This is a genomic window from Mycobacterium hippophais, from assembly GCF_027529605.1.
Classification (GTDB): domain Bacteria; phylum Actinomycetota; class Actinomycetes; order Mycobacteriales; family Mycobacteriaceae; genus Mycobacterium; species Mycobacterium arseniciresistens.
In genome coordinates this window covers 1-55,935 of sequence record NZ_JAPZPY010000009.1, presented here as the reverse complement: position 1 = coordinate 55,935, position 55,935 = coordinate 1, and the positions used below count along the sequence as shown (strand labels likewise).

Sequence of the window (55,935 nt, the reverse complement as noted above, 5' to 3'; positions counted from 1 at the left end):
GTCGGCCACCTTCTCGACACCTGCGGCGAAGGTGGCGGTGGTGAACGCCGGACGCGGGTCTCGGCCCGGCTTCTCCAGTTCGGCGATGATGTCGGTGACGGTGGGCACGCCGAACCGGTCGTCGGCGAAATCGGCGGGTGCGAGCGAGCGCAGAGTGCGTGCGTCGCCGATCAACTCGGCGAGTGTGACCTTCGAGCGGTCCAGGATCTTGCGCACCACCGGGTACGACTCGGGGTGCACACCTGAGGCGTCGAGCGGGTCGTCGCCGCCGGTGATCCGCAGGAATCCCGCGCACAGTTCGAAAGCCCTGGGCCCCAGCCGCGGCACGTCGAGCAGCGCTTTGCGGTGCGGGAAGGGTCCGGTTTTCTCGCGGTGGCTGACGATCGCCTCGGCGAGTGACTCGCTGACGCCGGACACCCGGGCGAGCAGCGGCACCGACGCGGTGTTCAGGTCGACGCCCACCGCGTTCACCGCGTCCTCGACCACGGCGTCGAGGCTGCGGGCGAGGGTGCCGGGCGTGACGTCGTGCTGGTATTGACCGACACCGATGGACTTCGGTTCGATCTTGACCAGTTCGGCCAGCGGATCCTGCAGGCGCCGCGCGATCGACACCGCGCCGCGCAGTGTCACGTCGAGGGCCGGCAGTTCCCGGGCGGCATATGCCGAGGCCGAGTACACCGACGCGCCCGCCTCGCTGACCATCGCCTTGACCGGCGCGTCGGCACCCGCGGCGCGGATGTCGGCGATCAATTCGGTTGCCAGGGCGTCTGTCTCGCGGGACGCAGTGCCGTTGCCGACCGCGATCAGGGTCACCTTGTGACGGGCGACGAGGGCGGCCAGGGTGGCCTTGGCGGTGTCCCATTGCTTCTGCGGCTGGTGCGGATAGATCGCACAGGTGTCGAGCACTTTGCCGGTGCCGTCCACCACCGCGACCTTGACGCCGGTCCGGAAACCGGGGTCGAGGCCGAGCGTGGTGCGCGCCCCCGCCGGCGCGGCCAGCAGCAGGTCCTTGAGGTTGCGTGCGAACACCGCCACCGCGTCCTCCTCGGCGCGCTGCCGCAGTTTGATCCGCGCGTCCACCGAGGCCGAGAACATCAGCCGGGTGCGCCAGGCCGTCCGCACCGTCGCGGCCAGCCACGGTGTCGCAGGTGCCGCCGCAGCCATGTCGACACCGAGCGTGCGGGCGATCATCGCCTGGTAGGCGTCGTCCTCGCCGCCGTCGAAGGTCAGCGACAGCGCCTCCTCCTTCTCTCCCCGCAGCACGGCGAGCACCCGGTGGGACGGCATCTTCTCCAGCGGTTCGGCGAAGTCGAAGTAGTCTCGGAACTTCTGCGCCGCCGGGGTTTTCGCGGCGTCCTCCGACCAGGGCCGGGTGCGCAGAGAGCCATCGGCCCAGAACTTGGTGCGGATCGCGCCGACCAGTTCGGCGTCCTCGGCGGCACGTTCGACGAGGATGTGCCGCGCGCCGTCGAGGGCGGCGGCCACGTCGGGGACCGCGTCGCCGAGGTGGTCGGCGGCCAGTGTCTCCGGCAGCTGCCCGGGGTCGGCCAGGAGCCGGTCGGCCAGCGGTTCGAGACCTGCCTCGCGGGCGATCTGCGCCTTGGTGCGCCGCTTGGGCTTGTAGGGCAGATAGATGTCCTCGACCCGCGACTTGGTGTCGGCGGCCAGCAGCGCCGCCCGCAGGTCGTCGGTGAGCTTGCCCTGCTCTTCGATGGAGGCCAGCACGGTGGCGCGCCGCTGGTCGAGCTCGCGCAGGTAGCCCAGACGCTCCTCGAGGGTCCGCAGCTGGGTGTCGTCGAGGCTGCCGGTGACCTCCTTGCGGTACCGCGCGATGAACGGGACGGTCGCACCCTCGTCGAGCAGCCGGACGGCGGCCGCCACCTGGGCCTCCCGTACGGCGAGTTCCTCAGCGAGACGGGCGTTTACCGATACGACGGCAGGGCTCGAAGTCACGCCGAGACCCTACCGAACGCCGCCGACATGTCACGGCGGGCGGCCGGGGCGTGTCGCGGCCGGCCGTTATCGTCGGGCGATGCCCCTCCAGAACCGGGTCACGCCAGACGGAGACATCATCGCCACCGAGGCGAGGGGCACGCTGATGGGCAACCGGGGGGTCCTGCACGACGCGGACCGCCGCATCGTCCGCAGGTCGCGCAACCGGATGTGGTTGATCTGCCTGCTCGAGTTCCGCGAGCGCAGGCGGTCGGTGATGACGCCGGGCAGCTACACCGAACTCTTCTTCCTCGACGAGGCCGTCGCGCTGGCCGCGGGCCACCGGCCGTGCGCGGAGTGCCGCCGCGACCGGTACCGGGCGTTCCTCGACGCCGCGCGCGTCGGCGCCGGCCGGCCGGTCGCCGGCGCGAAGGATCTCGATGCCCTGCTGGCCGCATCGCGGCGGGCGCCGCGCTCCAGCGCACTGGCTGCGGAGCTTCCCGACGGGGTGTTCGTCGACCTCGGCGGCCGGGATGGCGGCCGCGACCTCCGGTTGCTGTGGGACGGTGCAACGCACCGCTGGACGCCGGCCGGCTACGTCGATCCGGCACCGGTGTCCGCGGCGGCGGCCGAGGTGGCGGTGGTGACGCCGGCGTTGACGGTGGCGGCGTTGCGGCACGGCTACCGGGTGCAGGTGCACCCCACGGCGCACCGGTCCGGCTAGACGGCCGTGCGGCCCGCGCAGAGACGGGCGGCCACGGCGGCGAGCAGGAAGCCGCCGAGGGTGACCCAGCCGGTGGCGCCCGCCAGTCCGTTCTTGGCCAGCAGCACCAGCGCGACGCCCGCGACGCACACCAGCAGGCCCGCCGCCGTCGACCGCGCGCCGGCGGGGCGAGCCGGGGCGTCCCACCACGGCAGGGGGCGGTGTTCCAGCGGTGACAACACCCGGAAGGCGACGGCCATCACGACCGCGAAGACGAGTGCCCGCAGTGCCAGCAGCGCCCAGAAGTCCGGTGCGTGCACGTCGTAGGCGTCCAGGCCGAGGGCGTGCAGCGCGAAGGCGGCCACCGCGATCGCCGGGATGTGCCAGAGGTACAACGTCATCGCGCCACCGTTGCCCACCGCGACGGCGTGCCACACCCGCGGGCGGGCGGCCCACCGGCGGACGGGCCCGGCCGCGGCGATGAACGCGCAGGACATCCAGGTGCACTGCAGCGCGAGCAGCAGTGTCGGCGGCGACACGTTCGACATGTGCTCGACACCGGTGACCACCAGTGCCACCTCGTACACACCGGTTGCCGCGAGGGCGATCTGGGCGCCGAGGGCGGCCGCGGCGGCGGCCAGGGCGGCGCGCCGACAGACGAGACCCCGCGCGTAGGCCACCCCGAGCACGATCGGGATCAGCCAGACGATCAGGAAGTTGGCGACACCCGCGGTCGGGGTGCCGGCGGCGACCCGGATGGCGTCGACGGCCGCCGCGGCGACGAGCAGCGAGGCGACCAGCGCCGTGGCCGAGCGGCCCGACCGCACCCGCGTCAGCACCGGGACGAAGGCGAGGGTGACGAGGTAGACACCGAGGAACCAGAGCAGCGCGACGGATTCGCGTCCGAGCCGGTCGGCCGATTCGCCGCCGAGCGTGACGCGCACGACGAGCAGTCCCAGCGACCACATCGCGAGATACCAGAACACCGGCCGGCAGAGCCGTTGGGTCCTGGCGAACAACCAGCCACCCCAGGCGGCGCCGGACCGCCAGCCGTAGGCGCCCGCGGCGCCGCCGGCGAGGAAGAACAGCGGCATGACCTGGACGACCCAGGTGACGGGCTGGATGTCGGGCAGGGCCCCGAGCAGGTTGCCGATGCGGACACCGCTGCTGTCGATGGTGGCCAGCAGCAGGGCGCAGTGCCCGAACATCACCACGACCAGCGCGGCGAGGCGGGCGACGTCCACCGCGCGGTCACGGCCGGGTTTGGTGACGTCACCGGCGAGCGCGTCGGCCGTGGGCTGGATGAGCGACATGTCCATCAGCATGCCCGGTGGCAGGCGGTCAGGGGATGAGTAGACCTACGCAACCTGCCGATTCCGCGAGCGTGCGTGTTTGCCCAGCGACACGCCGTGGCGGACCGGCATTTTGCGCACGCTCGCCGCATGGATGGGCGAATTCACCGCGGCCCGACCGTCACCGGCCGCCGGGAACGGCCATCTCGGGGCGATGGCCGCCCGGCTGAGCCGGGCCCCCCTAACCGAGTCGTTGTCGCCGGTCGCCCGGGACGCCGCGCGCCGCCTGCAGGTGCCCGCCGTGGCCGCCGAAGCGCTGTGGCGCAACGCCCGGCAGACCGCGGCTAGCTCTTCTCCGTCACCGGCTGCTCGGTGACGCTTTCGAGCACGGTGTTGAGCGTCTTGCTCGGCCGCATCACCGCTGTGGTCTTCTCGCGGTCCGGGTAGTAGTAGCCGCCGATGTCGACCGCATCGCCCTGCACCTCGGCGAGTTCGGACACGATCGCGTCCTCCTTCTCCTCCAGCGTCTTGGCCAGGGTGGCGAAGTGCTCGGCCAGTTCCTTGTCGTCGGTCTGTTCGGCGAGTTCCTGCGCCCAGTACATGGCGAGGTAGAACTGACTGCCCCGGTTGTCGAGCTCACCGGCTTTGCGCGACGGATTCTTGTTGTTGTTCAACAACTTTCCGATGGCCGAGTCGAGCGTCTTGCCCAGCAGCACCGACCGCTTGTTGTCGGCCTTGCGGCCGAGGTCCTCGAAACAGGCGCCGAGGGCCAGGAATTCGCCGAGCGAATCCCACCGCAGGTGATTCTCCTCGACCAGCTGGTGGACGTGCTTGGGCGCCGAACCGCCCGCACCGGTCTCGTACATGCCGCCGCCCGCCATCAGCGGCACGATCGACAGCATCTTGGCGCTGGTGCCGAGTTCCAGGATCGGGAAAAGGTCGGTCAGGTAGTCGCGCAGGATGTTCCCGGTGACGGCGATGGTGTCCTCTCCGCGGATCACCCGCTCCAGCGTGTACCTCATGGCCCACACCTGCGGCATGATCTGGATGTGAAGGCCCTCGGTGTCATGGTCTTTCAGGTAGGTCTTCACCTTCTTGCGCAGCTCGGCCTCGTGCGGACGCTCGGTGTCCAGCCAGAACAACGCCGTCATGCCCGATTCGCGCGCACGGGTGACCGCGAGTTTCACCCAGTCCCGGATCGCGGCGTCCTTGACGATCGGCATGCGCCAGATGTCGCCCGTCTCGACGTTCTGGCTCAGCAGCACCTCGCCGGTGTCGATGTCGACGATGTCGGCCACCCCGTCCTCGGGGATCTCGAACGTCTTGTCGTGGCTGCCGTACTCCTCGGCCTTCTGCGCCATCAGGCCGACGTTGGGAACGGTGCCCATGGTCGTCGGGTCGAACTGTCCGTGGGTCTTACAGAAGTTGATCATCTCCTGGTAGATCCGGGAGAACGTCGATTCCGGGTTGACCGCCTTGGTGTCCTTGGTGCGTCCGTCGGCGCCGTACATCTTGCCGCCGAGCCGGATCATGGCGGGCATCGAGGCGTCGACGATCACGTCGCTGGGCGAGTGGAAGTTCGTGATGCCGCGGGCCGAATCGACCATGGCCAGCTCGGGCCGGTGCTCGTGGCAGGCGTGGATGTCGTTGACGATCTCCTCGCGCTGCGAGGCCGGCAGCTGCTCGATCTTGTCGTAGAGATCGGACATGCCGTTGTTGACGTTGACGCCGAGCTCGTCGAACAGCTTCTGGTGCTTGGCGAATGCGTCCTTGTAGAAGACCTTGACCGCGTGGCCGAACACGATCGGGTGCGACACCTTCATCATCGTCGCCTTGACGTGCAGCGAGAACATCACGCCGGTCTCGTAGGCGTCCTGCATCTCGCGCTCGTAGAACTCGCACAGCGCCTTCTTGCTCATGTACATGCTGTCGATGACGTCGCCGGCGTCGAGTGCGACCTCGGGCTTGAGCACGATGGTCTCGCCGCTCTTGGTCTCGAGGACCATCTTGACCTTGCGGTCCTGCTCGATCGTCATGGACTTCTCGCCTGCGTAGAAGTCGCCGCCGCGCATGGTGGCCACGTGGGTACGCGACGCCTGCGACCACTGGCCCATGCTGTGCGGGTGCTTGCGGGCGTACTCTTTGACGGCCTTCGGAGCGCGCCGGTCCGAGTTACCTTGGCGCAGAACGGGGTTGACCGCGCTACCGAGGATCTTGGCGTAGCGATCCTTGATCGCCTTCTCCTCGTCGTTCTTCGGCTCCCCCACCCAGTCGGGCAGGTCGTAGCCCTTGGCCTTGAGCTCCTTGATGGCGGCCAGCAGCTGGGGCACCGAGGCGCTGATGTTCGGCAGCTTGATGATGTTGGTGTCCGGCGAGTGGGTGAGTTCACCGAGCGTGGCCAGGTTGTCGGGCACCCGCTGGTCCTCGGTCAACCGGTCGGAGAACTCGGCCAGGATCCGCGCCGCCACCGAGATGTCGCTGGTCTCGACATTGATGCCCGCCGGTTCGGTGAACGTCCGAATGATGGGCAGAAAGGCGTAGGTCGCCAGCATCGGCGCCTCGTCGGTCAGCGTGTAGATGATGGTCGGCTTCTCGGCGCTCATTGGTCTGTTCTCCCGGCGTCAGTTCGGTCAGTGGCGAAGCGGTCCGCTTGTGGCGGCGGTTACCAGTATTGCCTCGCGCACACCTCCCGTGTGATGTGCCCTGCACGACGACAGTGCACCGGCCATCCGTGGCCGCGACGTGGCGCAGCGCGATGCTTTGCTGCCGTCACCGGTGCGGGCGTGATATCCAGCACCTGCTGCCGGCGGCGCCGACGGGCGGAGTTCGCCGACGCCGACCGCGCCCGGTCGGCCGTCGGGCGTTCGCGGCCCGCCGGTACGGTCACAGTGGGCGCGCGGTCGCAGCCGCATGCCGGGCGCGAATCCGCAGCCGACACGCTGGAGGAGCACTTCATGAGCACCGTCGCCGAGGCCGAGCGGGTCGCCGAACTCGCCCGCACCGTGGTCGCCGAACACGATCCGAAGTCCGTGCCCATCCCCGAGTTCCTGGGCGCCTGCTACGACGCCGGCCTGTCCTGGGTGCACTTCCCCGACGGGCTCGGCGGCCTGGGGCTCTCCCGCGGACTGCAGGCCGTCGCCGACGGCATCCTGCAGGGCGCGGGCGGGCCGGTGCCGCTGGGGCTTAACCCGATGGGCTACGGCATGGCGGCGCCGACGGTGCGCGAGCACGCCCGCGGCGACGACCTCAAGCGGCGATGGCTGCGGCCGTTGGCCACCACCGAGCACATCTGGTGTCAGCTGTTCTCCGAGCCCGGCGCGGGTTCCGACCTGGCTGGGCTGTCCACCTCGGCGGTCCCCGACGGCGACGAGTGGGTGATCAACGGCCAGAAGGTGTGGACCAGCCTCGCCCACCGCGCGCGGTGGGGGCTGCTGCTCGCCCGCACCAATCCCGACGTGCCCAAGCACAAGGGCCTGACCTACTTCGTGATCGACATGCACGCGCCGGGCGTCGAGACCCGGCCGCTGCGCCAGCTCACCGGCCACGCCGAGTTCAACGAGGTGTACTTCAGCGACGCCCGCATCCCCGACGCACACCGCCTCGGCGACATCGGGAACGGCTGGGCGGTCGCGATGACCACGCTGATGAACGAGCGCAGCGCGCTCGGCGGCAGCGGCAGCCGCCGCGGCGCGGGCACCATCGCCGACGCGGTCGCGCTGTGGGCGTCGCGGCCCGAGCGGCAGACACCGGTGCTGCGGGACCGGCTGACCCAGCTCTGGTTGCGCTCCGAGGCACAGCGGCTGACGTCGGAGCGCTCGCGCGCCTCGGCGACCGTCGGCGGACCCGGCCCCGAGGCCTCGATCGGCAAGCTCGTCGGCGCCGAACTCAATCAGCACATCTACCAGTGGTGCATGGATTTCCTGGGGCCGGAGGGGCTGCTCTACCACGGCTACGGGATGCAGGACGGCGGCCGGGCCGCCGAGGAGACCGACTGGCGGGGCCCGCTCCAGCAGCGGTTCCTGCGCAGCCGGGCCAACACCATCGAGGGCGGCACGTCCGAGGTGATGCGCAACATCCTCGGTGAGCGGGTGCTCGGCCTGCCCGGCGACCTGCGTGCCGATGCCGGCATGCCGTGGAAGGAGATCCCGCGTGGCTGAGGAGCTTGCGGATCAGCCCGAGAACCAAGCTGAGTTCACCTTCACCGGCGAGCAAGGGCAACTGCGCGAAGCGGTGCGGCGGTTCTGCGCCGAGCACTTCGACGAGCAGGCGGTGCGGGCCCTGATGGAGTCCGACCCGCCGTTCGACCCGAAGCTGTGGTCACGGCTGGGCGCCGAACTCGGCGTGCTGGGACTGTCGGTGCCAGAGTCCGACGGCGGCGCGGGCGGCAACCTGGTTGATCAGGCGGTGGCGGTCGAGGAGTTCGGCGCCGCGCTGGCGTGCGGGCCACTGTTCGGGACGGTGTACCTCGCCGTTCCCGCGCTGGTTGCTGCGTCGGCGGGGGCGGCACGTGACGGCCTGCTGGCCGATCTGGTCGAGGGCGTCCGGACCGCCGCGTTCGCGGTCGGTGGCCGCGCCGGCGTGTTCGACCCCGGCGCCGTGACGGTCACCGCCGAGGGCGACGCACTGACCGGGACGCTGCCGCAGGTCGTCGACGCCGGCGCGGCCGACGTGCTGCTGGTCGCCGCCACCGGATCCGACGGCCCGAGGTTGTACGCGGTCGACACGACGGCCGACGGAGTGACGCGCACACCGTTGCAGACGCTCGACCTGACCCGCCCGCAGGCGGCGGTCGAACTGGCAGACGCGACGGCCACGCTGATCGCCGGTCCCGACGAGGCGCCCCGGGTGATCCAGCACGCCCTGCACGTCGGCGCGGCACTGCTGGCCGTCGAACAGGTCGGCGCCGCACAGCATCTGCTCGATCTGGCCGTCGACTACGCGAAGTCACGGCTGCAGTTCGGCAGGCCGATCGGGTCGTTCCAGGCGGTCAAGCACCGGTTGGCCGACATGCTGGTCGAGACCGAACACGCCCGTTCGACGGCCTATCACGCGGTGTGGGCGCTGACCGACGGGTCCGACGACCCGGCCCTGGCCACCGCGATCGCGCAGGCCACCGCCTCGGCCGCGCTGAGCCGGATCGCCGCCGACACCATTCAGGTGCTCGGCGGTATCGGGTTCACCTGGGAACACCAGGCGCATCTGTACTTCAAGCGCGCCACCACCGATGCGGCGCTGCTGGGCAGCGCCGAAGACCACCGCTCGCGCATCGCCGAACTGGTGCTCGATCCCGCAAAGCCCGACCGGGTGGTCCGGGTCGCCGCGGGCTGAGGCGGCTGGCGTCAGCGCTCAGCGCTGTCGGAGGGGACGGTCGCGTCGGCCGGCGGGCCGGCCACCACGGTGGACGGACGACCCAGGAGCAGGAACAGCGCTCCGCCGACGAAGGCGGCGGCGCCGGCGAAAGTCAGGAAGCCGTTGAAGCTCGGGGCGGCCTGCAGTGTCCGGCTCAGAATCAGGGCGCCCAGCGCCGAGGAGACGCCGATGGCGGCCGACAGCACACTGAGCACGGTGCTGTAGATCGTCAGGTGGAAGCGACGCGCCACCAGGTAGGCGATGACGTCCCCCTCGGCCCCCCAGGCCGCCCCGAGGCAGCACACCGCCACCACGACGACGGGGAAGCTGTCCCACGGTGACGCGATCAGCAGGCAGCCGAGGCCGGGCAGTCCCATCGCCACGGCCGCGACGATCTGGGCGGGCAACCGGTCGAGGGCGATGCCGCAGGCGAACCGGCCGACGATCACGGCGACGGCGAACACGGACACCAGCAGGGCCACCGCCTGGCCCGCGGGCACCGAGTCGCCCAGCATCACGCCGAGTTGGGTTGTGGTCACCGAGTGGTACAGGTTGCACAGCAGCACACCCCCCAGCAGGATCCAGAACACCCGGCTCCGCCCGATCGCCCGATAGTCGTTGCGGGTGTTGGCATCTCGCGCGGCGCGGCGCAGCGTCCGGTCCTCGGCGGGGATCAGCATGAGGGCCAGCACGCCGATCGCGGCGATGACGGCCGCGATCGCCAGGCAGCCCACCCGCCAGCCGTAGGCGCTGTTGACGGCCTCCACGGCGGGGACGCCGATCGCGCCGAGCAGCGGCGGACCGGAGATGGCGATCGCCAGTGCCAGGCCGCGGGCCTCCTTGAAACGGGTGGCGACGAGGCGGCTGTAGATCGAGGGGGTCGTCGTCACGCCCAACGCGATCAGCACGACGTTGATCGCGAAGTACTGCCAGATCGGGCCGGACATCAGCGAATAGCCGATCCAGCAGGCGGGCAGGCCGATCACGCCGAGGATCGCGATCCGGCGCACACCGAACAGGTCGGTGAGGCGCCCGTAGACGGGCAGGAAGACGAAGGTCAGCAGGGTGATGACGCCGGTCAGTGCGAAATCGGCGCGGCTCCAGCCGAATTCCGCGAGGAACTGTGGTCCCATCGCGGCGTTGGTGTAGGCGCTCAGACTCAGTCCGGCGCTGAGGCCTGCGGTCGCCGCCGCCAGCGGCTGCCAGTTGGTCCGCAATTCGCGGAAGTAGCTCATGGGTTTCCTTCGTCGTGGGCAGACCTCGGCAGCACCACCGAGTATCCCGTCTGCCCGCTGTGGCGGGGCGCTCCCCCGCAGCCCGGATGGTCAGGGGGCGGGAACGGGTCTGGCCCGCGCCCGGACGGCGACGAGGCCGCCACCGATGACCAGCAGCATCCCGGCGTAGGTCACCGGCGTCGGCGCGTGGTGCCACACCACCCAGTCGATCAGGGCGGTGAAGACGATCACCGAGTAGATGAAGGGGCCCACCTTCTCCGCCGACGCGTAGCGGTAGGCCAGCACGATGAGGACCTGTGAGCCCATCTGCGCGCATCCGAGGGCGGCCAACCACACCCAGGCCCGCCCGGGAATCGGTTGCCAGTCAAGGACGGCGATCGGCACGGACAGCACGGTGGAGAGCAGGAAGTAGTAGAACAGGATCCTGATGACGGGCTCGGTGGCCCCCAGCCAGCGCACCGACATCATCGCCACGGCCAGGAACACGGCGCCGGCCAGAGCCGACAGCTCGCCGGTGTCGAAGCGATGGCCCTGGGGCTGCAGGACGAGCAGCACCCCGGCGAAGCCGAGTCCGGCGCCCGCCCACGTCAGCCCGGAGATGCGGGCCCGGGTGACGCACCAGGCGACCAACGGCATCCACAGCGGAGCGGTGTAGGTCAGCAGGGTGGCGTTGGCCAGCGGGATCTGGGTGATCGCGAAGAACAGCGCATACCAGCAGGCGGTGCCCATCGTCGCCCGCAGGATGTGCATGCCGATCCGGTCGGTCCGCAGTGCGCTCCGTCCACCCCGCAGCGCCGTCGGGGCGATGAACAGGAAGCAGATCAGGTTCTGCGCGAGCAGCAGGACGCCGGTCGAGGTGTACTCGCCCGAGACTTTCGCCAGCGCACCCACCATTGCCACACAGAAGAACGCCGCGGTGGTGAGAGCCGCTGCGAGCAGGAGGTTTTCTGGCCGGTATCCGGTGCCGGCCGCCGCCGACGGCATCACTGCCCCCGCAGGGCCGGCATGTCTGTGGCGGTGGTGGATTCGGTGGTGCGTGCGTTCATCCGATTGGTCTCGCGCTCGAGGACGTGGTTGAGCGCGCGGGGCGCGACGACGTCGAGGGCCCGCAACGCGAGGGCCTTCCGGGGCGCGATGCGCACGGGCCGGTGGCGCGCGGCCGTCACCATCCACTCGGCGGCCTCCTCCGGGGTGAGCGCGGGCAGCCCGGCGTAGGCGCGCGTCGGCGCGATCATGGCGGTCGCCACCAGCGGGTAGTACACGGTGGTGGAATGCACGCCCGCGTGGCCCCACTCGGTGTCGATGACGCGACTGACCGCGCTGAGTGCCGCCTTCGACGCGTTGTAGACGGCGAAGAGCGGCGAGGATTCGGGCAGCACCCGCCAGGTGGCGATGTTGATGATGTGGCCATCGCCGCGTGCGCACATACCGGGGGCCAGCCCCCGCATGAGTCGCAGCGGCGCGTAGTAGTTGAGCGCCATCACGCGTTCGACGTCGTGCCAGCGGTCCAGCGAGTCGGCCAGCGGCCGGCGAATCGACCTGGCGGCGTTGTTGATCAGGATGTCCACCGGCCCGGCCTCGGCCACGAGGTGGTCGACCTGGTCGAGGTCCGCGAGGTCGGCGGCCATGGCGACGGCCCGGCCCCCATGGGCGGTGATGCGGTCGACCAGTTCGGCGAGGAGATGTTCGCGGCGGGCGACGGCGATGATCGACGCTCCCCTGGCGGCGAGCTTCTCGGCAGCAACGGCGCCGATGCCGGCCGAGGCGCCGGTCAGCAAGATCCGCTTGCCGGCGAGATCCACGGGACGACGTGAAGGAAGATGTGGCAGCGGACGCATCCCCGCCAGCCGCATCGCTCTTCTGAGGTCGGGCTTGGCCACCGTCGGTCCCCTGTCCGGCCGGCACGCCGCAGCCGGGTCCGTCCACAATCTAGGGTGCGGGAGCTGCGCACGTAGCAAATTGACTGAATGGTCAGCAAGCGGACAGCGCTGTCATTGCTGCGTGGGTCGGGTCGACTCCCGGGCGGCCCGCGCCAGCACCTGAGGGCCCGTTGTCAGGGCCTTGCGCCACGGCGCGACGCCGTCGACCTCGACCTCGATGGTGATGCTCAGCACCGTCCGGATCAGGACGATCATCCCCAGCACCGCCGCATCGGTCAGAGACGGCGTCGAGGTGACGGTCTTGACGATGTCCGCGGCCACGAGCAACTCGAGGCCGAGCAGGATCGCCCCGCCGAGCGAGTTGCGCAGCGTCTTGAAGGCGCGGCCGCCGTTGCCGGTTCGCGCCCAGACGACCGCGGCGAGCGCGAAGGCGAACACGAAGCCCACCACCATCGACAACACACCGGACACCTCGAACACCTGGGTGGCCCGCTCGAAGAACGTCTCTATTCGCACTCAGATCACCCATGCCCTCACTTCGACCAGTCGGCTGCCTGCTCGTTGATCAGGCTCCACCGCACCGACGTCACTCCGGCCTGCCCGCTCAGGGCACGGATGGCGTTCTCGGCGGACGGGTCGTCACGGACGGCGGTGGTGTATTCGGCTCGGACTTCGGTCTGGTCGGCGGTGGACGTCGGCAGAGACTGCACTGCCCGCAACTGGAAGTGCGGTGCGGGCAGGGCTTGTGCCACCAGCGCTTTGACCTCCGCTTCCACCGGGGCGCCGCACACGACGCTGAGCCGGTATTCGGCCGGCGTCACGTCGCGACCGCCCTTGGTGGTCATCCGGTCCAGCCGGGTTCCGAGGGGCTGCAGGAACCAGTTGCCCGCGACGACGATGACGGCGCCGGCAACGGCTTCGCGCCACATCCACGCACCGGCCAGCGCGCCGACGGCAGCCGTGGCCCACAGGGTGGCGGCGGTGTTGAGGCCGGTGACGGACAGCCCGTGCTTCATGATGACGCCGGCGCCGAGGAACCCGACGCCGGAGACGATCTGGGCCGCGACTCGAAGCCGGTCGCCTTCCTGGTCGAAGCTGTAGGCGCTGAGGATGAGGAAGAGCGCGGAGCCCATGCTGACCAACGCCATCGTCTGCAGTCCCGCCATCCGAGACCGCCATTGGCGTTCGAAGCCGATGGCGATGCCGAGCGCCGTGGCCAGACCGACCCGGGTCAGCAGTTCGAGGGCCAGCATGCCTGCGATCTTCCCCGCTTCTGCGGCTTTCCGCCGTAGGACACGCTCGGTGACCGCGGCCGGCCCGCCACCTCTCGGTGGCGGGCCGGGTGGGCGGCGCGGATGTCAGGGTTGTGCGGCGACCAGCGGCGGATTCTGGGTGACCGGCCGCGGCTGCTTGGGCGGCTTGGGCGACTGCTCGACGACCGCGAGGCCGGGTTCGACGATCTGGGGCCGGATGTTGCCTGCGCCTCGCTTGGGGGCGGTGGTGATGACGATGGATCCGCCGCGGCAAGAGACGATCTTGCCGTCGACGATGACGTCCTGGCCGTCGTCGATCGGGATGTTGTGGCCGTCGGCATCGGTGTAGTTGCAACTGCCGGCGGGGCCGGGATCGTTGTCGGTGGCGTTCGCGGTGGCCGGGGCCAGGGCGAAGATGGCGAGTGTGCCGAGCATCGTGGCCGCGTAGCGGAAGCGGGTCAGCTTGCGGGTGTTCGAAGTGGTCATGGTGAGTTCCTCTCGGGCGGGGCTGGTGCCTGGGTGCTGAGAAGAATGTTGCTCGCCGCAGGGGGGTGTCCGTAATCGCCCACAGGCCAGAGTTCTCCCGTGCGAGGCAAGGGTTTCCTGGTCGCGCGGCAAGGTCGTGCAGAGAGAGAAGAGCCGGGGCCGGCTCGTCGTCAGGGTGCCGCGCTGCCGGTGGTGACGAGGGTCGTGGTCAGCCCGCTGAGGATGAGGTCGAGGCCACGGTCGAGTTCACTGGCCCCGTCGTACGCCGACAGGACGGGTGCGAGTTCGCGCAGGTTGGGGAACTCATTCACGGGAAACCGGTGCAGCCCCAACCGCAGCACGTGGTCGGTTTCCTCGGGGCGCTCTACGATCTCCTGCAGTTCGTCGAGGATGTGGCCGTGGAGGTAGCCGAAGAGCACCCGGTAGACGTGGAGCGCGTCCGTTCCGGTGAATCCAGCCGATGTCAGCAGGGCGAGTACGTCTTCGAGAGGACGCAACATTCCCGGAGACCGCTGTCCGAGCGGGGTGGCCAGCGGTCGGGTGACCAACAGCGTCGCCGCGTTGGGGTGCGCCATAGCGAGTCGACGGTATTCGTGCGCGACACAACGCAATTGATTTATCCAGTCAGGATCACTGCGGTCCACCGCGAGCTGACTCAAGAGGATCTCGGCGACACCGTCGAGCACAGCACCCTTGTTCGGGACGTGGCGGTAGAGCACTGCCGGATCCCGGTTCAGCGCTTCGCTGAGGCGGCGCATGGACAGTCCGCTCTCACCGTCGCGGTCGAGGATCGCCAGCGCGGTGTGCAGGATGAGATCGCGCGAAATGGGTGCAGCGCGCACGTCGGCCCCGATACCCGTGGGGTGCCTGCCGTTGTGCCCGCCGTCCGTGCGATCCAACCGTCCAGCCATCGCCTGCACCTCCACGTGCTCTGACCTGTGACCACACCATAGACCAACGGTGTGGGTCAACGCTGTTGACACTGAAGCTGGGCAGGTGTGTACTGGAGTTCCACAGAGTCTGAGGCGCCACATGATCGTCATCGGTTTGATCGTTCTCACGATTGCCGTGACCGGCGCCCACCGCCGACTCGTCGGATCGCGAACACGAGACCGCACGCATAGCAGCCCGTCACCGCGTCAGCCGACGCGGTCGCAGCCACCCCTAGCCGGCCCATGACCGGCGCCGGTCCGCAACACCACACGAAGGAACACCATGACCATCGGTAAGACGATCGCCCATCAGGCCGAAGCCGCAAGGGGTGCGACCAAGAAGATCCTCGGACGCGCCGTGGGGAACACCCGCCTACGCACCGAGGGACGCGCGGAACAGGCGAAGGCCAATGCCAAACAGTCGGGGGCAAAGCTGAAGGACGTCTTCAAGCGATGAACTCCTCCTGGTCTGTCCTCCTACACATCTCGTCAGAAATCAGGTCCACATCATGATCGTTCTCGGAATCGTCCTCATCGTCCTCGGACTCCTGCTTCCAAGCCTGGTCCCGACTTTCGCCTTCGCCCAGATCCTGTTGGTGATCGGGATACTTCTTCTCGTTGTCGGCTTGATCCTGCTCGTGGTGGGACGGATGGGACACGCGGTCGGCGGTCGACGTCACTACTACTGAAACCAGCCGCACGGCAGCTTTCGCACAGCAAACCGACTGTCAGAAAACACTTCTGCGCCACCTGTGAGCAGATTCTTCACCTCATCGACCTAAGGAATGAACATGGACACCAACACCATCGTCTTGATCGTCGTCGTCGCGCTCGTGGCACTGCTGCTCCTCGCGGCTCTTGCCTGGATGGCGCGCAAGAAGCGTGATCAGCACCGCCATACCGAAGCGGAGAACATCCGCGGCCAAGCCCGAGAAGAGGACCGGCACGTCACACAGCGCGAAGCGCGCGCCGAGGAGACCGCGGCCAAAGCCCGCGCCGCTCAGGCCGAGGCCGATGTCAAAGCTGCCCAGGCGAAGGGACTGCAGCAGCAGGCCGCCGGTCATCGTCACGAGGCGACCACCTCTCGCGATGACCTCAACCAACAGTTCGAGCGTGCCGACGCCCTTGATCCAGCCTCCCCTGCGCCGCAGAGCCGCGAAGCGGCCACCAACGACGAGACGCGACCCGCGGCCGGGTCCCGATGACCCCGGCGCACCCGAACACGTCGGCGGCTGCCACGCCCGGACAGGAGCAATTGCCGGCGAGTCACCTCAAGATCGTCAAACTCGAACTCTCACCACAGGACAGCCCCCGCTACGACGTGCTGCTGCAACTGTGCCGACCCCTGACGAATTACGAGATGCACGAACTCGAGGTGCACCGATCGATCGGACTCGAGGTGTCAGCCGATGACCCGTCGCAGATGATCGCCACCCACACCACCGTCGAAGACGTGCAGGACCGGTTGCCGGAGTTCCACGATCTGCTGACCACCGCTTCAGCTGACGCCCACGCCGCCCAGGCTGCGGCCGACCACGCCCGGGATGCGGTCGCCGCGGAAGAGTCGCGACGTCAGAAAGTGATCAGCGAAGCCAACTCGGCCCTTGGAGCGTGCCCTCACACTCATGCGGTGAGTGCGGTGTGACAGGCACGTTGGCGGACATCGCCCAGAACAGCGTCTTCGAGCGCGTCGCCCGGACCGGCTACGTTGTCAGCGGGCTGCTTCACATCGTCATCGGCTACCTGGCGATTCAGATCGCGCTCGGTACCGGCGGCACCGCCGACCAATCCGGTGCCCTGTCGGCTCTGGCGGTCAAGCCAGGCGGCATCGTCGCGCTCTGGGTCGCGGTGGTCGCGCTCGCGATCATGGCGATGTGGCGGATCGCCGAAACGTTGCTCGGCCGCTCCACCGACCCGAAGCGCCAAAGTGCCATGCTGGAAAGCGTCGACCGGGTGAAGGCGTTCGCGCTGGCCGTCGTCTATTTCGGATTCGCATACTCCACTTTGGGATTCGCCCGCGGTGCCGGGAAATCCACCGGTGACCAGAATATCGGCCTGAGCGCCCGGCTCATGCAAACCGGCGGCGGCACCGTCCTCCTGGTGATCGCCGGGATCGTCATCGCCGCCGTCGGTGGTTACCACGTCTACAAGGGAGCGGGCCGCAAGTTCCTCGACGATCTCAATGGCAACGCCAGCGATCTGGTGCGGCGACTCGGTGTCATCGGTTACGTCGCGAAAGGCCTCGTCATCGCCGGCGCCGGGGTACTGGTGATCATCGCCGCGTGCTTCTCCGAGCCCAGCAAGGCCACCGGACTCGACGGCGCACTCAAGACACTCGGAGCGCAGCCCTTCGGAGCGCTCCTTCTCATCGTCGCGGGCCTGGGGATCATCACCTATGGCCTGTACAGCTTCGCGATGGCGCGCTACACCAAGATGTAGCGGCCTGGTCAGCGACCCGCTTCGCCGAGTGCGGCCTTGACGTCCGCCTGGGTGTCGGCCAGGAAGGTCGAGAACTCCTGGCCGGTCATGAAGGTGGTGGTGAACTGGTTCCGCTCCGAGATCTGCTGCCAGGTGGGCGATTTCACCATCTCACCGAGCGCCTTCTGCCAGAACGCGACGGCAACCTCGGGCATGGCCGGTGGACCGTAGAGGCCGCGCCAGTTCGACAGCGTGACGTCGAGCCCTTGTTCCCGTGCGGTGGGCGCCTCGACGCCGGGCAGCCGGTTCTCGGCGAGGACACCGAGCGCCACGAGCTCGCCTGACTTGAGTTGGCCGACGAACTCGCTGACGCCGCCGATCGCCACACTGATGGCACCGTCACGCAGCGCGGCGTTCTGGTCGCCGCCTCCCTCCTGGGTGACGTACTCGATGGTCGACGGGTCGCCGCCTGCCGCCGAGACCAGGAGGTCGAAGGGTGCTTGGTCGTCGTTGGCGGCGCCAACTCGGACACGACCTGGATCCGCCTTGATGGCGGTCATGAGGTCGCCGAGATTCGTGAACGGTGAGTTCGCAGCGGTGACGACGACGTAGTACTCGGTCATCAGACGGGCGATCATGGTGACGTCGTCGTACCCGTACTTCGACACGCCGCGCAGCTCGTTCATCATGATCGACAGCGACGTGACGGAGACCTGGTCGCCTCTGCCCTTGTCCTGCTCGACCATGGTTGTCAGGAAGTCCGCGCCGCTCGCTCCCGGCCGGTTCTCCACCGGGAGCGGAACCTCGACGATTCCCTCCTTCTGCAGCGCGTCGACGACCGAGCGGATCGTGAGGTCGAACCCGCTTCCGGGGTTGGCACCGGCCGTCATCGTGACGGGTCCGGTCGGGTAAGCGTCTGCGGCTGGGGCCGACTCGGCGTCCTGACAACCGGTCAGCACCAGCGTCGAGGCCGCCACAGCGGCGATGGCGTGCATGATCTTCACGGGGGGATGCTCCTAGCTCGAGTGTCGCGGCCGGCAGCCAGCGCGTTCAGTCGCTGAGAGCTGAGCCCACCCAGAAGCTGTACACGAAAGTCGCGCGTTGCGGTCGATGCTTCGATGGATTTCCCCGCCTCTGGTAGTCGGTATGGGCATGACTGAAGAGCGCATCGCAGCGAGCATCACGATCGATGCCGCGGCGGAGACCGTGTTCGACGTGCTGGCCGATCCGGCGGCTCATGTGGCAATAGGTCGCGGCGGAGGGGTGCGGCACGCTGTCGACGGCGAACGCCTGACCGCGGCCGGCCAGATCTTCCGGATGGGGATGTACCACGACGGTCATCCGAACAAGAACTACGAGATGTCGAACCGGGTGGAGGTGTTCGACCGACCGCGCGTCATCGCCTGGCAGCCCGGGGCCGAACCCCGCCACATCCCCGGTCGCGAGACCGACGACGGCCCCGTCGAGTGGGGCGGGTGGATTTGGCGCTACGAGCTCGAGGCGGTCACCGCCGACCGGACCGTGGTCACGTTGAGCTACGACTGGTCTCAGGTGCCGCCGGAGAACCGCGACATCGAGTTCCCGCCGTTCGGCCCCGAGCATCTGGACACTTCGTTGAAGAATCTGGCGGAATTGGCGGATCGGGCGTGAGAATTTGCGGGTCGACCGGGTAGCACGACTTGTAACTGCTCCTCAAGATCATCTGCACACAGCGGCGGCAACACTGTGAGCAGCCACTTCACCCGAGACAATGCAAGGTGTCCCGACGCGTTGATTGCGTTGACAAGCACCCCGTGCCGCGCTTGCTGTCTCGCGTGGTGGATGGACGGCGATCGCCGCTAGGGTCATCGCGTGCGCAAACCCTCCACCTTCGTGGCATCGGCCTTGGCGGCCGGCGCCGCCGCTTTCCTGCTCGCGGCGCCGATCGCCAACGCCGATCCGCCGCCGCCCTGCCCTCCGGACGACCAGCAGTGCCAGGAGCAGCAGAAGAACCCGGGCGCGGGTATCGCCAACGAGGTCATCGACAACGTCCAGCAGGGCGTCGATCAGGCGAACGAGGCGCTGAACCCGAAACCCAGTGCCGGCCCGGGCATCATGGTGCTCAAGAACGGGGTTCCGTGGTGCATGGCCTTCGGCCAGCCGATCCCGCCCGGCGCCGTCATCGACAAGATCCACCCCAGCGGGATGACGTCCTACTGCTGAGCCCGCGGGTTGCTGTCAGACCGTGACGGCTGCGAGCGCCTCGGCGAGATAGGCGTTGAGCTCTTCGGCGCTGCCGCTCAGGCGGGCCTTCACGTCCGTGGAGTCCTCGTCGGCGAGCACCTCGAAAGCGCCTGAGGCGACACCGTCGTACGCCTGCGCCACCACGCTCGCCGGACTGCTCTTCGGCACCTCGAAGCGGGTCACCATCGCGGTGTCGATCATCCCGACGATCAGCCCGGTGACGCTGGTCCGCTGCGACGCCAGTTCGGCCCGTAAAGCGTTGGTGGCCGACCACATCGCGGCCTTGGATGCCGCGTAGGCCGTCGGCATCGGGATCCAGGCGGCCAGTGACAGCACGTTGAGCAGGGCGCCGCCGCCATTGGCGGCCAGCACCGGTGCGAACGCCTTGGCGACGCGCAGGTTGCCGAAGAAGTTGGTCTCGAAGATCCGGCGCGCGACGTCCTCGTCGCCGGTCAGGACTGAGAAATCCTCCTCGGGTGCGACGGCTGCGTTGTTCACCACGAGGTCCACGTCCGTCGCGGCCGCCGCAGCGTGGGCGACGGAGGCCGCGTCGGTCAGGTCGAGCCGCAACGGCACCACGCGGCCGTCGTTCCAGTCCCGCGGCGTCCGGGCGGTCGCGTAGACCCGTCGCGCCCCGCGTTCGAGGGCCTGTCGTACGAATTCACCGCCGAGACCGCCGTTCGCTCCGGTGATCAGCACCGTCCGACCCTTGAGTTGCTCCGTCATCGTGACTCCCGCCGTAGTGTGTTGTAAGTGGGGTATGTCCCCACCTACATAAGTGGGGAGCATCCCCAGTTATTCCAGGGAGTGGAGGTCGACTCGGTGGCCACAGTGTCGCGTCCGCTCCGCGCCGACGCCCGCCGCAACCGCGAGGCGATACTGCGCGCTGCTCGAGTGGCGTTCGACACCGAAGGGATCTTCGCCCCCATCGACGGCATCGCCACCGCCGCCGGCGTCGGCAACGCCACCCTGTACCGCAACTTCCCCACTCGGGACGACCTGCTGGCCGCGGTGATCGAGGACAGCGTGGCGGACCTGCTTGCGGAGGCCGACGGGTTCGAACGCGATCGGTCGGTCGATGATGCGCTGCGCGAGTGGCTCTTTCGGCTCGCATGGCGACTGCGGATTTGGCACGACCTGCCGACCTGCATCGCCGGCGCGCTGGACGACGCCGATTCGCCGGTCAAGCACGTCAACACGAGGCTCACCGACCGCACCCGTGAGTTCCTACAGCGGGCCCGTGATCACGGATCGGCGTCGGCTTCCGTCACCGCCGAGGAACTGTTCGAACTCGTCACGGCGGTGTCCTGGGCCATCGACCGGTTCGGCGACAAGCCGAAGCGCGCGCGGCGCCGGGTGGCGCTGGCGACCGCCGGGGTGTTCACACCGCGATAGGCCTCGGTCGATGCGGGGGCTAGCCGGCATTTGATATCTCGGTCCATTGCTTCATGTCGACAACCGCGTTCTCGCTCGGCTTCGCTGATCCCGATACCGGTATCGGCTTCGCCTACCCGACGAACAAGGCCGGCTTCCATCTGTACAACGACCCGCGCGAACTCGCGCTAGGCCAAGCGCTGTTCCATGACATCGTGGGTGCGAGGTCGCAGGTCTGACTACTGCCGCGCCATGGCCACCCGGAAGCGTTCGTCTGGCTCGATGTAGTGGTCGGCGTCCTTGGCATCCTCGCCCAGGTCGATTCGAATCCAGTTGATCGTGCCGCTGAACTTGCTCGTGTGGGCCGTGTAGTCGGGGCTCACCGTGGTACCGGATTCGTAGCCGATGTCCGTCGTCTCGTCGGCGGAGAAGATGAAGCCCTGGGTCTGATCGATCCGACCCTTGCCGACTTCCCTGCCATCGCTGTAGAGCACGACGTCACCGCCCTTGCCCATGCCGCCACCGTCATAGGAGAACTCCATGCGTATCCGGGTGGTGCCCTTCGGGATCGGCTCGGTGGCCTCCACATCGAAGGACTTGATGCCCAGCACGTTGTAGTGGAATTTCGTTTTCCCGCCTTTGGCGTACAAACTCCAGCCGCCGAAACGGCCGCCCTGAGCGATGATCACCCCCTCTGCCGCCCCAGCAGGGATCTCGAGTTCCGACGTGACCGAGAACGACTTGTTCTTGATGTCGACCACGCTGTTCTCCGAAAGCCGGCCCATTCCCGGGAACAGCAGCTGCGAGTTCCCCTTGATCAACGACGGCCGGCCGGCCGTCGTCGGGTTGATGCGCTCGATCTGGCGGTCGTCGAGCGGGAGCACGTTGTACTTGACCGCCTCGATCAACCAAAGCCGTTGCAGCTCGTGCAATTTCTCGGGGTTCTGCTCAGAGATGTCGTTGGACTGCGTCCAGTCGACGCTGCCGTCGTACAGTTCCCAGACATCGTCGTCGAAGGCAGGCATCACGGCTCCGCCCATCTCCCACGGCGTGCGGTGCTTGGTTACCGCACTCCAACCCTTGTGATAGATGCCGCGGTTGCAGAACATCTCGAAGTACTGGGTCTCGTGCCGCTCCGGCGCGTCGGCGTCCCTGAAGCTGTACAGCAGGCTGGTGCCCTCGTATGGGCTCTGCATGACGCCGTTGACCATCGTGGGCGCGGGAATACCCGCCGCCTCCAGCACAGTGGGCGCGAGGTCGATGACGTGGGTGAATTGGTTGCGGACGCCGCCCTTGTCTTCGATTCCCTTGGGCCAGTGCACGATGGTGCCGTTGCGGGTGCCGCCCCAGTGCGAGGCCACCTGCTTGGTCCACTGATAGGGCGTGTCCATCGCCCAGGCCCACCCCACCGCGTAGTGGCCGTAGGAGGCTTCGCCGCCGAACTCGTCGAGCTTGGAGGCCAGGAACTCGGGGGTCTCGAGAGTGGCCATGCCGTTGAAGTTGGCCATCTCGTTGAACGAGCCTTGAAGCGTGCCCTCCGCCGATGCGCCGTTGTCACCGATGATCACATAGACGAGCGTGTCGTCCAGTATCGGTCCGAGGGCTTCGATCAATCTGCCGACGTGGTGATCCGTGTGCTCCAGGAAGGCGGCGTACACCTCCATCTCGCGTTCCAGAGCGGGCTTGAGCGCAGGATCCATCTCGTCCCAGGCCGGGATCTCCGCGTGGCGCGGCGTGAGCACCGCGTCCGCGGGAATCACCCCCAGTTCCTTCTGCTGCCCGAAGGTGATCTCGCGCTGGCGGTCCCAGCCGTGCGCGAACTTTCCCTTGTATTTGTCGATCCAATCCTTCGGCACGTGGTGCGGCGCATGCGTGGCGCCGGGTGCGAAGTACATGAAGAACGGCTTGTCCGGCAGCAAGGCCTTCTGCTGACGCACCCAGTTGATCGCCTTGTCTGCGAGATCCTCGGTCAGGTGATACCCCTCGGCCGGGGTCTTCGGCGGTTCGATCGGGGTGGTGCCCTCATACAGCGCCGGGTCCCACTGATTGTTCTCGCCGCCGATGAAGCCGTAGAAATACTCGAACCCGCCGCCCCCGGTCGGCCACGCGGTGAACGGTCCTGCCGGACTGGTCTGCCACACCGGCACCTCGTGACACTTGCCGAACTGGGCCGTCGAATAACCGTTGAGCTTCAACGTCAACGCCAACGGCGCCTTCGTGTTCGGCAACACGGAGGTGTAACCGGGCGCTGCGGTGGCGGTCTCGGTGATGTTGCCCATGCCCACCGAATGATGGTTGCGGCCTGTGAGTAGCGCCTGGCGCGTCGGCGAACACAATGCGGTGGTGTGCAACCGTGTGTACTTCAGCCCACCGGAGGCGAGCTTCGCGAAGTTCGGCGTCTCGCACGGGCCGCCGAACGCGCTGCTGGCGCCGAAGCCGACGTCGTCGATCAGGACGACCAGAACGTTCGGCGCGCTCGCCGGCGGCCGGACATCCCTGATCGGCGGATAGGTGGTGTCAGGGTCTTTCGCATCGTAAGTTGTCAGCCCGACGTGCGGCACGTCGGGAATCGGCAGGATGTCGCGCTTTACCTCGGACTGATGGGACACCGGCGACGTGCCGGCCTGACCGTTGGGTTGTGCTGATGACGTCGCCATCATGGTCCTCTCGCGAGAGAATGAGTGCTCCGACCGAGCGCTTTCGGCGACGCAGCATGAGCAGAATGACTGGCCTCGGAGTGGCAACGCGGTCCCGCGTTGCACCATCGAGGAGCGGGATGTTGAATGCGTGCCCGGGTCGCCCGCCGGCCGCCGAGCCCCTACGTTCCGTCCTTAACCGAGGGGATGATCGTTGCCGGTGATTCCGGACAGCGCCCTCGCTTTCATCCCTTCGGTCAGACTAAATTGTCGACCTGGTAAGCGAGGGCTTTTGAACACCGCGGATTCTCCGCGCACTGTCGGCGACTGGTGGTCCGGTGTCAGCCTCGGGCGCTCGAGGCCGGCACGTCCTGGTTGACCCGCGGCGGACAGGCCGGTCTCGGCCAATTCTGCGTGTGCCGCCCGCCGGGTGTGATCGACGACGGCCAAGAATGTCGTGACAGCGATGTGACGGTGACGATTCAGCGACCGTCAAAGGTTGCGTGGCCCGGTCCGGCGTCAAGAAAGCTCGCCACCGCACCTTGCAGGTCTTCGGTACCGAACAGGGCGCCGGACACCTCGGGGGTGACCGCGTCGGCGTGTCCAACACCGCCCGACCGCCACGCCGCGATGATCTCCTTGGTCGCCGCATTCGCCTTGGTCGGTCCGTCTGCGAGGCGGTTGGTGAGTGCATGGGCGGCAGCGTCGACGTCGTCGTGAACGGCGTTCACCACGCCCCAGTCAGCCATGGTGGCGGCGTCATAGAGATCACCCGTCATGACGAGCTCCCGCGCGCGGCCGGAGCCGGCCCGCTCCGCGAGCCGCTGCGGTCCGCCCATCGACGGCGTCAACCCGACCACGATCTCGACGAGTCCGAACTTGGCCTTCGGCGCCGCCAGAATGATGTCGCAGCCGAGCGCGATCTCGAACGCCGCTGTCAGAGTGAGGCCGTGGGCTGCGTACACCACCGGGCACGGCAGCTGCTCGAGCGGATGAATCACTTCAGCGAACAGTCGACGCCAGAGGTCGGCGCCCTGTTCCGCGGTCAACCCCTGGAAGACATGGACGTCGACGCCCGCCGAGTTGACCTTGCCCTCAGCGCGCAGCAGCACGGCGCGTGGCGGGTTCGCGGTCACTTCCGCGATGCGGGCGACCAGAGAGTCGAACGTCGCTTGGTCGAACAGGTTCAGCGGGCCGTTGTCGAAGGTCAGCGTCACCACGTCGGCGCCCGCGGGCGTGGTGGTTGCTTCGAGCACGATCGGATTAGTCGACACGGCCCTCACAGTGCCACACCGCGTTACAGCCGCTGTGTCGATGCCCGGACCGACATCACGTCCTACTTGTCCGAGTCGTCCTTCGAATCGTCGTCCGACTTGTCGGCGGAGTCGTCCTTCGAGTCGTCCGACTTGTCGTCGTCCTTCGACTTGTCCTTCGAGTCGTCCGAGTCGTCCTTCGAATCGTCATCCGACTTGTCGTCAGACTCCTTCTTCTCCTTCTCTGCCTTCTTCTTCTCCGCCTTCTTCCTGGCGGCCTCCACCAACTCGAGCGCCTCGTCGTCAGTGCATTCCGTGCCGGCGTCTTTAAACTGCTGTTTGACGGCCTTCACGGCCTCGTCGTCGCTGACGTTGAGTGGCACCTCGACGTCTTCGGGCAATTCCGCATCATCCTCGTTCGCCCGCTTGTTCAGATCGTCGATCACGTCCGGGTCTACTTCGTCTTCCGCCATACCGCTACCTTAGGAAGTCGGCCGGCAATCCGTGGTCGCTTCGGCTTCATGCTCTAGACACGCACCTCGATAGGCACTCTGATCGGAGAAGTCGGGCATGAATTCCTCGAAGAGCGTCGACGGCGCGCAACGATCGCAACCGCGTTGGCTGGCCATGGGCAGCTTGTCCGTTGTCGGTGGAGTGCTCGTCGGACTGAACGCGCTCTTCATCCTGTTGGTCGCATTCGGGAACATCACCGATTTCGCCACGAATCAGGCGTTCGTTCAACACGTTTTGTCAATGGACACGGCGAACTTCGGTGCGCCGGCGGGGCAGAAGCTCGACCCGTCGGTGATGTGGCACGCGATCGAGTCTCGGCCGCTCCAGAATGCCGCGTACATCGGCGTCATCGCGTGGGAACTCCTCGCCGGTGTGGCACTGGCAGCGGCGACTGTCTGGTGGTTCGCACGTTCGGCGCGAAACAGGAGGCGGGCACGCGCCCTGGCGACCATCGGGCTGACGATGATCGTCGTGCTGTTCTTCGGGGGCTTCCTCGCCGTCGGCGGCGAATGGTTCCAGATGTGGCGTTCGTCAGATTGGAACGGGTCCGATGCCGCGTTCCGCAACGTCGTCATCGCGCTGTTCTCGCTGCTCGTCGTCCACCTGCCTCCTGCACCGGATGATGCTCAGGCCGGAGACTGACCACACCGCAGTGCATCTGGCCGGCCGCGCCTTCTACTTGAAAGGGTTGAAGGTGCGGCCCATCACGTACCGAATGCGTTGCGGGACGGGGCGTATCGCCGCGGCGGTGAGCTTGTTGACGGTGCCCGGCACGCACACCGGGCTGCCCTTGGTGACGGCGGCCCATCCCTCGCTGACGACAGCATCGGGCTGCTGCCACAAGAACCCGGGCAACTTGTCTGCGGCGTCACGAGTGCCCATCACGTCGTGGAACTCGCTGTGGGTGAAGCCGGGGCAGAGCGCGGTCACGTGGATGCCGTGAGGCTTGAGCTCCATGTCGAGGGACTGGGACATGTTGAGCACGTAGGCCTTGATCCCGGTGTACAGCAGACCCTCCCCGGGCGGGGCCATCGCAGCCAGTGAGGACAGGTTGACGATGCGGCCCCATCGGCGTTGCTTCATTCCCGGGATCACCCGGTGGGCGAGCTCGGTCGTGGCGGTCACCATGAGCTGGATCTCGGCGGCCACCGATTCCCACGGAGTCTCGGAGAACTTCGTGCTCGACGACAGTCCGGCGTTGTTGATGAGCACGTCAATGGGCAAGCCGATCTTCTCAGCGTGATCGATGATCGCGGCTGGGGCAGCGGGGTCGGTCAGGTCGGCGGTGAAGACCTCGCCGCGTCCACCGTGCGCCTGACGCAGCTCGGCTGCCAGTTCTTTCAGACGCTCGGCGCGACGCGCGACGAGCAGCACGTCGAAACCCTGGGCGGCGAGATGGCGGGCGAAGGCGGCTCCGATACCGGCGGAAGCTCCGGTGATGAGGGCGGCGCGTCGATGAGTGGTCATGGGACTCTCCTCTCTCTTGATGTTGAGTCTTCGTGGCGCGACAGGCATGTGCGCCGATGCGCGCAAATCGGTCAGGCCGCGGTTCGCCGCGCTCCGACGTGGCGGTCCAGGAACGCGATCTGATCGGTCACGATCTGCTCGAAGTGCGGGTCCAGGTAGGGCTCGAAGTGCGTGCAGTCATACGACCGCACCTCACCCTTCGGGATGCGCGCCGCGATCTTCTGCGCCTTCGCGAAAGGAGTGACGTCGTCCTTAGTGGCCAGCTGCACCAGCGTAGGGGCGGTGATCTTGGCGGCGTGACGGCCCGGAGAATAGAACGGAACCCCCAGGGCGATCCGCGCGGCGACGTCATTCTCCGCGAGCAGTTCCTCGCGACGGTCCCCGGCCATCCGTTCCACCAGGTCCGCCGCCCCCGGGGAGGTCATCATCGCAACGTCGCCCGGTCGTCCAATGGCGGCCACCCGGTAGGGCGGACGTCCCAGCCAGTCACCCACCTGGTCGCGCAGACCCGCGAGAATCAACCGCGACACCAGCTTCGGGGATTGGGCGAACGCCGACGCTGGGCCGGTGACGTGCGGCACCTGCACGATTGCCGCGGCGAGGTCGTGGTCGTGGCTGGCCAGTACCAGGACGTGCCCGCCGCCGAAGGAGGAACCCCAGCCCACGACCCGGGTGTTGTCGACACCGTCGAGCTGGCGGGCGTAGGCGATGGCAGCCGACCAGTCCGCTTGCTGGGCTTTGATGTCCAAGACTCGGCGGGGCTCCCCGCCGGATGCGCCCCAGAACCGGTAGTCGAACACCAGCGCGGCGTAACCGGCCTGGGCGAACCGTTCGGCGTAGGCGTCCAGCCGCAGTTCCCGGAACGCGGCGAAACCGTGCGCCATCACAACGATCGGCGGATTGGCGACGCCATCGGGCCGGTACAGCCACGCCGCGCAGGGCGTGCCGTCGGAGTCGAAGGTGACGTCGTGTCGAACGTAGCTGCGTGGATGAGTCACGAAATGTCCCTCGTCGAGTATCTTGAATGGTATTCAAGGGAACATAGCAGTCTCTTGAACGGCATTCAACAAATGTGACCCACCGGTCGACGGAAGGACGCCATGGCGCGCAACAAGCGTCCCCAAGCCGCTGACGAGAAGCGGGCTGAGATCGTGGCCGCGGCACGGCAGCTGTTTATCGACGCCGGCTACGACGCCACGTCGATGAGCCGACTCGCGAAGGAAGCCGGGGTGGCTCCGAACACGATCTATTGGTACTTCGGCGACAAGGACGACGTCTTGATCGCGGTCCTGAATGCCGTCATGGCCGACGTGTGGCCGCAGTACCAGGAGGTTGCGAGCGACCCGATCGCGGCCCGGCTGCTCTGGGTGGCCGGGCAGCTCACGGAGATGAGTCGCCTCGTGACGACGGTGCACGCCCGTGTCGAGCACTCACCGGCCGTTGCCGAATGGCATCGAGATTTCCACGCGATCACCGGGAGCCTGTTCCGCTTCGAACTCGAGAACGCGGGAGTCTCCGCCCAGACGGTGGACGCCGAAGTGATGATCGGCATCTTCACCATCGAAGGACTTCTCATGCACCACCTGGAGGAAAGCGAGCAGCGTGCCATCTGTGACGCCCTGGCTTCGCGGTGGACTCCCGCACAGTCGCACCAGATCTAAGGGCTACAGGGGTAGCGTCTCGTTGAACCAAGGATTCGGCGAACAGCTCCGCATCGTGGCGTTGCAGGCCACGCAAAGCATAAGGGGGAAAGTCGATGTCCCCCAAATGGTTTGAAATCGGGTATAGGCCTCTGAGGGATGCGAAGATCGGACGCCGATCCTTTCTGTTCCTTACCGGTGCTGTCGGCGCGGGGCCCCTGCTGGCGGCTTGCGCTGAATCCTCGCGACCACCCGGCGTGAGTGCGATACCGCCGATGCCCGTCTACGCGGCGGCCCTCAACGAGCAGATCCCACCCATTCTGAAAGAAAACGGGATCCCCGGTGCGATCGTGTTGATCCGCAGCCCCGAAAAGGGTGATTGGAGCGCGACATTCGGTGTGGCCGGCATCGGAAGCAGCGCGCCGCCCTCGATCCACGAACACGTCCGCATAGCCAGCATCACCAAGTCGATGACAGCCACCGTCATTCTGCAATTACAACAAGAGGGCGAGCTGGCGATCACCGATTCGATATCGCGTTACATACCTTCGGTTCCCGACGGCGACAGCATCACCATTCAGCAGCTGGCAGAGATGCGCAGCGGGTTGTACAGCTACGCCGATGACCCCGAGTTCGCCGCCACGCTGGAGAAGCACCCCGACACCGTCTGGACCCCGCAGCAGCTACTCGGAATTGCGTTCACCCACCCTCAGAACTTCCCACCGGGCAGCGGGTACGAGTACAGCAACACCAACTACGTGCTGCTCGGCTTGGTCATCGAGAAGGTCACGGGCATGACGGCGGCGGCTGTGCTGCAGGCCCGGATCTTCGATCCGCTCGGCCTGCGCAACACGATGTTGCCGGCCGCCGCCGATGCTGCGTTGCCCGATCCGCATCCCCGCGGATACATGTGGGGGCCCAACGAGGCGTTCGACGGACCACTGCCCGAGGCTCAGCTGAAGGCGGCGCTGGCCGGGAATCTCCAGCCCGCCGATCACACGAACGACAATCCATCGTGGGCATGGACGGCCGGTGGTGTCATCTCTCGGGCAGAGGACGTCGCCGACTTCATCGAGGCGATGGTGGCCGGACCGCTGCTCGACGACGCGACCCGGCAGTGGCGGCTGGAGAACTTGAAGCCAACGGACCCGTCCGATCCGGGTGGCGCGTCCAAGCTCGGGTTCGGAACCTACGGATTCGGATTGGAGGGAGCAGGTCCGATGTACGGCCATCCCGGGAACATCGTCGGCTTCTCCGGGCTCGCCGCTCATGACCCGAGGGCCGGCACCACGGTGGTCATTCTGACGACGGTGTATCTCACCCCGCAGGGCGATTCGCCGCAGAATGCACTCTTCGCGCCGATTCTCAGTCAGCTGTATCCAGATGTGGCGGCGCAGCTTCCCGGTGGATCCCCGACCGCCACACTCTCCCCTTCGACGTCGGCCGAACTCGACAGCTCGACGTCTGTGCCGCCCACCAGCTCGACGGGGCCGGGCCGCTGAAGCGGGCGACGATTCGAATGGCCAGCGGACGCCTGCGAACCTCAGGGTGCTGAGGTATCAGATGGATCGAGGCACCTTCCGAGCCTCCGGAAAGTGCCTCTGACCTGTGTCGGGCTAACAGGATTTGAACCTGCGACCACTTGACCCCCCAGTGAGTCGGACACTGTGAACGGGTGTTCTACCGCGTCCAATACGTCCAGTCCAGCATCGCGCCGCCGTCCAACCGGTGATGCCGTGTCCACCCAGATCGGCGATGACGAGCATCGCGAATGGAGACGCGTATTCGCCGATGAATTCGCAGCGCCCGCCGGTGAGCGCGCAGTCGAACTGGCGGTCGGCGAGCCGCCACATGAAGTCTTCGTTCTCCTTGAGTAGCTTCGGAGTGAGCATTCTCGACAGCAGCGCTCGGTGCGCGGTGTGTACCGGCGCGTCGAAGGTCGGCAGTTGGTCGCTGAACGGCACCTCGTCGCGGTGCAGGGCGATCAGTTCGGAGACCTCGTCTCCTTCGAGCGGCACGGGGAACCCGGGGAACGGACCGGTGACCGAGATGCACGACGAGAACCGCGCCGTGTCGTTGTAGATGGCGACACCCTCGTGTACCCGGTCACCATCACCACGTCGTGGTGAGGCTCGCGGCGCAGCGGGCACTCGTCGCGCAGACCGGCGAGGTAGTCGCAGGGTCGTGCAGTAACTCGTTGTCGGTGAAGCAGTCGACGGCGTCGAGTTCACCACCGCCGGTGGTGGTTGACGGCGCCGGGGTCACTCCGCACCCCCGGCGCCGTCAAAGCTCGGCACGGTGCCCGTGTTGGGCAATTCCATCTGCAGATAGACGGCTATCCGACGCACTTTGTCGTCGGCATCGAACTCGTAGACCGAGACGGTGTTGACCACGCTGCTGAAGTCGCCGACGCGACTTCGCTCTTCTAGTTCGAGGAACACCAGATCCGGCGTCTCGGTGACCCGTTGGAACGAGCAGTTCCAGTCCGCTGACCTCGCCCAGTTCGTCAGGAATTCCGCGTATTCGGCCCAGTTCATCACCTCCTTGAACGGGCCGATGCGCACGAACTCGTCAACGGCGATTAGCTCGGCAAGTGGCGCCCAGCTCTCGACAGAGAACCCGGGTTGCTTTGCGCTGTCGACCAATCGCTTGGCGATCTGGCTGTACTCCAGCACGGTGCGGGATCGTCCCGTCACGGTCGCAAGGACATCTGCGATCGTCAATTGATCCTTCTTTCAGGGGATTTGGCGCTACTGGTGGAGGTCAGGATTTCGCGGCGTCGGCCATGTAGCGGTCGATCACCGTGTGGAAGTGCGCAATGACCACTTCCTCTTTCACCAACGACATGTGGTCAAGCCGGTCGTTACGCAATCCGCGTTGCTGGCGCGGCATTTGCACGTAATCCTGGTGAAGGGCCTCGAAGTATTTGTAGCTTCCGGGCTCGTCCACCACGATCGGTTCGGCGCGGAACGCGTCGCGGTGCTCGGGCGGCAGGTACATGTAGCTCGCGACATGCCAGATGCAACGGTTGGGATCACCATCGGGGTGCGGGGCCGCCGTAATCACGTGGCATTCGCCGGCGCGCACGGTCATGAAGTAGTTGGGGAACAGCACCCATCCCTGGTTGTCGCTCATCTGGTTGTCGGTCAGTTCACTGACATCGAGTCCCATACCGGTCAGGACGTCGCGGGTGGCCTCTTGCAGCAGCCCGCGGGCAGTGGTGCCATCCGGGAACTCCACCTCTCCGTCCTTACCCTGGTAGGGCGCGACGAGTTCCTGGAAGCGCGGAATCACCGCCGCGGTGCCGGGGAATGTCTCAGGAAGCGCCATGATCCCGTCGACCTGCTTCTGCGCACCGGCGCCCTGCACCTCGAAGGGTGCGACCGCCACACTGTGGCGCTCGAAGAACTGGTACCGCGCTGTCTTTGGGTTGATGTTCAGGACCGCGAGCAACTGGGGATGGATGCCGTTGATGTGGTAGCCCTCCTCGAAGGCGTCCATGACGACCTTCCAGTTGCAGTCGATGGCCTCCTTCACATCCATCACCGTGGTGAATTGATCGATGTGGTAGGGCTCGAGCAGGCGGTAGACCTCCTCGCCCAGGTACTCGCGCAGCGGCCTGGCCTGGGGGTCGGGGTTGAGGAAGATGAATCCGGCGAATGTGTCGACGGGCACCTCGTATAGGGAGTTCTCGTTCTTGTCGATCTGGCCGGCAAGGTCTTCCCGCAGCACGCCGCGCAGCTTGCCTTCCAGATCGTAGGACCACAGATGGTACTGGCAGAGAAAGCCTCGCTTTGCGTTCCCGGTTTCGTTGATACACAAAGCGTTCCCACGGTGCCGGCAGGCATTCACGAATCCGCGAAGCTTGTCGTCTTTCCCTCGGACGATGACGTACGACTGGTCTTGGATGTCGCACTTCTTCCAGTCGCCGGCTTTCGGCAGGTCTTCGGCGCGGCCGACGATCTGCCACACGCGCATCCAGATCGCTTCCCTCTCCCGCTGCGCGTATTCGCGCGAGGTGTAGCGGTCTGTCGGGATTGTCATGTTGAACGTTCCCGGCTGGACGTCTTCCAGACCGAGACCCAGCCCGGAGTCGGGGTCCAGCCAATCTCCGGGTCGCGTTGCTGGCATCAAGGGAGTCCTCCTCAGTCGGTGAGACCACGCGGCGGGTGCTGGTTTCCGACACTCAACGGGGGTTCGCTGGCGCTAGTCCCCGTCTTGGCTGTGGCATGGACCCGAGCGCCCGACGCTGTGATGTGCTTCACCATATACGTGCATGTATCTTAGATACAACCGTGTATATAAGCGGTCGGCGTCACATCAGCCGAAGCGACCAAGGAGGACCGGACGTGAGCAGCTACCGACTCGACGTGATAAGCGCTAGCGTCGCCGACGCAGTTCGTTACGCCGGCGGACTGATGTTCGACCGCGGTCGCGCGGGGTGGCGCGTCGTTGTCGTCACCGAGGACCTCACTCAATCAACAGCGCTGACCATTCTCGGGACCCGCACGCAGCCCCCTGGGCAACCTGAACTAATTCTGGGGAAGCCGGGTCGAATGGTCCGCACCCGAATCCTCCCGGGCGCCAGGTTTTCCGTGAACCGCCGCACAGCGCGCGTGGGGCTGCCACGGGTCGAGTCGGCTCCGCAGCTTCTGTTCTGGGGGCCGCACCTCGGCTGCGAGACGGCCGCGACAGTGCACCCAGTCCGTCATGAGCTGAGTCCGGCGGCCCGGACGTTCAAGGCCCATGCGCTGCACGCCGCCGGGCTTGACACTCATGTAGAAGCTTCGGAGGAGTTCTGGTCGACTGACGCCCTCGATCCAGCGCTCCTGGTCGATAGCTTGCTCGAATCGCAGACCCATGCCGGCGAGTTCGAAGCCCGGCCGCCTTCGCCCACTTTGATGGGAGGATGAGCCTATGGCCGAGCGGTGGACGAAAGAGCGGCGTGCCGAGCACACCCGGCAGATCCTGTTGGATGCCGCCGAGGAGGTCTTCGCTCGCAAGGGCCTTAGCGGTGCAGCGCTCGAGGAGATAGCCGACGCCGCCGGATTCACCCGCGGCGCCATCTACTCCCAATTCGGCGCCAAGGAAACGCTGTTCCTGGCGGTCGTGGACCGCCAGCGGCAGCGCTTCCTCGACGGATTCATCGACGTGATGATGTCGTTCCATCGCCTCAGTGACGTCGATCTCGACGAGTTGGCCGTCCGATGGCGCCAACTGAGCCGCGGAACGGACCGGGCGGCACTGGGGTTGGAGTTGAAGCTGTTCTTGCTGCGCAATCCCGACGCGCTCGAGCGCGTCGCCGCTCAGCGCCTCGAAACCATCCGCGCTCTCGGTGAATTCATCAGCAAGAACGTCGCCCGCATCGGCGGAACCCTCACCATCGAGGCTGAGACGCTGGCCCGGGTAATCCTTGCCGCCAACGACGGCATCACCCTCGACAGCCACCTCGATGGCCAAGACCTCTACGGCCCGTATCTGCAACTGGTGATGTCGAGCATCGAGACCCCCGACAGTTGAACTGCAGCGGCTCGTCGCCGGCTGATGCGCCGACTCCGTCACGGGTTCGCTTCCTGAGACGGACGCCTGAGCACCCGCTCTGCGGCAGTCTTCGCCACCGCGCCACCGGCGTGTTGGGACACCATTGGCCCACCGGGACCGGCCCGGCGAGCACTCCTCCTGCAACGACGAACCCGCTCCGACGCTGGTCAGAGCGGGTTGTTCTGGTCGGGCTGACAGGATTTGAACCTGCGACCACTTGACCCCCAGTCAAGTGCGCTACCAAGCTGCGCCACAGCCCGCGGTGCCGCCGGGATCGCCGGCAGCGATCGAGAGCCTACCGCAGGCCCGTCCCGAGGTCCCAACCGCTATCCGTCTTCGCGGTAGCGCGGCGGCTTCCGATACCGCTCCGACCAGCCGCCCGGGTACCGCGGGCGCCAGTCGCACGTCTCGTAGTGGTCGTGCATCGCGGCATAGGTCGCTTGATAGTCCGCGAGCTTCTCGAACTCCGGCAACGGCAACTCGACTTCAGCCCCGTACGGCTCGAAGTGCACCAGACAGAATTCCGTGCCCTTGCTGAACAACGTCACCCGGTTACACCGCGCACATCGGGCGATGGCCTGCAGCGGCCGCCCGTGCAGCGCGTGCCCGGGTGGGATCACCCAGGCGGCGCGCTGTCCTACCTCAGCCGCGTCCTCCGCCGTCAACCGGGTGAACTGGGGCGGTAGATCGCCGAACTGCGGGCCGTCGGCCGTCAGCCCGTCCTGCAGCCGGTGCACCAGATACGGCAGCGCGACATGTTCGGACCACCACTCCCGCGCCGGGCCGATCCCCGGCCTGACGAGCTCGATCTCCTCGGCGGACACGGCGGTCCCCAGCCCGACCGGGAACGCACGGACCCAACCCGTGAACAGGTCGCACATCGCCGCATCATCCTCGACCACCATCGGCCTGACCTCGCCCCGGTCCCGGCGCTCCCCCGCCCACGCCCCGGTTTCGTTGCGGCGCAACGTGAAACCGGGGTCGCCGTTGCCCCAGAAGATGAGGTCGCCGCGGATCGTCGCGCCGAGCAGGCCGACCGAGTTGAGCGTCGTCGCCAAGCCGTGCGGCGTCCACGGCGCCGGGAACCGAGCCAGCAGGGCGACGCTTAGCACCGTGCGGCACGGGTACTCCGAATCGCATGCCCGGCACTCGATCGACCTGTACTTCGGACGGTGGTGCTCCAGCGCCTGCGCCAGCAGGTACTGGTGCAGCCCGACCGGCTCGCCGGGTCGCTTCAGCTCGCGCAGGAACACCATCAGTAGGAAGTAGAAGTCCGTTGCCGCCTCGAGCGACCCGAACGGCGGTGCCGTCAAAGTCCGCATCAGCGCATCGTAAGGACCGGCGGCCACCCCGGTGAGCACCAAAGTGCGCGACGACACCCCGTTGTGGTTGTTCGCCGACCAGCTCGGCCCGGCGATGTACGGCGGCGAGCACGCCCACCGCGAAGTCCTGCTCATCGAGTCGACCGCCGCGCTGCGCAAGCGCCGCTACCACCGCCAGAAGCTGCACCTTGTGCTCTCCGCGCTCCGCCACGCCGACCGCGACCTCGGTGACCGCGCCACCCTGATGCGGACAGAGGACTACACCGATGCGCTCGAACGCTTCGACCGGCCGGTGCTGGTGTTCCAGCCGACGTCCTTCGCCGCCGAACGCTTCGTCAATCGTCTGCACGAGCAGGGGCTGGTCGCCGACGTCCTGCCCACCCCGATGTTCGCGCTGCCCCGCGCCGACTTCGAGACCTGGGCCGGCAACCGCACCCGCTTCCGGATGGAGGACTTCTACCGCGACCAGCGCCGCCGGTTCGACGTCCTGATGCAGGGCGCCGATCCGGTGGGCAACCGGTGGAACTACGACGAGGAGAACCGCGAACCACCGCCGAAGAAGCAGGATCGGCTCGACGTCCCCGCGCCGTACCGTCCCCGCGAGGACGACATCGACGAACAGGTGCGCCGCGATCTCGACGCGATGGACCTCGACACCGTCGGCGTGGACGGACCCCGCCTGTTCGCCGTCACCCCCGCCGAAGCGCAGCGGGCCCTGAAACGCTTCATCGACCACCGGCTGCCGACCTTCGGCCGCTTCGAGGACGCGATGATGGGCGACGACTGGGCGATGTCGCACTCGCTGCTCTCGGTGCCGCTCAACCTGGGCGTGCTGCATCCCCTGGACGCGGTGCACGCCGCCGAGCAGGCCTACCGCCGCGACGGCGCCCCGCTCGCCGCGGTCGAGGGATTCATCCGGCAGATCCTGGGCTGGCGCGAGTACATGTGGCATCTGTACTGGCACTTCGGACCCGGCTACACCCGAAACAACGAGCTGGCCGCCCGCACTCCCCTGCCCGACTGGTGGCGCGACCTCGACTCCGACGCCGTTACCGCCGAATGCCTACGGCACGCGCTGATGGGCGTGCGCGACCGTGGCTGGACGCACCACATCCAGCGGCTCATGGTGCTCGGCAACCACGCACTGCAGCGTGGCTACCATCCCGCCGAACTCACCGAGTGGTTCGCGACCGCCTACGTCGACGGCTTTCGGTGGGTGATGCCCACCAACGTGGTCGGCATGAGCCAGCACGCCGACGGCGGCAGGCTGGCCACCAAGCCCTACGCTGCGGGTGGCGCCTACATCAACAAGATGAGCGACCATTGCGGCGACTGCGCCTACGACCCGAAGAAGCGGGTGGGCGAGGATGCGTGCCCGTTCACCGCCGGCTACTGGGCGTTCGTCGACCGCCACCGCGACCGGCTGGCCCGCAACAACCGCACCCGCAGGGCGGTGTCGTCGATGGAACGACTCAAGGATCTGTCCGCGGTGCTCGAGCAGGAAGCGGCGCGGAAGGACTTCTGACTCACGCCGTGGCGAGCAGCCGCCACAGTCCGATCAGCCCCACCACGACGATCACCGCCCGCAGCGCTCCCGGTGACAACCGGCGGCCGTAGTGTGCTCCGAGGAAGCCGCCGGCCAGTGATCCGACAGCGATCAGACCCGCTGCGGCCCAGCTGATCCGGTCGAACGCCACGATGGTGTACGCCACCGCGGCGACCACGTTGACGATCAGCGACAGCAGGTTCTTCGCGGCGTTCATCCGCTGCATCGACTCGGGCAGCAGCGCACCCATCGCGGCGATGAGCAGGATGCCCTGCGCGGCGGTGAAGTATCCGCCGTAGATGCCGACCACGAAGGTGGCGATCACCAGTGCGGCCATCCTGCCCCGGCTGATGTCGTCGACGGACCGGCCGCTGTCCTCGGCCCGGCGCCGCGCCCAGCCCTGGATGCGCGGCCCCACCAGCACCAGCAGCAGTGCGGCGATCAGCAGCACCGGGACGACCTGGACGAAGACCTTCTCGGGCAGGTGCAGCAGCAGCCACGCGCCGGCCAGCGCGCCGAACAACGACCCGGGGATCTGCCACCGCAGCCGGCGCCACTGACCGCGCAGTTCCCGGCGGTAGCCCCAGGTGCCGGACACCCCGCCGGCGACGAGTCCGACCGCGTTCGACATGGTGGCGGTCACCGGCGGATAGCCCAGCGCGACCAGCGTCGGGAAGGTGATGAGCGTGCCGGAGCCGACCACCGCGTTGATCGCACCCGCTCCGACGCCGGCCAGCGCGATGAGGATCATGTCGAGGACGGGCACCGGACCACCCTAATCGGCGCCGACCGGTGGCCTCCGTCACGCTCAGCGCAACGGGCGACGCCCGGGAATCACCGCTTCTGGCCGCGCTTCTCGCGCACCCGCACGTTGACCCGGATCGGGCTGCCGTCGAACCCGAAGGTCTCCCGCAGCCGGCGCTCCAGGAACCGGCGGTAACCGGCCTCGAGGAACCCGCTGGTGAACAGCACGAAGGTGGGCGGGCGCGTCGCCGCCTGGGTCGCGAACAAGATGCGCGGCTGCTTGCCGCCACGCACCGGCGGCGGGTTGGCCGCGACGACCTCCTTGAGGAAGGTGTTCAGCCGGCCGGTCGAGATGCGCGCATCCCAGGACGCGAGTGCCTGCTCGAGCGCGGGCACCAGCTTCTGTACCGCACGGCCCGTCATCGCCGAGATGTTCACCCGCGACGCCCACTGCACCTGGGCGAGTTCGCGGTCGATCTCGCGGTCGAGCTGGTAGCGGCGGTCCTCGTCGACGAGGTCCCACTTGTTGAACGCCAGCACCAGCGCGCGTCCGGCCTCGATCACCATCGACAGCACCCGCTGGTCCTGCTCGGTCAGCGGCTGTGAGGCGTCGATCAGCACCAGCACCACCTCGGCGGCGTCGATGGCGCCGTGCGTGCGCACCGATGCGTAGAACTCGTGGCCGCTGGCCTGGCCGACCTTACGGCGAAGTCCGGCGGTGTCGATGAATCGCCATGTCTTGCCGCCCAATTCGATCAGCGAGTCCACCGGGTCGACGGTGGTGCCCGCGACGTCGTGCACCACCGAGCGCTGATCGCCCGCCAACCGGTTCAGCAGCGAGCTCTTGCCGACGTTCGGCTTGCCGACCAGCGCCACGCGGCGCGGTCCGCCCCCGGTCGCCGAGAACTCCGACACCGCGGGCAGGCTCTCCATCACCCGGTCGAGCAGGTCGGCGACACCACGGCCGTGGATCGCGCTGACCGGGTGCGGCTCACCGACACCCATGGACCACAGCGCCGCCGCGTCGGCCTCCCCGCGCTCGGTGTCGACCTTGTTGGCCGCCAGGAACACCGGCTTGCCGGATTTGCGCAGCATCCGTGCGGCGGCCTCGTCGGCGGTGGTCGCGCCCACCACCGCGTCGATCACCAGGATGATCGCGTCGGCCGTGCGCATCGCCACCGACGCCTGTTCGGCCACCAGCTGCTGCAGACCCTTGGCGTCGGGCTCCCATCCGCCGGTGTCCTGGACGACGAACCGCCGGCCTGACCACGTCGCGTCGTAGGAGACCCGGTCGCGGGTGACGCCGGGCACGTCCTGCACCACCGCCTCGCGGCGGCCCAGGATGCGGTTCACCAGTGTGGACTTGCCGACATTGGGCCGTCCGACCACCGCGACGACCGGCGGCGGGGAGGTCGCCTCCTCGATCGCCTCGGCGACCTCTTCGGCGCCGACCTCCCATTCGCTCTCGTCGGCCCACGTTCCGTCGTCGGTCATCGCCGCACCCCTGTGCGCCGGGCCACCAGGTCGGTCAACGCCGCCACCACCTCGGGTTCGGTCATCGCGCTGGTGTCCACCTGCACCGCGTCGTCGGCGGCGCGCAACGGCGACACCGCCCGTGTCGAGTCGAGATGGTCGCGGCGCCGGACGTCGGCGAGCACGGTCTCGTAGTCGTCGGGCAGCCCGTTGGCGACGTTCTGGTCGTTGCGCCTGCGGGCGCGTTCCTCGGCCGAAGCGGTCAGGAAGATCTTCAGATCGGCGTCCGGAAGGACGACGGTGCCGATGTCGCGGCCCTCGACCACCACGCTGCCGGGGCCCGTGGCCAGCTCCCGCTGCAGCCCCACGAGGCGGGCGCGCACCGCGGGCACCGCCGAGACCGCCGACACCGCCCTGGTCACCGCGTCGCCACGGATCTCACCGGACACGTCTTCGCCGTCGAGGTAGGCACGGTCCTCGTCGGGGTCGTAGCCCACCGACAACGGCACCGCGGCCGCGGCACGCTCGATGGCGGGCGTGTCGGCCAGATCGACCCCGGCACGCAGCACCGCCAGCGTGACGATGCGGTACATCGCCCCGGTGTCGAGATACCGCGCGCCGAGCGCACGCGCCAGCCCACGCGACACCGATGACTTCCCGGTGCCTGCCGGACCGTCCACGGCGATCGTCACTGCCTCGAGCACCGATCCGGTCACATCCCCACCGCCTTGTACAGCTCGCCGATCTCCTTGCTGGTCAACACCCGGATGCTGCCGGGGCGCTGATCGCCGAGGGTGACGGCGCCCAGGTCGGTGCGGACCAGTTCCTGCACTGGATAGCCGACCTCCGCCAGCATTCGGCGCACGATACGTTTGCGGCCCTCGTGCAGCGTCACCCGCACCAGGGTCTTGCCCGGCACCGCGTCGACCACCGCGAAGTCGTCGACCCGCGCAGGCCCGTCGTCGAGTTCGACGCCGTCGCGCAGCTTCTTGCCCACCCCGCGCGGCATGGTGCCGAGCACCGTCGCCAGGTAGGTCTTCTGAATCTCGTACGACGGGTGCATGAGCCGGTGTGCCAGTTCCCCGTCGTTGGTCAGCAGCAGCAGGCCTTCGGTGTCGGCGTCCAGCCGGCCGACGTGGAACAGCTTCTTGTTGCCCCGCACCCGGTGCTCGACGAGGTCGCCGACGCAGGGCCTGCCACGGTCGTCGGACATCGTGGAGTGCATCCCCCGCGGTTTGTTGATCGCCAGGTGCACCAGCGTGTCGTCGAACCTCACCCGCACGCCGTCGACCCGGATCTCCGACACCTCGGGATCGACACGGGTGCCCTGTTCGGTCACGATCCGGCCGTCGACCTCGATGCGGCCGTCGCGGATCATCCGCTCGGCGACCCGCCGCGAAGCCACCCCGGCCTGCGACAGCACCTTCTGCAGCCGAATCCCCTCGGCGTCCGTCCCTGCCACGTCAGTCCCGGTCCACGTCGAAGGACAGCGGCTGGTCGGTCGTGCGTCCGCCGCTGAGCTTGATGAAGCGCGGCTCGTCACCGAGCGACTCGCTGAGGTCGTCGATGACGTCGACGTCGGGCAGCAGCGGTGCGATGTCCGGCAGGTCGGTCAGAGACGACAACCCGAGGCGCTCCAGGAACAACTCGGTGGTCGCGAAGGTGGTGGCACCCGAGTCGGGGTCGGTGCCCGCCTCGGTGATCAGCCCGCGGGCCACCAGCGTGCGCACCACCGCGTCGACGTTGACGCCGCGCACCGCGCTGACCCGGGCGCGGGTCACCGGCTGCCGGTAGGCGACCACCGCGAGGGTCTCCAGCGCCGCGCGGGTCAGCTTCGACCGCGCGCCGTCCAGGACCAGCCGCTCCACATACGGGGCGAAGCGCGCACGGGTGTACATCCGCCAGCCGCCGCCCGCCTCCCTGAGGTCGATGCCGCTGCCGCGCTCGGCCAGCTCCGCGGCCATCTCCGTCAGCTTCGTGACGATCCGGTACGCCGGCTGCTCGGTGGCCGTCGCCAGCGCATCCACCGTCACCGGGGTGTCCACCACCAGCAGCAGCGCCTCGAGCACCGCACCGAGTTCGGCGTCCTCGAGCTCCGGCGCCGTCGCGACGTCGATGCCCAGGTCGGTGTCGTCGTCGTCGGTGTGATTGGAGTCGGTGCGGCTCAGGTCGTCGTGCACCGCGATGTCGTCGGTCATGGTTCTCGCTCTTCCACCGCGTCAGCGGTTGCCAGGTGTTCGCTGGTCGGCCGATCCCCGGTCCACGAAATCTGGAGCACACCAAGCGGTTCTGATTGGTCGAATGCTACCGCCCGCGCCCGGTACAGTTCGAGCAGCGCCAGGAACCTGCCGACGATCTCGATCGGACCCTCGCATTCGGCGACCAGTTCGGCGAACGTCGCCCACTCGCCCGCTCCCCGGATCTCCAGCAGCGACAACAGCCGCCTGGCCTGTTCCGGCACCGAGACCGCGGAGACGTGCATGTGCTCCATGCCCACCGTCGGCACCGGCCGCGGCGTGAACACCGTCGCCGCGATCTGGGCGAACCTGTCGGCGTCGACGCCGAGCATCACCTCGGGCAGCAGGTCGGCGTAGCGGTCCTCCAACGACACCGCCCGGGGGTAGCTGCGCAGCGCCGCCGCCTCGAGTTCGGCGAACATCACCGCCACGTGTTTGTACGCCCGGTACTGCAGGAGCCGCGCGAACAACAGGTCGCGCACCTCGAGCAGCGCGAGGTCCTCTTCGTCGTGCACCTCGCCCGAGGGCAGCAGCCGCGCCGCCTTGAGGTCGAGCAGCGTGGCCGCGACCACCAGGAAGGCGGTGGTCTCGTCGAGCTCCAGCAGCGGGCCGATGTCGCGGGTGTAGGCGATGAAGTCGTCGGTCACCTGATGCAGCGCCACCTCGGTGACGTCGAGCCGGTGGGCGAAAATCAGCTGCAGCAGTAGGTCGAAAGGGCCCTCGAAGTTGCTCAGACGCACCCGGAACCCGGTCTGACCGCCGGCGTCCGGTTCGCCGTTCCCAGCGGCTGCGGCGTCGGTGCTCACCCGCCGAACCGGTGGATGACTTCCCGCGCCAGCGCCCGATATGCCTCGGCGCCACCGGATTTCGGCGCCCAGGTGGTGATGGGCTCGCCGGCCACGCTGGTCTCGGGGAAGCGGACGGTTCGGGTGATCACGGTGTCGAACACCAGGTCGCCGAAGCGCTCGAGCACCCGCGCCATCACCTCGCGGGAATTGACGGTGCGCGGGTCGTAGCGGGTGATCAGGATGCCGCTGATGGACAGCCGCGGATTGAGCCGGTCGTGCACCTTGTCCACGGTGTCGGTCAGCAGCGCCAGCCCGCGCAGTGAGAAGTACTCACACTCGGTCGGGATGATCACGCCGTCGCTGCACGCCAGCCCGTTGACGGTGAGCAGACCCAGCGACGGCTGACAGTCGATGAGCACGTAGTCGTAGCGGTCCAGCACCGGGTACAGCGCCCGGGCCAGTGTCTGCTCGCGGCCGACCTCGTTGACCAACTGGATCTCCGCCGCCGACAGGTCGATGTTGCTGGGCACCAAGTCCAGCCCTTTGACCCGGGTGTTGATCAGCACATCGTCGATCGACACCCGCGGTTCGACCAGCAGGTTGTGAATCGTGTGGTCGAGTTCGTAGTGCGGCACCCCGAGACCGGCCGACAGGGCGCCCTGCGGGTCGAGGTCCACCAGCAGCACCCGGCGGCCGTACTCGGCGAGACTCGCGCCGAGGTTGATCGTCGACGTGGTCTTGCCGACGCCGCCCTTCTGGTTGCACATCGCGATGACCTTGGCCGGGCCGTGCGTCGTGCGTGGCGCCGGTTCGGGAACGGTGCGCGCCGTCCGGCCGGTGAGGCCGGCCTGCGCCGGTGGGTCGGCGCCGCCGCCGTCCTCACTCATATCTCGGCCATGGCGAACATCCGGGCAAGTTTAACGGCGCGACGCTGCGGAAACGGGCAGACCCGCGGGCGACATACGCTGTTGACGCCGAGTACCGACCTTCACGGAGGACCAGATGGCCCGCATCCCCGCCCGGCTGGGCCTCACCGACGACGAACTCGACGAGTTGATGACGACGTCGTGGAACATGCGGGTCGCCACCCTGGGGCCTGACGGCCGGATCAACCTGACCCCGCTCTGGTTCGGCTGGGCCGGCGGCCGCGTCTACTTCTACTGCCGCGGACAGAAGGTGGCCAACCTGCGCCGCAACCCCGCCTGCACGGTGCTCGTCGACCGCCACGAACGCTTCCCCGACCTGCAGGGTGTGATGTTCCAGGGTGAGGCTCGGGTGCTCGAGGACGCCGCTGCCGAGGAGGCCGACCAGCACCTGGAGGACGTGCGCTGGCAGATGGGCGGCAAGTACGCCGGCGGGCACGGCGAGCCGGCGCCGCCGCCGGGCCAGCGGGTGCGCAACCCGATGAGCGCGCAGGGCCGCTCGGCGCGGTGGGTGGTGTTCGCGCCGACGCAGCGCACGGTGTCGTGGGACAACCACAAGCTGGCGTCGCGCTCATGACGCTCAAGCGGCGCCTGCCGTTCCTGCGCTGGTCGGTCCTGCGGTTCGCCTGGGCGATGCCCGGCTTCGTGAAAACGGGCCAGCTCGGCGACGGACGCGAGGCCGCGGTCGCCGCCGACGTCGAGGCCAACGCCCTGGCCGGCGACGTCGACGACGTGCTGGCGACCATGGACCGCTTCGCCTACGAGAAGTCGATGCTGGTCAACGTCGGCGACGAGAAGGGCGCGCTGCTCGATGCGGCGGTGCGGCGCGCCGACCCACGCCGGGCGCTGGAACTCGGCGCCTACTGCGGCTACAGCGCGCTGCGGATCGCCCGCGCCGCGCCGGCGGCCGCGGTGTACTCCGTCGAGTTCTCCGCCGCCAACGCCGACATCGCCCGGCGGATCTGGCGCCACGCCGGCATGGCCGACCGCATCACCTGCGTCGTGGGCACCCTCGGCGACGGCGGCGCCACCCTCGACGCGCTGGCCGCACACGGGTTCGCGCCCGACAACCTCGACCTGTTGTTCATCGACCACGACAAGCGTGCCTACCTGCCGGACCTGCAGCGCATCCTCGACCGGGGCTGGCTTCACCCCGGGTCGATCGTGGTCGCCGACAACGTCCGCGTCCCCGGCGCCCCGAAGTACCGCGCGTACATGCGTGACGAGCAGGGCAGGTCCTTCGACACCGTGGAACACCGGACCCACGTGGAATACCAGACGCTGCTCGGCGACCTGGTGCTCGAATCCGAATACCTCGGCTGATGGTGGCTACCGCGCGCGGGGGTGGGCGCCCGCCCACACCTCGCGCAGCGCGTGCACCGTGACCATCGTGTAGATCTGCGTGGTGGTGACCGAGGCGTGGCCCAGGAGTTCCTGGACGACGCGGACGTCGGCGCCGCCGTCGAGCAGATGCGTCGCGAACGAATGCCGCAGCGTGTGCGGTGACACCGCCGCGGTGATCCCGGCCCGCTCCGCCGCGTCCTGCAGCACCTGCCAGGCGCTCTGCCGCGACAGCCGGCCGCCGCGGACGTTGAGGAAGATCGCCGGCGTGCCGCGGCCGCGGCGGGCCAGATCGGGCCTGCCGCGCACCAGGTAGGCGTCCAGCGCGCTGACCGCGGGCCTGCCGATCGGCACCAGCCGTTGCTTGCCGCCTTTTCCGCGCAGCAGCACCGACCGCGCGCGGGTGTCGACGTCGCCGACGTCCAGGCCGACCGCCTCGGAGATGCGCGCTCCGGTGGAGTAGAGCAGTTCCAGCATCGCGCGGTTGCGCAGGGTCAGGGGGCCGTCGGCGTCGCTGTCCCCGCCTGCGCCGTCGAGCAGCGCCAGCACCTCGTCGACGGTCAGGCTTTTGGGCAGCCGGCGTGAGGGCGTGGGCGGCTTGACCGCGCGCGCCACGTCCAGGTCGGTCAGGCCTTCGGAGGCCGCGAAGCGGTGCAGGCCGCGCACCGCGATCAGCGCGCGGGCCGCGGAGACGGCCGACAGCGCGGCGGTGCCCGCCTCCGGATCGCCGCGCCGCAGCGCCATCAGGAAGTCGCTGACGTCGGTCTCGGCGACCGCGCCGAGATCGCCGATCCCGCGGGCGTGCAGATGGTCGGCGTAGCGGCGGAGGTCACGCCGGTAGGAGCTCAGCGTGTTGGCGGCGACGCCGCGTTCGATGGCGAGGTGGTCGAGGTACCCCTGCAACTGACCGTCGAGCACCAACCCCAGGCCCGGCGGCGAGCCGCCCGCACCCAGCGCCGGTGTTGCCATCAGTGCCCTTTCCGGCGCGCGAACGCCGTCGGCCGGTCCACCCACTGCGCACTGATCGGGCGGAGCCCGTCGCGGTCACCGACGGTGTTGGCCGCCAGGATCCCCGCCACGGCGATCGAGTTGACGATCTCTCCGCGGAGCACCATACGGACGGCCTCCGACAGCGGAACCCGCTCGACGGTCAGGTCGGCCTCCTCGTCGTGCGCGTCGGGCCGCCCGACGTCGGACAGGCCCGTCGCCAGGTACACCCGCACGCTCTCGTCGCTGAATCCGGGTGCGGAGTCCAGGTCGACCAGCACCGACCAGGTGTCGGCGGCCAGGCCGGCCTCCTCCTCGAGTTCCCGGGCGGCGGTGATGTGCGGCGCCTCCCCGCCGGCGTCCAGCAGGCCGGCGGGCAGCTCCCACAGCCTGCGGCCGAAGGGGTGGCGGTACTGGTACACCAGCACGACGTTGCCTGCGTCGTCGACTGCGACCACCGCGACGGCGCCGTAGTGCTCCACCACCTCGCGACGCGCCGTCGTGCCACCCGGCATGCGCACCTCGTCGGCGCGCAGCGCGAAGATCTTGCCGACGTAGACGGTCTCGCTCTCGACGGTCTCGAAGTCGTGCTCAGCCACGGGCGGCTTGCTCGTGCAGGTACGCGGCCTGATCGCCTGTCGCCTCGGCGCCGTTGGAGCGCTCCGGGATCTCCACCGGAAGGCGTTCGGCGGCTTTGTACTCCAGCGCCGCGCCGATGAACGAGGCGAACAACGGGTGCGGGCGGGTCGGTCTGCTCTTGAGCTCTGGGTGTGCCTGCGTGCCCACCAAGAACGGGTGCGTGGCGGGGTCGTACTCGACGAACTCGACCAGGTGGCCGTCGGGCGACGTGCCGGAGAACCGCAGACCGCTGGCCGCGATGCGGTCGCGGTATTCGTTGTTCACCTCGTAGCGGTGCCGGTGCCGCTCGGACACCTCGGTGGCCTGGTAGGCCTGCGCGACGATCGAATCCGGCTCCAGCACAGCCGGATACGCACCGAGTCGCATCGTGCCGCCCAGGTCCGCCTCACCGGCCACCGCATCGCGCTGATCGGCCATCGTGGAGATCACCGGGTCCGCGGTCGTCGGGTCGAACTCCGCGGAGTTGGCGTCGGCCAGCCCCACCGAGCGCGCCGCCTCGATGACGATGCACTGCAGGCCCAGGCACAGCCCGAGCACCGGAAGGCCCCGCTTGCGGGCGTAGGAGATGGCGCCGATCTTGCCCTCGATGCCGCGGATGCCGAACCCGCCGGGGATGAGCACCCCGTCCACATCGCCGAGCGCCAGGGCCGCCCCGTCCGCCTCGCAGTCGTCGGAGGCGACCCACCGCATCTCCACCTTGGCGTGGTGCTTGAAGCCGCCCGCACGCAGTGCCTCGGCGACTGACAGGTACGCGTCGGAGAGGTCGATGTACTTGCCCACCAGCGCGATCCGCACCGTCTCCTGCGGTTCGTGCACCCGCCGCAGCAGATCGTTCCACTGCGTCCAGTCGACGTCGCGGAACGGCAGGTTGAGCCGGCGCACCACATAGGCGTCGAGCTCCTCGCGGTGCAGCACCTTCGGGATGTCGTAGATCGACGGCGCGTCCGGCGTCGAGATGCAGCCGTCGATGTCGACGTCGCACATCAGCGCGATCTTGTTCTTCAGCGCTTCCGGCACGTCGCGGTCGCAGCGCAGGATCAGCGCGTCCGGCGTGATGCCGATGCTGCGCAGGGCCGCCACCGAATGCTGGGTCGGCTTGGTCTTCAACTCCCCCGACGGCGCCATGTACGGCACCAGGGAGCAGTGCAGGAAGAAGCAGTTCTCCCGGCCCACCTCGTGGCGCACCTGGCGGGCGGCCTCCAGGAACGGCAGCGACTCGATGTCGCCGACCGTGCCGCCGACCTCGGTGATGATCACGTCGGGCCGGTTGCCGTCGGCGTCGGGGATGGCCATCGCCAGAATCCGGCGCTTGATCTCGTCGGTGATGTGCGGGATCACCTGCACGGTGTCGCCGAGATACTCGCCGCGCCGCTCCTTGGCGATCACGGTCGAATACACCTGACCGGTGGTCACATTCGCCGAGCCGGACAGGTTCCGGTCCAGGAACCGTTCATAGTGCCCGACGTCGAGGTCGGTCTCGGCGCCGTCCTCGGTGACGAACACCTCACCGTGCTGGAACGGGTTCATGGTGCCGGGATCCACGTTCAGATACGGGTCGAGCTTCTGCATCGTCACCTGCAGCCCGCGGGCGGTGAGCAGCTGACCCAGGCTGGAGGCCGTCAGCCCCTTGCCGAGCGAGGAGACCACGCCGCCGGTGACGAAGAGATGCTTGGTCGCCGTTTGCGGGTGCTTGCGTAACGATGGCAAGAGCGACCTCCGTGATGACCGGCGCAGGACGATGCAAGGACTGCTGGGGCCTGCCGACCCACGGAACCCCACCCTAACAGCGAGTCCGACATGACGTCACTGACGCGCCGTAGCTGCGACCAACGGGTCGCCTACTGGGGAACGGTGACCGAGGTGGCGCCCTGCCCGATGCCGTACTGCCCGGGCCGTCCACCGTTGACCAGATCCTGCACGGCCAGCACCGCGGTAAGTCGCCCGGACTCCGCGTCGACGTCGTCGACCGTGCTCACAGCCGCGGACAGCGCGGCGTCACTCCTGGTCACCGCCACCGATCCGGTGCCCGACGCCGACCCGTCCCGGCCGACCAGAACAGTCCCCGACCCGTGTTGCGCGAGGCCCGCGGCGAATCTCGCGACGGTGGCGCCCCGGTTGCCCGCATCGTCTGCCATCCCCGCTCCGGTGACGACCACCGCCGCGTTGGCGGCGCCGATGCGCTGGTCACCGTAGGTCAGGAAGCCGGTGTCGCGAAGCGCGGCCAGCACCGTGTCGCGGGACATGTCATCGACCGCGGGCGCACCGGGCTTGCCGGTCGTCAGCAGAGCGATGCCGAGCAGGTCCCCGGCCTGGGAGCCCTGATCCACCGATGTCGTCTTGAGCTGGGTACCGGCGGGCACGATCGGCGAGTTCACCACCGACAGCAACTTCTCCGCGGAGTTGGCCTCGACGAACTCGGGGGTCAATGACACGGTGCCGGTGACCGTACCGCCGCCCTGGCCGATCAGCCGCGACAGCGCCTCGACGTCGTCGTCGGCCGCGTCCGGTGTGCGGAACAGCACCACCGACTTGCCGCCCAGCGCGTCACGCAGGATCCGCTGCGACATCTGGGCGTCGAATTCAGCCGCGGCGCTGAGCCTCTCGTTCAGCGCGTTCTTCTCGCCGGTCAGCGTGTCGATCTGGTGCTGCAGATCCTGTTTGTCGTCGCGGAGCCCGGACAGCACCGTGCTCGACAACAGGCCGGATCCGAGCGCAACCCCGATCGCCAGCGCCAGGAACACCGCGGCCAGTGAGATCGCATGCGCGCGAAGCGAGATCATCGATACCCCTCAGGTGACCAGACCCTGGATCCACAGCGTGAACTGGTTCCAGTACTCCACTACCCAGTCGATGACGGCGGCGTCGGCCCGCGACACCCACAGTGCCGCTATCACCGCGACCAGCATCGCCATGATCAGCAGCGCGATGGCGCCGCCGGAGACCCTGCTGCGGTACAGCGTGGCGACGGCCTTGGCGTCGACGAGCTTCTCGCCGACCTTGAGCCGGGTCAGGAATGTCGAGGGATTGCTGTGCTGTCGTGAGCGGTCGAAGAACTCCTCGATGCTCGCGGAGTGGCCGACCGTGACGATCAGCGACGCGCCGTGGTGGTGGCTCAGCAGCAGCGCCAGATCGGCCGCCGATCCCGCCGCGGGGAAGGTCATCGCGCCGACGCCGAGGTCCTGGATCCGCTCCAGCCCGGCGGCGTGGCCGTCGGCGTCAGCGGGCAGGATCACCTGCGCTCCGCCCCGCAGCGTCTCGGCGCTGATCCGGTCGGGGTCGCCGACGATCAGTGCCGGCCGGTAACCCGCCTTGCGCAGCACGTCGGCGCCGGTGCCGACGCCGACCAGCACCGGCTGGTACTCCTTCAGGAACGGCTTGAGCGCCTTGAGGTCCTCGGCCGCGTCGGGTTCCTCGGCGACGATCACCACGTGGCGGCGGTTGATGTCGACGTCGATGTCGGGGATGCCGATGCCGTCGATGAGCAGCGGGCTCTCCGAGCGGATGAACTCGATGGTGTTGCCGGCGAAGGCTTCCAGATGCGCGACGAGACCGCTCTTGGCCTCGTGCATCAGCTCGTTGATCTCCTGGTCCGTGCGCTCGGTGCCCAGCGCCAGGCGACGGTCACCGGAGTACACGCCGCCGTTGTGCAGGCGCACCCGGGCGCCGTCCTTGACCTTCTTGAAGACGTCCGGCCCGGTCTCGTCGATCAGCAGCACGCCGTTGGCGACGAGCACCTCGGGCCCCAGATTGGGGTAGCGGCCGGAGATCGACGGCGACGCGTTGACCACGCCTGCGACGTTCGCCTCGACGAGCGCGTCGGCGGTGATGCGGTCCAGGTCGAGCGCGTCGAGCACGACGATGTCGCCGGGTCCCACACGTCGCAGGAGCCGGTCGATGTCGCGGTCGACTCGTGCGGTTCCGGTGAGGCCCGGGCGCGTGCCGGCATTTCGGGTTAGCAGCGCTGACATCTTCATGCGGCGATTCTGTCGGCCAACCCTCAAGTAGAGGTGGAGGCGCGCCGTAACACCTGCCTCAGAAGTGTTCTTCTGTCACAGCTGTCACATCACGGGGCGTCGGTGCGCTCCTGCTGTGCGGCGTCCAGCAACTCGCGCGCATGCGCCCGGCCACTGTCGGACTCGCCCAGCCCGGCCAGCATCCGCGCCAGCTCGGCGACCCGGTCGTCGTCGTCGATGCGCCGCACCCGGCTGGCGTTGCCGCGGCCGCCGCTGTCGACCACCAGGTGCGCGTCGGCGTACGCGGCGACCTGCGGCAGGTGGGTGACCACGATGACCTGGTGGCTGCGCGCCAACCGGGCCAGCCGACGCCCGATCTGGACGGCTGCCCGGCCGCCGACGCCGGCATCGACCTCGTCGAAGACCATCGTCGTGCCGGCGTCGGATGCGGCGAGGACGACTTCGAGCGCCAGCATCACCCGGGACAGCTCGCCGCCCGACGCACTCTTGGACAGCGGCAGGACGTCGGTGCCACGGTGGGCGGCGAACCCGAACTCGACGGCATCGACACCGTCGTGCCCGGCATGTGCCTCCGTGCCGTCGGCCAGCTTCAGCGGTGCCGAGTCGTCGGCCCGGGCCGGCAGTGGCGCCACCGTCAGGGTGAAGTCGGCACCGGTCATCGCCAGCCCGGACAGCTCCGCGGTGACGGCCTTCGCCAGACCCTTCGCCGCCTTGGTGCGAACCCTGGTCAGCTCCGTCGCCGCCGCGACGACATGGGCCTGCAGTTCACGCACCCGCTCGTCGAGGCCGGCGAGCGCCTCCTCCGACACGTCGAGCTGATCGAGCCGCTCCCGCGATTCGTGCGCCCATGCCAGCACTCCGTCGATGTCGGCGGCGTACTTGCGGGTCAGCGTTCGCAGCTCGGCCTGTCGTGCCAGCTTGGCCTCCAGGGTGCTGGCATCGCTGGGCAGTTCGGCCAGGAAGTCGCCGAGCTCGCCGGCCACGTCGTTGACCACCGCGAGCGTCTCGGCCAGCCGGGCGCCGAGGGCACGCAGCGCGGTGTCGTCGGTGCCCTCCAGGGCGGCCCGGGCGTGACCCAGACCGTCGACGGCCGACGAATCCCCCGGCGCGGCGAGCTCGTCGAACGCACCGGCGAGCGCGGTGCGCGCGGTCCGCGCCGCTTCACGCAGCGCATCGAGCTCCGACAGCCGCCGGATGTCCTCGACGAGCGTCTCGTCCTCGCCGGGTTGCGGGGCGACCGCGTCGATCTCGTCGAGGCCGAACTTGAGCCGGTCGGCCTCCAGGGTGAGCTCACGCGCACGCTCGCGGCGGTCCGCCAGGTCCCGGCGGGCGGTCAACCACGCCTCGCGCGCCGCGCGGTACTTCTGCAGCGCCTTATCCACGCCGGCGAACCGGTCGAGCGCCGCGCGCTGTTCCTCGGGCCGCATCAGCCGCAGCTGGTCGTTCTGGCCGTGCAGGGTGAGCAATTCGGTGGTGAAGGTGCTCAGCGACTTCGCAGGCACACTGCGGCCACCGAGATAAGCGCGGGACGGACCGTCGCGGCTGACCGAACGCGCCGCGATGACGCTGCCGTCGTCGTCGCGCTCGGCGCCGCAGGAGTCCAGGATTCCGTCGACGCGGCCTGCCGTCCCGTCGCCGAGATCGGTCGTGGTGAACCGGCCTTCGACCACGGCCCTACCCGCCCCCGTCCGCACCCTCGAGGCGTCGGCACGGGCGCCGCCGAGCAGGTGCAGACCGGTGACCACCATCGTCTTGCCCGCGCCGGTCTCGCCGGTGAGCACGGTCAGCCCCCGGTCGAACTCGGCGGTGGCGGCGCTGATGGCGCCCAGCGACTCGATTCGTATTTCAGCCAGCACCTGTGACTACTGCCCCCGCCAGCCGGTCACGGGCAGCCGGAACTTGCGCACCAGCCGGTCGGTGAAGGGCGCGCTGTCGAGGCGCACCCACTTCAACGGCGTACCGCAACGGGTTACTTCCAGCCGGCCACCTGCCGGCAGCTTCATCTCCCGACGGCCGTCGCAGAACACCGTCGCGTCGTGTCCGTCGCCCTCGATCTCGATGGCGATCGCGGCATCCGGGCTGGTGACCATCGGCCGGGCGAACAACGCGTGCGCATTGTTCGGCACCACCAATATCGCCTCGAGATCCGGCCACAGCACCGGACCCCCGGCGGAGAAGGCGTAGGCGGTGGATCCGGTCGGGGTCGCCACCAGCACGCCGTCGCAGCCGAACGCCGACACCGGCCTGCCGTCGACCTCCAGCACGGCGCCGAGCACGCCGAGGCGCGGGCCCTTCTCCAGGCTCGCCTCGTTGAGTGCCCACCCCCGGTGCAGGATCTCCCCCGCCGCGCGTACCACCACGTCGAGCGTCATCCGTTCCTCGATGCGGTAGTTGCGGTTGATGACGTGGTCGAGGACGCTGTCGAGCGCGTCGAGCTCGGCTTCGGCGAGGAACCCGATTCGGCCCAAGTTGATTCCGAGCACCGGGATCTCGACATTGCGGGCGAGTTCGGCGGCGCGCAGGAATGTGCCGTCACCACCGAGGCCGATCACCAGCTCGCAGCCCTCGGCGGCCCGCTCCTCGGCATCGACCACCTCGAAACCCGTACCGAGGGCGCCCATCTCCTCGGGCGCCAGATGCAGCGGGGCCTTGTCGACGGCCTCCGCGGCAAGTACCCGCAGGCTGATGCCGTTGTTGCTCAACACCTTCTGCACCCGGCGGACGACGTCGATGGCTTCCGGACGCCCGGTGTGCACCACCATCAGCATGGTTCGTTCGACCGTCATTGCGGCCCTTCCGTCACGGCACGCGTCACCGCGTGCTCGAGGTCGCCTGCGGGCAACGCGCCGTCCGCGCCGCTGCGTAGCCAGAGGAAGTACTCCACATTTCCCGAAGGGCCGGGCAGCGGGCTCGCGGCGACCCCGGCGGCGTGCCAGCCGAGTTCGGCGGCGCGGTGCGCGACCTGCAGCACCGCCTCGGCCCGCAGGCCCGGTTCGGACACCACCCCGCCGGGGCCGACCCGGCCCTTGCCGACCTCGAATTGCGGCTTCACCATGGGAACGATATCGGCGTCGGGTGACGCGCAGGCGGTCAGCGCAGGCAGCACGGTGCCCAGCGAGATGAACGACAGGTCGGCCACCACGAGGTCGACCGGACCACCGATCGTCTCGGCGGTGATCTCGCGCACGTTGGTCCGCTCCAGCACGGTCACCCGCTCATCGGACCGCAACGACCAGGCCAGCTGTCCGTACCCGACGTCCACGGCGACCACCTCGCGGGCACCCCGGTCGAGCAGCACCTCGGTGAAGCCGCCGGTGGACGCGCCGGCATCCAGGCAGCGCCTGCCGTCTGCCGAGATCCCGAAGGCCGACAGCGCGCCGATGAGCTTGTGCGCGCCGCGCGAGACCCAGGTCCGCTCGGTGGCGGTCACGGTGAGGTTGGCGTCCACGGCGATCGCCGTCGCCGCCTTCGCCGCAGGCATGCCGTCGATGGACACGCGGCCGGCGCCGATCAGTTCGGCCGCCTGCTGGCGCGACCGCGCCAGTCCGCGCCGCACCAGTTCCGCGTCAACACGAGCGCGCCGCGCCACGTGCGCTCACCTCTCGAAGCCCGAAGAGGCCGCGGGACCCCGGTCCACCGCCTCGAGCGCGTGCACCAGCAGATCGTGGGCCTGCTCCAGTTGCGCGGCGATCGCCTCGATCTCCGCATCGGCGAGTTCGGCCGCATCGGGGCCGACGTCGGGCAACTCGGCGAGCCGAGCCGCGATCTCGGAGCGGATCTGATCGGGGTCGGTAATCATGTCGACGTTCACGCTAGTCGATCGGGCATCACAGCAGCGACAGGTGCTGCAGCGCCTCCCGGGCGGTGTCGTCACCGGCGTCGACGGTCAGCGAATCCCCCGCGATACCGGCCGACCACACTGCGTCGGCCAGGGCGCGCAGCACCGACAGACCGTCGCCGTGATCCTGACCCGTGGCGCTGACGGTGACCGCCGTGGTGTCGACGTCGACCCGCCACCCCGGGTGTGGTCCCACCCGCAGCTCTTCCGCGGGCCGATCGAGCGAGCGCAGGTCGGCGCCGATGAATCGGGGACGCAGGTCGGCAGGGGCGCGCAGCGTGTCGTCGGCGGTGCTGACACCGCTGAGCACGAGAAGGCTGGGCAGCTCGGCGGCGTTGGCGCCGGCGATGTCGGTGTCGAGGCGGTCCCCCACAGTGAGCGGAGTGGCGTAGCTCCCCCGGCTGAGCGCATCGGAGAACAGGGTGGGCTGCGGCTTGCCCGCCACCTGCGGCTCCCGCGCGGTCGCCGCCCGCAGCGCCGCCACCATCGATCCGTTGCCGGGCAGCAGGCCGCGCTCGGACGGCAGGGTGAGATCGACGTTCGCGGCCACCCACAGGGCGCCGGCCCGGATGGCGAGGGCCGCTTCGGCGAGGTCGGACCAACCGGTCTGCGGGTTGTGGCCCTGCACGACGGCGACCGGCTCGTCGTCCGCCCGGCGGACCGGCCGCAGTCCGCGGCCGGCGACCTCGTCGGCCAGCGCCTCGGTCCCGACGATCAGCACCTTGGCCTCCGGCGGCAGCTGGTCGGCCAACAGTCTGGCGGCGCTCTGTGCGCTGGTGACGACGTCGTCAGCGGTGGCACGGAATCCGAGTTCGGTCAGGTGCGCGGCGACGTCACCGGGTGCGCGGGACGCATTGTTGGTGACGTAGAGGACTCTCGCCTCGAGCGCCGCGAGGGTGTCGACGGCCCCGGTGGTCGGCTCGTGTCCACGGAAGACGGTGCCGTCGAGATCGAGCAGCAGGCAGTCATGTTGCGCAGCAATGCTTGTCACGACCGTCTCAGCTCAGCTCGGTGATTCGGTCTTCGGCGTCGGTGGCGCCCTCGAGGTCGGCGGCGGCGGCGTTGATGAACCACTGCAGCGCCTCGTCGCGGCGCTCCAGCGCGAGCAGCGTCTCTGCGTAGACATAGAAGAGTCGAGCCGCGGTTTGCCCGGTCCTGGTCCGGTCGAGTGGAGGTGAGGACAGGATCGCCAGCGCCTGCTCGACCTGACCGAGGTCGGACCGGGCGCCGGCGACGACGATGCGCAGCTCGTCGGCATCGTCGCCGGTGAGCTGCTCGGCTTCCGGGCTACGCGCCAGCTCGATCGCACGCTCCGGCCGGCCGATGCCGCGTTCGCAGTCGGCGATCAGTGCCAGGAGCGGCGACTTGCTGCCCATCCGGCGCGCCGCGCGCAATTCCGCGAGCGCCTGATTCCAATCGCCGCAGTGATACGCCGCGATTCCGACGGCCTCGCGCACTGTCGCGAGCCGGCTCGAACGCGCACGGGCCGCCCGCGCATGTTCCAGCGCGGCCTCGGGGTCCTCGTCGAGCAATGTGCCTGCGGCCACCAGATGGCGGGCGACGAAGTCGGCGGTGGCCTTGTCCAGCGTGGTGAGTTCGCGTCGGACTTCGGGATTCAGCTGTTTGGCTTCGATGTCCCGAGGAATGGCGGGTCCCGGCGCGCCCTGCTCATTGCCCGCGGGTTGCGCGCCGCGCGCCCTGCCGGGTCCCGACGACCGCGGCGCCGAGCGTTGGTTGCGCGGCCGGCCGCCGTCGGGGGTACGTCCGGGTCGCTGGTCGCCGCGTCCGCTCTGCCTGTCGTCGCCCACGTGTGCCTTCCGCTGGTTGCCCCGACCGAAGTTTACGGCCACGGCGCATTCGACGACAATTTGGCATTCAAAGAATGGCGTCGAATAAAAGAGAATCACCCCCCACGTGAACGTGGGGGGTGATCCTTAATGTGTGTTCGGCGGTGTCCTACTTTTCCACCCGGAGGGGTAGTATCATCGGCGCTGGT

The 55,935-nt window shown here is 68.4% G+C and carries 57 protein-coding genes, 1 tRNA gene and 2 pseudogenes (1 of these 60 only partly in view); 20 read left to right on the top strand and 40 right to left on the bottom strand.

The genetic code is table 11. The features are described 5' to 3' along the window. Positions 1–1,953: the 5' portion of a Tex family protein gene (locus tag O6P37_RS18805; protein ID WP_269895503.1), read on the bottom strand. Its footprint begins 417 nt before the window's first position; only the first 1,953 of its 2,370 coding nucleotides appear in the window; the start codon lies at positions 1,951–1,953; its stop codon lies beyond the left edge, outside the window. A 79-nt stretch (positions 1,954–2,032) separates the two neighbouring features. Here O6P37_RS18805 and O6P37_RS18800 point away from each other — a divergent pair, with 79 nt between their 5' ends. Next, on the top strand, positions 2,033–2,656 hold the full coding sequence (locus O6P37_RS18800) for a hypothetical protein (protein WP_269895502.1): 624 nt from the start codon (positions 2,033–2,035) through the stop codon (positions 2,654–2,656). On the opposite strand, the gene O6P37_RS18795 is transcribed toward O6P37_RS18800, so the two are convergent. Both O6P37_RS18795 and O6P37_RS18790 read right to left on the bottom strand, forming a co-directional pair. After that, positions 2,653–3,948: an acyltransferase family protein gene (locus O6P37_RS18795; RefSeq protein WP_269895501.1), complete on the bottom strand. Its 1,296-nt coding sequence runs from the start codon at positions 3,946–3,948 to the stop codon at positions 2,653–2,655. The two genes, O6P37_RS18800 and O6P37_RS18795, sit on opposite strands and share 4 nt — an antisense overlap. Positions 3,949–4,271: 323 nt before the next feature. Next, entirely contained in the window at positions 4,272–6,530 is a 2,259-nt protein-coding gene (locus O6P37_RS18790) for an NADP-dependent isocitrate dehydrogenase (protein WP_269895500.1), read from the bottom strand. Between the two features lie 351 nt (positions 6,531–6,881). Between O6P37_RS18790 and O6P37_RS18785 the strand changes: the two genes are divergently transcribed. Further along, on the top strand, positions 6,882–8,084 hold the full coding sequence (locus O6P37_RS18785; protein ID WP_269895499.1) for an acyl-CoA dehydrogenase family protein: 1,203 nt from the start codon (positions 6,882–6,884) through the stop codon (positions 8,082–8,084). Further along, complete coding sequence (locus O6P37_RS18780) at positions 8,047–9,255, top strand: acyl-CoA dehydrogenase family protein (protein ID WP_408633204.1); 1,209 nt, start codon at positions 8,047–8,049, stop codon at positions 9,253–9,255. Before O6P37_RS18785 ends, O6P37_RS18780 begins: the two co-directional genes overlap by 38 nt. Positions 9,256–9,266: 11 nt before the next feature. Here the strand turns inward: O6P37_RS18780 and O6P37_RS18775 are convergent, their stop codons facing one another. From O6P37_RS18775 to O6P37_RS18745, 7 genes are all read right to left on the bottom strand, one after another. Beyond that, positions 9,267–10,511 carry an MFS transporter gene (locus O6P37_RS18775; RefSeq protein ID WP_269895497.1) on the bottom strand — a complete coding sequence of 415 codons (1,245 nt, stop codon included), beginning with the start codon at positions 10,509–10,511 and terminating at the stop codon, positions 9,267–9,269. 90 nt (positions 10,512–10,601) lie between these two features. Next, a complete protein-coding gene (locus O6P37_RS18770) occupies positions 10,602–11,495 on the bottom strand; it encodes a DMT family transporter (RefSeq protein WP_269895496.1) in 894 nt (297 codons plus the stop codon). Next, complete coding sequence (locus tag O6P37_RS18765) at positions 11,495–12,391, bottom strand: SDR family oxidoreductase (protein WP_269895495.1); 897 nt, start codon at positions 12,389–12,391, stop codon at positions 11,495–11,497. Before O6P37_RS18765 ends, O6P37_RS18770 begins: the two co-directional genes overlap by 1 nt. Before the next feature lie 111 nt (positions 12,392–12,502). Next, positions 12,503–12,844 (bottom strand): DUF1622 domain-containing protein, encoded by a 342-nt coding sequence (locus tag O6P37_RS18760; protein ID WP_408633209.1) that lies wholly within the window; start codon positions 12,842–12,844, stop codon positions 12,503–12,505. An 80-nt stretch (positions 12,845–12,924) separates the two neighbouring features. Continuing rightward, the gene (locus O6P37_RS18755) at positions 12,925–13,644 is read right to left on the bottom strand and encodes an MgtC/SapB family protein (RefSeq protein ID WP_269895494.1); all 720 of its coding nucleotides are present in this window, start codon (positions 13,642–13,644) and stop codon (positions 12,925–12,927) included. A 105-nt stretch (positions 13,645–13,749) separates the two neighbouring features. After that, complete coding sequence (locus O6P37_RS18750) at positions 13,750–14,130, bottom strand: hypothetical protein (protein ID WP_269895493.1); 381 nt, start codon at positions 14,128–14,130, stop codon at positions 13,750–13,752. A gap of 170 nt (positions 14,131–14,300) precedes the next feature. After that, positions 14,301–15,041, bottom strand: coding sequence for a TetR/AcrR family transcriptional regulator (locus O6P37_RS18745; RefSeq protein ID WP_269895492.1), 741 nt, complete (start codon positions 15,039–15,041; stop codon positions 14,301–14,303). A 304-nt stretch (positions 15,042–15,345) separates the two neighbouring features. Between O6P37_RS18745 and O6P37_RS18740 the strand changes: the two genes are divergently transcribed. From O6P37_RS18740 to O6P37_RS18720, 5 genes are all read left to right on the top strand, one after another. Next, entirely contained in the window at positions 15,346–15,519 is a 174-nt protein-coding gene (locus tag O6P37_RS18740) for a CsbD family protein (protein ID WP_264014540.1), read from the top strand. A gap of 52 nt (positions 15,520–15,571) precedes the next feature. Continuing rightward, positions 15,572–15,751 carry a DUF6131 family protein gene (locus O6P37_RS18735; RefSeq protein ID WP_264014541.1) on the top strand — a complete coding sequence of 60 codons (180 nt, stop codon included), beginning with the start codon at positions 15,572–15,574 and terminating at the stop codon, positions 15,749–15,751. Positions 15,752–15,853: 102 nt separating this feature from the next. Beyond that, positions 15,854–16,267 (top strand): hypothetical protein, encoded by a 414-nt coding sequence (locus O6P37_RS18730; protein ID WP_269895491.1) that lies wholly within the window; start codon positions 15,854–15,856, stop codon positions 16,265–16,267. Beyond that, entirely contained in the window at positions 16,264–16,707 is a 444-nt protein-coding gene (locus O6P37_RS18725) for a hypothetical protein (RefSeq protein WP_269895490.1), read from the top strand. The genes O6P37_RS18730 and O6P37_RS18725 overlap by 4 nt, the downstream gene beginning before the upstream one ends. Then, positions 16,704–17,501: a DUF1206 domain-containing protein gene (locus O6P37_RS18720; protein ID WP_269895489.1), complete on the top strand. Its 798-nt coding sequence runs from the start codon at positions 16,704–16,706 to the stop codon at positions 17,499–17,501. The genes O6P37_RS18725 and O6P37_RS18720 overlap by 4 nt, the downstream gene beginning before the upstream one ends. A gap of 8 nt (positions 17,502–17,509) precedes the next feature. Here the strand turns inward: O6P37_RS18720 and O6P37_RS18715 are convergent, their stop codons facing one another. Further along, the gene (locus tag O6P37_RS18715) at positions 17,510–18,475 is read right to left on the bottom strand and encodes a Bug family tripartite tricarboxylate transporter substrate binding protein (protein ID WP_269895660.1); all 966 of its coding nucleotides are present in this window, start codon (positions 18,473–18,475) and stop codon (positions 17,510–17,512) included. 157 nt (positions 18,476–18,632) lie between these two features. Between O6P37_RS18715 and O6P37_RS18710 the strand changes: the two genes are divergently transcribed. Both O6P37_RS18710 and O6P37_RS18705 read left to right on the top strand, forming a co-directional pair. Beyond that, positions 18,633–19,130 (top strand): SRPBCC family protein, encoded by a 498-nt coding sequence (locus O6P37_RS18710; RefSeq protein ID WP_269895488.1) that lies wholly within the window; start codon positions 18,633–18,635, stop codon positions 19,128–19,130. 201 nt (positions 19,131–19,331) lie between these two features. After that, positions 19,332–19,682, top strand: a complete 351-nt coding sequence (locus O6P37_RS18705) for a hypothetical protein (protein ID WP_269895487.1) — start codon at positions 19,332–19,334, stop codon at positions 19,680–19,682. A gap of 15 nt (positions 19,683–19,697) precedes the next feature. On the opposite strand, the gene O6P37_RS18700 is transcribed toward O6P37_RS18705, so the two are convergent. Next, positions 19,698–20,429, bottom strand: a complete 732-nt coding sequence (locus tag O6P37_RS18700; RefSeq protein WP_269895486.1) for an SDR family oxidoreductase — start codon at positions 20,427–20,429, stop codon at positions 19,698–19,700. Between the two features lie 96 nt (positions 20,430–20,525). On the opposite strand from O6P37_RS18700, the gene O6P37_RS18695 reads away from it, so the two are divergent. Both O6P37_RS18695 and O6P37_RS18690 read left to right on the top strand, forming a co-directional pair. Then, a complete protein-coding gene (locus tag O6P37_RS18695; RefSeq protein ID WP_269895485.1) occupies positions 20,526–21,098 on the top strand; it encodes a TetR/AcrR family transcriptional regulator in 573 nt (190 codons plus the stop codon). 71 nt (positions 21,099–21,169) lie between these two features. Beyond that, positions 21,170–21,316: pseudogene (locus tag O6P37_RS18690) on the top strand (EstA family serine hydrolase); the annotation flags it as partial. Here O6P37_RS18690 and O6P37_RS18685 read toward each other — a convergent pair. The 3 genes from O6P37_RS18685 to O6P37_RS18675 form a co-directional block, all read right to left on the bottom strand. Beyond that, a complete protein-coding gene (locus O6P37_RS18685) occupies positions 21,317–23,734 on the bottom strand; it encodes an arylsulfatase (RefSeq protein WP_269895484.1) in 2,418 nt (805 codons plus the stop codon). A gap of 461 nt (positions 23,735–24,195) precedes the next feature. Then, positions 24,196–24,996 (bottom strand): enoyl-CoA hydratase/isomerase family protein, encoded by an 801-nt coding sequence (locus O6P37_RS18680; protein ID WP_269895483.1) that lies wholly within the window; start codon positions 24,994–24,996, stop codon positions 24,196–24,198. Positions 24,997–25,049: 53 nt separating this feature from the next. Continuing rightward, positions 25,050–25,439: a hypothetical protein gene (locus tag O6P37_RS18675; protein ID WP_269895482.1), complete on the bottom strand. Its 390-nt coding sequence runs from the start codon at positions 25,437–25,439 to the stop codon at positions 25,050–25,052. A gap of 97 nt (positions 25,440–25,536) precedes the next feature. Here O6P37_RS18675 and O6P37_RS18670 point away from each other — a divergent pair, with 97 nt between their 5' ends. After that, the gene (locus tag O6P37_RS18670; RefSeq protein WP_269895481.1) at positions 25,537–26,121 is read left to right on the top strand and encodes a DUF2165 domain-containing protein; all 585 of its coding nucleotides are present in this window, start codon (positions 25,537–25,539) and stop codon (positions 26,119–26,121) included. Between the two features lie 33 nt (positions 26,122–26,154). Here O6P37_RS18670 and O6P37_RS18665 read toward each other — a convergent pair whose 3' ends face one another. Next, positions 26,155–26,946, bottom strand: a complete 792-nt coding sequence (locus tag O6P37_RS18665; RefSeq protein ID WP_269895480.1) for an SDR family NAD(P)-dependent oxidoreductase — start codon at positions 26,944–26,946, stop codon at positions 26,155–26,157. Between the two features lie 71 nt (positions 26,947–27,017). Continuing rightward, positions 27,018–27,944 carry an alpha/beta hydrolase gene (locus tag O6P37_RS18660; protein WP_269895479.1) on the bottom strand — a complete coding sequence of 309 codons (927 nt, stop codon included), beginning with the start codon at positions 27,942–27,944 and terminating at the stop codon, positions 27,018–27,020. 102 nt (positions 27,945–28,046) lie between these two features. Between O6P37_RS18660 and O6P37_RS18655 the strand changes: the two genes are divergently transcribed. Both O6P37_RS18655 and O6P37_RS18650 read left to right on the top strand, forming a co-directional pair. Beyond that, complete coding sequence (locus O6P37_RS18655; RefSeq protein ID WP_269895478.1) at positions 28,047–28,607, top strand: TetR/AcrR family transcriptional regulator; 561 nt, start codon at positions 28,047–28,049, stop codon at positions 28,605–28,607. A gap of 95 nt (positions 28,608–28,702) precedes the next feature. Further along, positions 28,703–30,088 (top strand): serine hydrolase domain-containing protein, encoded by a 1,386-nt coding sequence (locus O6P37_RS18650; RefSeq protein WP_269895477.1) that lies wholly within the window; start codon positions 28,703–28,705, stop codon positions 30,086–30,088. Between the two features lie 237 nt (positions 30,089–30,325). On the opposite strand, the pseudogene O6P37_RS18645 reads toward O6P37_RS18650, so the two are convergent. The 3 genes and pseudogenes from O6P37_RS18645 to O6P37_RS18635 form a co-directional block, all read right to left on the bottom strand. Continuing rightward, positions 30,326–30,851 (bottom strand): annotated as a pseudogene (locus tag O6P37_RS18645) (cytochrome P450); the annotation flags it as partial. Beyond that, positions 30,848–31,309, bottom strand: coding sequence for a hypothetical protein (locus O6P37_RS18640; RefSeq protein ID WP_269895476.1), 462 nt, complete (start codon positions 31,307–31,309; stop codon positions 30,848–30,850). The pseudogene O6P37_RS18645 and the gene O6P37_RS18640, both read right to left, overlap by 4 nt. A 40-nt stretch (positions 31,310–31,349) precedes the next feature. Then, positions 31,350–32,717, bottom strand: coding sequence for an aromatic ring-hydroxylating oxygenase subunit alpha (locus tag O6P37_RS18635; protein WP_269895475.1), 1,368 nt, complete (start codon positions 32,715–32,717; stop codon positions 31,350–31,352). 218 nt (positions 32,718–32,935) lie between these two features. On the opposite strand from O6P37_RS18635, the gene O6P37_RS18630 reads away from it, so the two are divergent. Together O6P37_RS18630 and O6P37_RS18625 are read left to right on the top strand one after the other, a co-directional pair. Continuing rightward, the gene (locus O6P37_RS18630) at positions 32,936–33,499 is read left to right on the top strand and encodes a hypothetical protein (RefSeq protein ID WP_269895474.1); all 564 of its coding nucleotides are present in this window, start codon (positions 32,936–32,938) and stop codon (positions 33,497–33,499) included. 4 nt (positions 33,500–33,503) lie between these two features. After that, on the top strand, positions 33,504–34,106 hold the full coding sequence (locus O6P37_RS18625; protein ID WP_269895473.1) for a TetR family transcriptional regulator: 603 nt from the start codon (positions 33,504–33,506) through the stop codon (positions 34,104–34,106). A 204-nt stretch (positions 34,107–34,310) separates the two neighbouring features. Here the strand turns inward: O6P37_RS18625 and O6P37_RS18620 are convergent. Both O6P37_RS18620 and O6P37_RS18615 read right to left on the bottom strand, forming a co-directional pair. After that, positions 34,311–34,387 (bottom strand) — tRNA-Pro (locus tag O6P37_RS18620). A gap of 66 nt (positions 34,388–34,453) precedes the next feature. Beyond that, positions 34,454–35,449 carry a hypothetical protein gene (locus O6P37_RS18615; protein ID WP_269895472.1) on the bottom strand — a complete coding sequence of 332 codons (996 nt, stop codon included), beginning with the start codon at positions 35,447–35,449 and terminating at the stop codon, positions 34,454–34,456. A gap of 31 nt (positions 35,450–35,480) precedes the next feature. Here O6P37_RS18615 and O6P37_RS18610 point away from each other — a divergent pair, with 31 nt between their 5' ends. Further along, positions 35,481–36,974, top strand: a complete 1,494-nt coding sequence (locus O6P37_RS18610) for a cryptochrome/photolyase family protein (protein WP_269895471.1) — start codon at positions 35,481–35,483, stop codon at positions 36,972–36,974. Between the two features lies 1 nt (position 36,975). On the opposite strand, the gene O6P37_RS18605 is transcribed toward O6P37_RS18610, so the two are convergent. From O6P37_RS18605 to O6P37_RS18575, 7 genes are all read right to left on the bottom strand, one after another. Next, a complete protein-coding gene (locus O6P37_RS18605; RefSeq protein WP_269895470.1) occupies positions 36,976–37,761 on the bottom strand; it encodes a sulfite exporter TauE/SafE family protein in 786 nt (261 codons plus the stop codon). 68 nt (positions 37,762–37,829) lie between these two features. After that, complete coding sequence (der, locus tag O6P37_RS18600) at positions 37,830–39,233, bottom strand: ribosome biogenesis GTPase Der (protein ID WP_264013631.1); 1,404 nt, start codon at positions 39,231–39,233, stop codon at positions 37,830–37,832. Further along, a complete protein-coding gene (gene cmk / locus O6P37_RS18595; RefSeq protein ID WP_269895659.1) occupies positions 39,230–39,916 on the bottom strand; it encodes a (d)CMP kinase in 687 nt (228 codons plus the stop codon). The genes der and cmk overlap by 4 nt, the downstream gene beginning before the upstream one ends. An 8-nt stretch (positions 39,917–39,924) precedes the next feature. Then, positions 39,925–40,674, bottom strand: a complete 750-nt coding sequence (locus O6P37_RS18590) for a pseudouridine synthase (protein ID WP_264013630.1) — start codon at positions 40,672–40,674, stop codon at positions 39,925–39,927. A 1-nt stretch (position 40,675) separates the two neighbouring features. Then, positions 40,676–41,410, bottom strand: coding sequence for an SMC-Scp complex subunit ScpB (gene scpB, locus O6P37_RS18585; protein ID WP_269895469.1), 735 nt, complete (start codon positions 41,408–41,410; stop codon positions 40,676–40,678). Further along, complete coding sequence (locus O6P37_RS18580; protein ID WP_269895468.1) at positions 41,407–42,255, bottom strand: segregation/condensation protein A; 849 nt, start codon at positions 42,253–42,255, stop codon at positions 41,407–41,409. The genes scpB and O6P37_RS18580 overlap by 4 nt, the downstream gene beginning before the upstream one ends. Next, a complete protein-coding gene (locus O6P37_RS18575; RefSeq protein WP_269895467.1) occupies positions 42,252–43,124 on the bottom strand; it encodes a ParA family protein in 873 nt (290 codons plus the stop codon). Before O6P37_RS18575 ends, O6P37_RS18580 begins: the two co-directional genes overlap by 4 nt. Positions 43,125–43,239: 115 nt before the next feature. Here O6P37_RS18575 and O6P37_RS18570 point away from each other — a divergent pair, with 115 nt between their 5' ends. Next, positions 43,240–43,737 carry a pyridoxamine 5'-phosphate oxidase family protein gene (locus O6P37_RS18570; protein ID WP_269895466.1) on the top strand — a complete coding sequence of 166 codons (498 nt, stop codon included), beginning with the start codon at positions 43,240–43,242 and terminating at the stop codon, positions 43,735–43,737. After that, positions 43,734–44,483: an O-methyltransferase gene (locus O6P37_RS18565; protein ID WP_269895465.1), complete on the top strand. Its 750-nt coding sequence runs from the start codon at positions 43,734–43,736 to the stop codon at positions 44,481–44,483. The genes O6P37_RS18570 and O6P37_RS18565 overlap by 4 nt, the downstream gene beginning before the upstream one ends. Positions 44,484–44,489: 6 nt before the next feature. On the opposite strand, the gene xerD is transcribed toward O6P37_RS18565, so the two are convergent. From xerD to O6P37_RS18510, 11 genes are all read right to left on the bottom strand, one after another. Beyond that, on the bottom strand, positions 44,490–45,470 hold the full coding sequence (xerD, locus tag O6P37_RS18560; RefSeq protein WP_269895464.1) for a site-specific tyrosine recombinase XerD: 981 nt from the start codon (positions 45,468–45,470) through the stop codon (positions 44,490–44,492). Then, positions 45,470–46,087, bottom strand: coding sequence for an NUDIX domain-containing protein (locus tag O6P37_RS18555; RefSeq protein WP_269895463.1), 618 nt, complete (start codon positions 46,085–46,087; stop codon positions 45,470–45,472). Before O6P37_RS18555 ends, xerD begins: the two co-directional genes overlap by 1 nt. Then, complete coding sequence (locus tag O6P37_RS18550) at positions 46,080–47,834, bottom strand: CTP synthase (RefSeq protein WP_269895462.1); 1,755 nt, start codon at positions 47,832–47,834, stop codon at positions 46,080–46,082. Before O6P37_RS18550 ends, O6P37_RS18555 begins: the two co-directional genes overlap by 8 nt. Before the next feature lie 131 nt (positions 47,835–47,965). Continuing rightward, positions 47,966–48,907, bottom strand: coding sequence for a copper transporter (locus O6P37_RS18545; protein ID WP_269895461.1), 942 nt, complete (start codon positions 48,905–48,907; stop codon positions 47,966–47,968). A gap of 9 nt (positions 48,908–48,916) precedes the next feature. After that, positions 48,917–50,101 (bottom strand): putative cytokinetic ring protein SteA, encoded by a 1,185-nt coding sequence (gene steA, locus O6P37_RS18540; RefSeq protein WP_269895460.1) that lies wholly within the window; start codon positions 50,099–50,101, stop codon positions 48,917–48,919. 89 nt (positions 50,102–50,190) lie between these two features. After that, the gene (gene recN, locus O6P37_RS18535) at positions 50,191–51,957 is read right to left on the bottom strand and encodes a DNA repair protein RecN (RefSeq protein ID WP_269895459.1); all 1,767 of its coding nucleotides are present in this window, start codon (positions 51,955–51,957) and stop codon (positions 50,191–50,193) included. 6 nt (positions 51,958–51,963) lie between these two features. After that, positions 51,964–52,887 (bottom strand): NAD kinase, encoded by a 924-nt coding sequence (locus tag O6P37_RS18530; RefSeq protein WP_269895458.1) that lies wholly within the window; start codon positions 52,885–52,887, stop codon positions 51,964–51,966. Further along, positions 52,884–53,690: a TlyA family RNA methyltransferase gene (locus O6P37_RS18525; protein ID WP_269895457.1), complete on the bottom strand. Its 807-nt coding sequence runs from the start codon at positions 53,688–53,690 to the stop codon at positions 52,884–52,886. Before O6P37_RS18525 ends, O6P37_RS18530 begins: the two co-directional genes overlap by 4 nt. Before the next feature lie 6 nt (positions 53,691–53,696). Beyond that, positions 53,697–53,900 carry a hypothetical protein gene (locus O6P37_RS18520; protein ID WP_269895658.1) on the bottom strand — a complete coding sequence of 68 codons (204 nt, stop codon included), beginning with the start codon at positions 53,898–53,900 and terminating at the stop codon, positions 53,697–53,699. Positions 53,901–53,928: 28 nt separating this feature from the next. Then, positions 53,929–54,930 carry an HAD-IIA family hydrolase gene (locus O6P37_RS18515; protein WP_269895456.1) on the bottom strand — a complete coding sequence of 334 codons (1,002 nt, stop codon included), beginning with the start codon at positions 54,928–54,930 and terminating at the stop codon, positions 53,929–53,931. A 7-nt stretch (positions 54,931–54,937) separates the two neighbouring features. Continuing rightward, complete coding sequence (locus O6P37_RS18510; RefSeq protein WP_269895455.1) at positions 54,938–55,747, bottom strand: tetratricopeptide repeat protein; 810 nt, start codon at positions 55,745–55,747, stop codon at positions 54,938–54,940. Positions 55,748–55,935 lie beyond the last annotated feature (188 nt).

Coding starts and splice junctions, on each gene's coding strand:
- O6P37_RS18735 (WP_264014541.1), top strand. CDS start 15,572: ATGATCGTTCTCGGAATCGTCCTCATCGTCCTCGGACTCCTGCTTCCA.
- der (WP_264013631.1), bottom strand. CDS start 39,233: ATGACCGACGACGGAACGTGGGCCGACGAGAGCGAATGGGAGGTCGGC.
- O6P37_RS18795 (WP_269895501.1), bottom strand. CDS start 3,948: ATGTCGCTCATCCAGCCCACGGCCGACGCGCTCGCCGGTGACGTCACC.
- O6P37_RS18790 (WP_269895500.1), bottom strand. CDS start 6,530: ATGAGCGCCGAGAAGCCGACCATCATCTACACGCTGACCGACGAGGCG.
- O6P37_RS18770 (WP_269895496.1), bottom strand. CDS start 11,495: ATGCCGTCGGCGGCGGCCGGCACCGGATACCGGCCAGAAAACCTCCTG.
- O6P37_RS18530 (WP_269895458.1), bottom strand. CDS start 52,887: ATGACGGTCGAACGAACCATGCTGATGGTGGTGCACACCGGGCGTCCG.
- O6P37_RS18570 (WP_269895466.1), top strand. CDS start 43,240: ATGGCCCGCATCCCCGCCCGGCTGGGCCTCACCGACGACGAACTCGAC.
- O6P37_RS18685 (WP_269895484.1), bottom strand. CDS start 23,734: ATGGCGACGTCATCAGCACAACCCAACGGTCAGGCCGGCACGTCGCCG.
- O6P37_RS18730 (WP_269895491.1), top strand. CDS start 15,854: ATGGACACCAACACCATCGTCTTGATCGTCGTCGTCGCGCTCGTGGCA.
- O6P37_RS18655 (WP_269895478.1), top strand. CDS start 28,047: ATGGCGCGCAACAAGCGTCCCCAAGCCGCTGACGAGAAGCGGGCTGAG.
- O6P37_RS18675 (WP_269895482.1), bottom strand. CDS start 25,439: ATGGCGGAAGACGAAGTAGACCCGGACGTGATCGACGATCTGAACAAG.
- O6P37_RS18725 (WP_269895490.1), top strand. CDS start 16,264: ATGACCCCGGCGCACCCGAACACGTCGGCGGCTGCCACGCCCGGACAG.
- O6P37_RS18775 (WP_269895497.1), bottom strand. CDS start 10,511: ATGAGCTACTTCCGCGAATTGCGGACCAACTGGCAGCCGCTGGCGGCG.
- O6P37_RS18740 (WP_264014540.1), top strand. CDS start 15,346: ATGACCATCGGTAAGACGATCGCCCATCAGGCCGAAGCCGCAAGGGGT.
- O6P37_RS18625 (WP_269895473.1), top strand. CDS start 33,504: ATGGCCGAGCGGTGGACGAAAGAGCGGCGTGCCGAGCACACCCGGCAG.
- xerD (WP_269895464.1), bottom strand. CDS start 45,470: ATGGCAACACCGGCGCTGGGTGCGGGCGGCTCGCCGCCGGGCCTGGGG.
- O6P37_RS18700 (WP_269895486.1), bottom strand. CDS start 20,429: ATGACGGAGCAACTCAAGGGTCGGACGGTGCTGATCACCGGAGCGAAC.
- O6P37_RS18780 (WP_408633204.1), top strand. CDS start 8,047: ATGCCGGCATGCCGTGGAAGGAGATCCCGCGTGGCTGAGGAGCTTGCG.
- O6P37_RS18635 (WP_269895475.1), bottom strand. CDS start 32,717: ATGCCAGCAACGCGACCCGGAGATTGGCTGGACCCCGACTCCGGGCTG.
- O6P37_RS18750 (WP_269895493.1), bottom strand. CDS start 14,130: ATGACCACTTCGAACACCCGCAAGCTGACCCGCTTCCGCTACGCGGCC.
- O6P37_RS18520 (WP_269895658.1), bottom strand. CDS start 53,900: ATGATTACCGACCCCGATCAGATCCGCTCCGAGATCGCGGCTCGGCTC.
- O6P37_RS18715 (WP_269895660.1), bottom strand. CDS start 18,475: ATGCACGCCATCGCCGCTGTGGCGGCCTCGACGCTGGTGCTGACCGGT.
- O6P37_RS18745 (WP_269895492.1), bottom strand. CDS start 15,041: ATGGCTGGACGGTTGGATCGCACGGACGGCGGGCACAACGGCAGGCAC.
- O6P37_RS18710 (WP_269895488.1), top strand. CDS start 18,633: ATGACTGAAGAGCGCATCGCAGCGAGCATCACGATCGATGCCGCGGCG.
- scpB (WP_269895469.1), bottom strand. CDS start 41,410: ATGACCGACGACATCGCGGTGCACGACGACCTGAGCCGCACCGACTCC.
- O6P37_RS18755 (WP_269895494.1), bottom strand. CDS start 13,644: ATGCTGGCCCTCGAACTGCTGACCCGGGTCGGTCTGGCCACGGCGCTC.
- O6P37_RS18565 (WP_269895465.1), top strand. CDS start 43,734: ATGACGCTCAAGCGGCGCCTGCCGTTCCTGCGCTGGTCGGTCCTGCGG.
- O6P37_RS18545 (WP_269895461.1), bottom strand. CDS start 48,907: ATGATCTCGCTTCGCGCGCATGCGATCTCACTGGCCGCGGTGTTCCTG.
- O6P37_RS18670 (WP_269895481.1), top strand. CDS start 25,537: ATGAATTCCTCGAAGAGCGTCGACGGCGCGCAACGATCGCAACCGCGT.
- O6P37_RS18800 (WP_269895502.1), top strand. CDS start 2,033: ATGCCCCTCCAGAACCGGGTCACGCCAGACGGAGACATCATCGCCACC.
- O6P37_RS18650 (WP_269895477.1), top strand. CDS start 28,703: ATGTCCCCCAAATGGTTTGAAATCGGGTATAGGCCTCTGAGGGATGCG.
- steA (WP_269895460.1), bottom strand. CDS start 50,101: ATGAAGATGTCAGCGCTGCTAACCCGAAATGCCGGCACGCGCCCGGGC.
- O6P37_RS18760 (WP_408633209.1), bottom strand. CDS start 12,844: ATGGTGGTGGGCTTCGTGTTCGCCTTCGCGCTCGCCGCGGTCGTCTGG.
- O6P37_RS18785 (WP_269895499.1), top strand. CDS start 6,882: ATGAGCACCGTCGCCGAGGCCGAGCGGGTCGCCGAACTCGCCCGCACC.
- O6P37_RS18615 (WP_269895472.1), bottom strand. CDS start 35,449: ATGCGGACTTTGACGGCACCGCCGTTCGGGTCGCTCGAGGCGGCAACG.
- O6P37_RS18575 (WP_269895467.1), bottom strand. CDS start 43,124: ATGAGTGAGGACGGCGGCGGCGCCGACCCACCGGCGCAGGCCGGCCTC.
- O6P37_RS18665 (WP_269895480.1), bottom strand. CDS start 26,946: ATGACCACTCATCGACGCGCCGCCCTCATCACCGGAGCTTCCGCCGGT.